This is a genomic window from Streptomyces sp. NPDC006925, assembly GCF_042869575.1.
In the GTDB taxonomy this organism is placed as follows: domain Bacteria; phylum Actinomycetota; class Actinomycetes; order Streptomycetales; family Streptomycetaceae; genus Streptomyces.
Genome location: NZ_JBIAGB010000003.1, coordinates 63,013 through 118,459, shown reverse-complemented (window position 1 = coordinate 118,459; position 55,447 = coordinate 63,013). Strand labels below are relative to the sequence as shown.

Sequence of the window (55,447 nt, the reverse complement as noted above, 5' to 3'; positions counted from 1 at the left end):
CCGCTCCCGGCCCGGCGATCCGCTGGGCGCGGAGGTGCTGGGCGTCTCGCCCGACACCCTCAGCCACGCCCTCGGACGGCTCGCCCGCTCCCATCTGTCCGGACCCGCCGAACTGATCCAGTTCCGGATGGTGCTGGACGCGGAGAGCTACCGCCTCGCGGCGCGGTTGCACACCGACGACGACCTGCGGCGGCTGACGGAACTGGTGGACCGGATGGCCGACTGCGCTCAGGCTGCCGACAGCGGCGGCACGCCGCCCGACACGCACGCCTTCAGCCAGGCCGACGCCGCATTCCACCGGGTCGTCGCCGAGGCCGGCGGCAACGCGCTGCTCGCCCTGTGCGCCCGCGCCGTCCACGACGCCGTCGTGGACGCCATCGAGCGCACGCTGCAGCACGCCCGGGACGCAGGGGGCGCGGCCGACCGGATGCACCGCTCGACCCACCACCACCGCCTCGTCATCGAGGCCCTCGGCAGCCGGGACGGTGCTCGCGCCGCGCGCCTGGGCCGCCAGGCGCTCTTCGACAGCTACAGCCCGCACATGTCGCCGCAGGACCGCACGCGGCTGCGCGCGGCGCTGGACTGAGCGGTCCGACCGTATCGAGCCCGGCGACCGCTGCGGTGACACGGGAGCAGTGCGGGAGGGGTTTCTTCTCGGCGGTCAGGGAAGTTGGAAGGTGTCGGCCAGGATCGCCGTCTGGATGTCGAGCATGGTTGCGGGATCGTGTCCCATGCCGGTGAACTGGCCGGTGATCTCCAGGCTGACCGTGCCGTGCATCTGGGGCCAGGTCATCACGGCTCCGGTCAGCGCGGTGTCCGCGGCGGCGCCGGTGCCGGGCTGACCCGTCCACTGTTCGACCCAGGCCGCCACCTCGGGCTTCTCGCGCAGCCAGGTCCGCAGCTGCACTACGAGCGGGTCCACACGGACCAGTGGCCGGCCCTGGGCGAAGACCGACAGGAAGGGCCCCAGGACGGAGCGTGCTTTCAGTACGGCTTCGGCCGGCGCGGTGAAGCCTGCCACCGGGGTGCCCTGAATGAGCAGGTACAGATGCGGCTGCGCCACGGCCCACTCCCGGTAGGCGCCGGTCAGCGCGTGCAGCGCGGCCCGCCCGCCGTCCCCGGTGTCCACGGTCTGGACGGCTGCGGCCGCGCCCTCGTAGGCGTCGAGCACCAGCTCCGCCAGCAGGTCGTCGCGGCTGGCGAAGTAGCGGTAGAGCGCCGGGCCGGACAACCCGATCTCCTTCGCGATCCGTAGGAGCGCCACGCCCTCGATGCCTCCGGCAGCCAGCTGTCGTACGGCCGCTTCCTTGATCTCCGAGCGGGTCTGCTCCCGGTACCGCGCACGCGGGCTGTTCGCACGGACTGTCATGCCCTGCCTCCTGTCATGCACCGCCTCCTGCCGCCGGCCGCGCGGGACCGAAGCGTATGCGTCACTGTATCGCTGATGAGACAGGGCAAAGCCCTCTCCCGGTCGCCGGGGGAGAGGGCCGCCGAATGTGCAGGGGATCCGTTGGTCAGCTCTTCGTTCGGGTGGCGAGGAAGTCCCGGTACCACGCCAGGGTCTCCCGCAAGGTGGTCTCGATCGGAGTGGGTTCGACATCGAACTTCTGCTGGAAGGCGGTGGAGTCCATGATCTGTGGCTCGGTGTGCTGGTAGAACAGCTCGGCGTAGGAGTTCATGAACGTTTCGTCGAACGGCCCGAAGGGGCGCGCCTCGTGCATCGTGACGGTCCGCAGCGGGTGGCCCACCAGGTCGCCCAGCGCGGTGAGGATCTCGCGCGTCGTGCGGGCGGGTGCGGTGGGGAGGTGCCATACCCGGCCCTCTCCTGAGGGGTTCTCGCCGAGTACGGCCAGGCCGCGGGCCACGTCGAGGATGTTGGTGTAGCTGTGCTTGAGGTCGATGTCGCCGAGCGCCAGGACCTCGCCGTCCGTGAGCGCGGCCGGGAAGACGGCCCCGCCCAGCGTGGAATTCAGCACTCGGGGCCCGACGAAGTCCGCCGAGCGGCCCAGCACGACCCTCGCTCGGCCTTCCTCGTGCGCGGCCAGGTAGTTCTCGTCCAGCGCGGCCCGCATCCTGCCCTTGGCCGTGGCCGCGCGCCAGGGGGTGTCCTCCGTCATGACCTCGCCGTGCGTCTCGCCGTAGGGGTACAGCGTGTCCAGGACCACCAGCCGCGCACCGGTGCGCGCCACCGCGCCCAGGACCGCCCCTTGAATGCCGGGCATGACGTCGACCTGGAGGTGGTAGGCGACATTGACGCAGTGGTAGACCACGTCCGCGCCGTCGATCGCGGCGAGCGCTCCGTCCACCGTGCCGACATCCCCCTTGAGGCGCTCGACGCCTCCCAGCGGCTCACCGGAGCCGGCGCGGTCCACCAGCCGGACAGCGTGTCCGCGGCGCGCGAGTTCCAGTGCGAGGGAGGTCCCTGCGGGACCGGCCCCCAGAACGGTGTGGAGCGAGCCTGTTGCTGCGGTCATGACGCGGTCCCTTCGGCAGAGAGGGCCATGCAGCCCTTCGCGGTGATTGGCCAACACTGAAGTTATAGCATGTAACTTTATTGATTGGCTATCGCGATCATGGTCCCCCCCGGCGGCTGATGCGGTGCGCGGTTTCGCGCAGCGGGTGGAGTACACGCTGGCCGGTCTGCCTCCGAGCTGCGACGATGTCCCTTTTCCGTGCGGAGGACGGTTGTTCGCTTTCGTGTGTGCCGGCTGTGGAGCCAGGCTGACCATCCCGCTGTCCCAGGTGATGCTGCCGGTCCATGCGCATCAGCAGTACGGGAACGGGGTGCAGCTCCCGGTGCTCATGGAGTCGGGCACGTTCGCCGTGGACCCGGAGCCCTGGGGGCCACCGTGGCGGAGATGGGAGGAGATCCATCCGGACGAAGCCGCCGCCCGCGGTGTCTACGCGCCGGTGTACGCCCTCTCCGACGGCTCGCCAGGCGCCATCGTCATCGCACCAGGCGACGCCATCGGCACGCTGCTGACCCCGGAGAACCGCGGAGGTGGCTACTGCTGCGGCCTCGACGGTGCCGACGGCCCCAACGTGACCTGCATGGAGTGCGCCCTGCCCGTGGCGAGCCGGATCGACGACTGCTCGCTCTGGCAGGCGATGTGGCTCGAACCGAACGCCGTACGCCGCCTTTCCGTCGACGCCGACGCCGACGCCGACGCCGCGCCGCTCTCCTGGCCGGAGCTGATGGCGGAAGGGAAGGACACGCCCCCGTTCGAGCCGATCGCCGCATGGGGATCACGGACGGCGGTGGGCCACTGGTCGAACTACTCGTGGTCGTGGAGCCCGCAGTGGGAGGCGGCGGCCGGCCAGGCGCTCGCCCACCTGCTGGCGGCATCGGAGGGCCACCCCGTGATCGTCCCGGACGGCTTGGTCGGGCAGGTCTTCCAACGCGCACTCGACGCCCTGCTGCCCACAGGTCCGCAGGCGCGGCGCGCCGACCTGGCCGGACCGGGACTGCCGGCTCCCGGCCCAGACGTCTCCATCCTTCTCGTTCCGTCCCATCCTCAGACGGGGAGGACCTGGACCTCAGCCGAGCCGGCACCGCACCTGGTGCCGCTGCCATTCGGAGTGTGGCTGCGGCTGGCCTTCCCCGGGCCGGACCTGTCCGTTCCCGCTCCGGGCGCCCTACCCGCGGCGCGCTCCGCGACGACTACGACCCGCCCGCACCGCACCCCCATCACCTGTTCCGAGCCGACCCGGCAGTGCTCCGGCACACCCTGGTCCGGCTGCCGACCGTCCGAAGCCCGTGGCTGCGAGAGATCCTCGAGGACCTCACGGACCACGTGCGCAGCGGCCTCTTCTAGCCGACTGGCAGGAAGTGTGGTCACTTTCCGGGGCTGCCCGATCCTTCGGTCCCGCTCCCGGACGCCGATGTCTCCCGAAGTGGCGAACATCTGCTGCCCCTTCTCGCGGACAGAGCCAACTCCGACCGCGCCCCCGCTTCCTGCGGCGGCTTGCGGCCGACGACTCTGCCGCGAGAGCAGGGAGAGGGCCCAGGGCCTGGCCTGGCAGACCCGGAGCGGTGCTCTCCCGGGAGGGCAGAGTTGCGCGGCCTGCCCCTCGAACGGGAACGCGGGACCGGTGGCGGCCGACCCGCCGAGGGGGGCGGCCGCCGGGGCGGCGAGGCCGTCCGTCAGTAGTCGCGCAGAGCGAAGCCGTCCGTGACGGCGTAGTAGTCGTCACCCAGGTCCAGCACTTCGGAGGCGTCCTTCGGAGCCTCGGCCGCCTCCTGCGCAGTGCCGTGCTCCCCGCTCCCGGCCGACCGGTGCGCCAGCGCCTGGTTGGCGGTGACCCAGTCGCGCAACTCGCGCTCGTACGCCGTGAAGGCCGCGCGGTGGTCGCCGTCTGCGGCCTTCAGCTCCCCCGCCAGTACATACGCGCCGACCAACGCCATGCTGGTGCCCTGCCCGGAGGAGGGCGAGCCGCAGTAACCGGCGTCGCCCAGCAGCACCACCCGGCCGCTGGACCAGGCGTCCAGATGGACCTGGGCGCCGCCGTCGAAGTGGAAGTCGGGCGCCTCCCACATGTACTCCAGCAGACGGGGCATCTCCCAGCCCACGTGCGCGTAGCGCTGCGCGATCAGCCGCTTCTGGGCCTGCGGATCGCGCAGCTCCCGGTCCGCGCGGTCCACCCCGCTCAGCCCGACGTAGACGCGCAGTTCGGCGTTCTTGCGCACGCTCATCGCCAGACAGCCCCACGCGTCCGGGTCCCCGGTCAGGTAGGCGAGCTGCCAGCGGTCCAGGTCCAGCACGTTCGGGGCCGTCCAGACGCCCAGATGCCCGGCGAGGGGGCGCAGGTGGTGCTCCTCCGGGCCGAAGACCAGGGAGCGGGTGTGCGAGTGGACGCCGTCCGCGCCGACGACGATGTCGAAAGCGCGCTCGCGGCCACCGGCGAAGCGCACCCGGATCTCCTCCGGGCGCTCGTCGAGCGCGGCTATCGACTCGTCGAAGAGGTACTCGATGCCGGAGCCGCCGGCCCGCACCAGGATGCGGGCGAGGTCGTCGCGGAGGATCTCGACGTCGTCGCGGTCCAGCCGGCCGCCGCTGGCGGTGGCCTCGGTGGTGCTGTACGTCTCGTTGCCGTCCACGTCCAGCACGGACATGCCGCGCAGGTCGGTCGCGTGCTCCCGCAGCTCCTCCAGGACGCCCATCCGCGCGGCCACCTCGATCGCGGTACCGCGGACGTCGATCGCCTGCCCGCCGGGGCGCAGTCCGGGAGCGCGTTCGACCACCGTGACGTGGAAGCCGTAGCGGTTCAGCCAGTAGGCCAGCGCGGGCCCTGCCACGCTCGCACCGGAGATCAGGACGCGCTTGCCTGCCGGGGTGTCGGATGCCATGGGGTTCTCCTTCCGTACCGGGCCCGGGAGTTCCTCCTCCCGGCGCTCCGGGGCAACCCCCAGCCTCCGCGCCGCGGCCGACAGACCTCCTACGCCGGGCCGACAGCGGGCACGGAACGCCTGCACCACACTTGTACGACGCCTACATGACGCCTACACGACGCCTACACCGGGTCGGTGCGCAGGAGTTCCCGCAGGTCCGCGACGGTCCCGGCATCCGCGTCCGCCAGCCAGCCGGCCGGGGTGGGCCCGCCGGTGTAGCCCAGCACCGGCATGCCGGCCGCGCGCGCCGCGCGGACCCCCGCCGGGCTGTCCTCGATCACCAGGCACTCCGCGGCCGGGACGCCGCAGACGGCGGCCGCGTGCCGGAACAGGTCGGGAGCGGGCTTGCCCTCGCGCACGTCGTCCGCGCTGAAGACCCGGCCCGCGAAACGGCCCCACAGCCCGGTCGCGGTCAGCGAGTGGCGGATCCGGGGATGGCTGCCGCTGCTGGCCACGCAGTACGGCAGGCCCCGCGCGTCCAGCGCGTCCAGCAGCTCACCGACGCCCGGCATCGTGTGCGGTGCCGCCTCGAACGCGGCCGCCACTCGGGCCCGGTACTCCACGAGCCAGCCGTCGTCCACGGGCCGGTCGGCATGTGCGCGCACCTGCGCCAGCAGATACGGCTCGGGGGTGCCCAGGAACTTCTCCAGCACGTCGGCGGGCGTCAGCGGCCACCCCGCCTCGGTCGCCATCGCCGCCACGACCTCGGGTCCGATCCGCTCGGTGTCCACCAGCACCCCGTCGCAGTCGAAGACGACGAGCCGGGCGCCGGCCAGGGCACGGGCGGGGGAGGGGCGGGGCGCGCTGTCCATGCGCCCCACCCCATCACGCTGCCGGGCCGCGGCTCAGCCCGGGTCGGCGAGCTGCCCGGTCACCCAGGTGTGGAAGTCCCCGATGTGGTGCTCGCTGGGGACCAGCACCCCGCCCTTCCGGTAGGCCCGGGAGGCCATGGCGGGCTGGGTGCGTTCGCAGGCGTCGAAGTCCTGGAGATTGACCCGGTGGAAGAGCTCGACCGAGTGCGAGACGTCCGCGCCGCTCGCGACCACCTCCGGCGCGTACAGCCAGTCGCACTCGACGACCGTGCGGTCCTGCGCCAACGGGAACATCCGGTGCACGATCACATGATCGGGTACCAGGTTGACGAACACCTGCGGCCGGATCGTGAGCGCGTAGTAGCGGCGGTCGTGCGCGTCCGGTACGCCCGGCAGCCGCGGAAAGCCGGCGCCACCGTCCACGGTGAACCCCTCGGCCCCGTCCGCGAACGCGGGGCCGTGCCCGGTGTAGTACTGGGCTGCGAACCCGTCGGCGAACTCGGGCAGCACCTCGGTCAGTTCCGGATGGATGGTGGCGCAGTGATAGCACTCCATGAAGTTCTCGACGATCAGCTTCCAGTTGGCCGCGACGTCATAGGTGTGGCGGCGGCCCAGCGCCAGCGAGTCGATCCCGTAGTGCCCGATCACCTCGCCGCCGCCCAGCCGCTCGGCGACCCCCTCCATGACCGTCTCCTCGAACGACGGCGGCTCGGCGGCCAGGCACACCCACGCATACCCCAGCCATTCGCGCAGCTCCACCGTGTGCAACCCGTAGGAGGCACGGTCCACGTCCGGCATCCGGGTCAGATTGGGTGCCGCCGTCAGCGCACCGTCCAGATCGTAGGTCCAGGCGTGGTACGGGCACTGCAGGCTGCGTCGCACCTGGCCCGCCTGCTCCGTGCACAGCCGTGCCCCGCGGTGCCGGCAGACGTTGAGGAAGGCACGCAGCCCGCCCCGGCGGTTCCGGGTGATCAGCACGCTCTCCCGGCCCACCTGGACGGTGCGGTAGGCGCCGGGCTTGTCGAGGTCGGCCGAGCGGACCGCGCAGAACCACGCGGTCTCGAAGATGCGCTCCTGCTCGTGCCGGAAGTTCTCCGGATCGGTGTAGCGGTCCCCTGGCAGGGTGGCCAGCAGGCTGCTGACAGCGGTCGTCATGTCGTGGTCTCTCCCTCGGGAGTGGCGAGGCGGCGGTGCGGGGCCCGCAGGGCTTCCCTGCGCGGGTCGAACAGCGTGATCGGGTGCTCGGTGGTGCCGTTGAGCGCCAGGTCGGCGACGATCTCGCCGATGACGGGGACGAACTTGAAGCCGTGCCCGGAGAATCCGCAGGCGACCGTCACCGCCTCCGGGTGCAGCGGGTGCCGGGCCAGGACGAAGTGCTCGTCCGGAGTGGTGGTGTACATGCAGGTGACGGCCTTGCGCAGGGAGCCGGGCAGCTGGGGGAGGCGGGGCCGCAACTGTGCAGCCATCGCCGCGCTCTCCGTCTCGGTCACGGTGCGCTCGACGGTCTCCGGATCGCACGGCGAGCCCTTGCGGAAGAAGGCGGTCTTCGCCCCGCCGTCCGGGCCCTCGATCGCGGGGAACCCGTAGATCTGCACCCCTTCGGCGTCCTCCCACACATAGACGGGGTGCCGCTCCGGTGCGAAGGGCGCGCTGCCGCCGCGCGGCCGGAACCAGTACATGACCTGCCGCTCGACGGTGAAGTGCGCACCGAGACCGGCCAGCAGGCCGGGCGCCCACGCGCCGGGGCACACCACCAGGTGACCGGCGCTGTAGACGTCGTCCGTCGTGTGGACGCGTACGCCCCTGCCGCCCGGCAGCACCTCCCAGCGGGTGACCGGCTCCTCGAACCGCAGGTCGGCTCCGGCCTGCTGGGCGAGCTGGAGGTGCGCCGCGACGGTCGACTCGGGGCGGACGAACCCGGCGCGCGCCTCGTACAGCGCGACCTCGTCGTCCGCCGGTGTCAGGGTCGGGAAGCGGCGCCGCACCTCGGCGGCGTCCAGCATCTCGTGCGGGAGGTCCCACTGCCTGGCCGAGCGCAGGCTGCCGGAGACGGTGCGGCTCTCGGGACGGCCGACCATCACGCCGCCGCACAGCGTGGCGATGCTGCGGCCGGTGTCGTGCTCCAGCTTCGCGAAGAGCTCGTAGGAGCGCAGCAGCAGCGGGACGTAGGCGGGGTCCTCGAAGTAGGACTGCCGCACGATGCGGGAACCGCCGTGGCTGGAGCCGCGGTGGTGCGCGGGGCCGAAGCGCTCCAGGCCCAGGACGCGGTGGCCGCGGGCAGCCAGGTGGTAGGCGGCGGCACTGCCCATGCCGCCGAGACCGAGGACGATGACATCGCGGGGATGCGGCATTGCGGGTCTCCTTCGGGTGCCGGGTCCCGCCCGCTCCCCGCACCGGGCCGGGCTCCGGCCTCCCGGCGCCGCCACCGCAGCCCGCAAGAGGCATGCCTCGCCCGCGGCGCGGACGAACGGGGAGTGGAGCGGCGGCCGGTGACCGGAGGGACGGAGTCCCCGGTGCGGGGGCGGGCGGTACCGGGTACTAGCGGCGGATCCGGGCCATCTCGGGGTCGAACAGGGGCTCGGCGGCGACCGTCGCCGCGACCTTGTCGCCGAAGTACTCGACGGCGACGGAGGTGCCCGGCACGGCGGTGCGGGCCGGCACCCAGGCGTAGGCGACGCAGCGCCCCACGCTGTAGCCGTACGACGCGCTGGTCACATATCCGTCGACGACACCGTCGACATGGACCGGCTCGCTGCCCATGACGACCGCTGCCGGATCGTCCAGGGTGAGGCACACCAGCTTCCGCTCCGGTGCGCTCCGCGCGGCCAGCGCGTCCCGCCCGAGGAAGTCGCCCTTGGCGGGGCGTACGGCGAAGCCGACACCGGCCTCCTCGGGGGTGTGCTCGGCGGTCATGTCGGCGCCCCAGGCGCGGTACCCCTTCTCCAGCCGCAGGCTGTTGAAGGCGCTGCGGCCCGCGGCGACGACGCCGAGCCGCTGCCCGGCCTCCCAGAGGGTGTCCCACAGCCGCAGTCCGACATCGGCGTCCGCGTACAGCTCCCAGCCCAGCTCGCCCACGTAGCTCACCCGCAGCGCCGTCACCGGGACATGGCCCACGGAGGTCTCGCGCGCCTTGAAGTAGCCGAACGCCTCGTGGGAGAAGTCGGCGGGGGTCAGCGGCTGCACCAGCTCCCGGGCGAGCGGGCCCCACACCCCGATGCAGCAGGTGCCCGAGGTGATGTCCCGGATGTGGACGTCCTCGGGCGCGTGCCGGACGAGCCAGTCCAGGTCGGCCGGGGTGTTGGCGCCGAGCTGCCAGCGCTCGGGCCCCAGCCGCGCGGCGGTCAGATCGCTGCGGATGCCGCCGCTCCCGTCCAGCAGCAGCGTGTAGGTGACCGAGCCCGGGCGCTTCTTGAGGTTGTTGCTGGTCATCCGCTGCAGGAAGGGGAGCGAACCGGGCCCGGTCACCTCCAGCCGCCGCAGCGGCGTCATGTCGTAGAGCGCGACCCGCTCCCGGGTCAGCTTCGCCTCGGCCGCGGCGATCGGCGACCAGTGCCGCGCCGACCACGGGTCGCGCTCGGGCGGCCGCAGGCCGAGCTGTTCCACCAGCGGGGCGTTGGCCTCGTACCAGTGCGGGCGCTCCCAGCCGCCCGACTCCAGGAAGTGGGCGCCCAGTTCCCGCTGCCGCGGATAGAAGGGGCTGGTGCGCAGGGGGCGGGCCGTGGCGGGTGGTTGGAGCGGGTGGATCACGTCGTACACCTCGACGAAGCTGCGCTGCCCGCGCTCGCGCACATATGCGGGGGAGCGCTGGGCCCGTTCGAAGCGGTGCGGGTCGCACTCGTGGACGTCGACCGTGGTGCGGCCGTCGGTCATCAGCTCGGCGACGGCGCGAGCGGCGCCCGCGGAGTGCGTGACCCAGACGGCCTCGGCGAACCAGAAGCCGCGCACCGTGTCGGACTCGCCCAGCAGCGGCATCCCGTCCGGGGTGAAGGAGAAGACACCGTTGAAGCCCCTGTCCACCCGGGAGGCGGCCAGACCGGGCAGCAGCCGGCCGGTCTCCGTCCAGCTCGGCGCGAAGTCCTCCGCGGTGAAGGGCAGCGAGGACGGCATCTCCGGGGCCTGGTCGTAGGGGAGCACCGCGTACGGGTCGACGGGCAGCGGGCGGTGCGCGTAGGTGCCGATGCCGATCCGGCCGTCACCGCCCGCCGGGTCGAGGTGCTCGCGGTAGTACAGGTCGTGGTCCTGGTGGCGCAGGATCGGCCGCACGGCCTCGTCGCCGCCGGTGCCCGCGCCGGTCAGCTCCGGCAGTGGCGCCGTGGTCGCGTACTGGTGCGCGAGCGGCAGCAGCGGTACCTCCACTCCGGCCATGGCGCCGATCACCGGGCCCCAGAATCCGGCCGCCGAGACCACGTGGTCGGCCGGGAAGGTGCCGCGGTCGGTGACGACGCCGGTGACCCTGCCCGCTTCCTTCTCCACTCCGGTGACCGTGTGCCGTTCCAGGAAGCGGGCCCCGCGCCGGGAGGCGCGCTCGATCTGCGCCTGGCAGGCGTCCACGGCGCGGGCCAGCCCGTCACCGGGGGTGTGGAAGCCGCAGAGCACGGAGTCGGGGTCGAGCATCGGGAACAGCTCCGCGCACCGCGCGGGACCGACCAGTTCGCCCTCCACGCCCCAGGCGGCCGCGAGTCCGGCCTTGCGGTACAGGTCCAGCCTGCGGGCCTCGGTGGTGGCCACCTCCAGTCCGCCCACCGGCAGGAAGCAGGGACGCCCGGCCCGGCGCAGCCCGGTGAACTTCTCCACGGTGTAGCGTGCGTAGTGGGTGAGGGTCCGCGAGGGGCTGGTGCGGAACACCAGGCCGGGTGCGTGCGAGGTGGAGCCGCCGGGGGAGGCCAGCGGCCCCTGTTCGAGCACGGTGACGTCGGACCAGCCGCGTGCGGTCAACTCGTCGGCCAGCGAGCAGCCGACGATTCCGGCTCCGACGATGACGACGCGGCCGCTCCGGGAGCCGGCCTGCGGACCGGACGCCGGGGCGGACGGGGCGGAGGGAGACCCACGGGCGGGCTCCGGGACAGGACTGTTCACAGGACCACCACCGATCGCAGCACCTTGCCGCGCTGCATCCGTTCGAAGGCGACCTCGACCTCGTCCAGCGCGATCGTCTCGGTGACGAAGGCGCCCAGGTCGAGCTTGCCGCTGAGATAGAGGTCGATCAGTACGGGGAAGTCCCGGCTGGGCAGGCAGTCCCCGTACCAGGACGAGGCCAGGGCGCCGCCCCGGGAGAAGAGCTCCTGGAACGGGAGTTCGATCGTCACGTCCGGGGCGGGGACTCCGGCCAGGACGAGCACACCCGCCAGGTCCCGCATGGCGAACCCCTGCAGATAGGTCTCCGGGCGGCCGACGGCCTCGACGACGAGGTCGGCACCGTGGCCGCCGGTCAGTTCGCGGACGGCCGCGACGGGGTCGGTGCCGCGCGAGTTGACGCTGTGGGTGGCACCGAACCGGGTGGCGGTGTCCAGTTTTCCGTCGTCGATGTCGACGGCGATGACGCGGCGGGCCCCGGCCAGCGAGGCGGCCGCCACGGCCGCGTTGCCCACTCCGCCGCAGCCGATGACGGCCACGGTGTCGCCGTGGCTCACGCCTCCGGTGTGCACGGCGGCTCCCCAGCCGGCCATCACTCCGCAGCCGATGAGACCGGCTGCCTCGGGGCGTGCGGCCGGGTCGACCTTGATGGCCTGACCCGCGTCCACCAGCGTCTTGTCGGCGAACGCGCCGATGCCGAGTGCGGGGGTCAGCGGAGTGCCGTCCAGCAGCGTCATCGGCTGCCGGGCGTTGCGCGAGTCGAAGCAGTACCAGGGCCGCCCCTTGCGGCAGGAGCGACAGCTTCCGCACGGTGCGCGCCAGGCGAGTACGACGAAGTCGCCGGGGCGCAGGTCGGTGACGCCGGGGCCCGTCGCTTCGACGACGCCCGCGGCCTCGTGGCCCAGCAGGAAGGGGAAGCCGTCGTTGTCGACGGCGCCCTCCCGGTAGTGCAGATCGGTGTGGCAGACACCGCATGCCTGGATCGAGACGAGGACTTCGCCCGGGCCGGGATCCGGTACCAGGACCGGCTGCACCTCGACCGGGGCGTCCTTCTTCATCGCGATGACAGCGCGGACCTCGTGTGGCATTCCCAGACCTCGCAGTTGTTGCGTAGTGCACGACTGGTTGCGCTATGGGAGACATAGTGAGAACGCCGAACCTCGCCCGTCAAGAGATGTGGATCAGCTGTTGGTGACGAGGCGTCAGAAAAACGCGCTGCGGGTCCGGCCGGTGCCGGACCCGCAGTTATGGGAGGTCGGGGCGCTGCTGCAATTGACGCCCTGTCAGAAATTGCCCGTTCTCGCGCGCGGTGCGGCGCCACCCGCGCCGCCGCTCCCGCCGTCGGTCAGTAGGCGTAGCCCATCCGCCGGGAGAGGTCCTGCGCCGCCGCCATGGTGCGCTTGGCCACCTCCTGGAGCTGCTCCTCCTCCAGTCGGTAGGACGGTCCCGAGACGCTGATCGCGCCGATCACCTTGCCGTCATGGGCGCGTACCGGCGCCGCCACCGCGTGCAGACCGAGTTCCAGCTCGTCCCGCGCCATCGCGAAACCGGAGGTGACCACCGCCTTCAGCTCCGCGCGCAGCTCCGCAGCGGAGACCACGGTCGACTCCGTCAGCCGCGGCAGCTTGCGCGCGAGCACGCTCTCCTGCACCGACTTGGGCTGGTGTGCCAGCAGCGCCTTGCCGCTGGAGGTGGCGTGCAGGGGGGTGCGTCTGCCCAGCCAGTTCTGCGCGGTGACCGACGACGAGCCACGGGCCTGCATGATGTTGACCGCTGCGTCGTCGTCCAGCACCGCGATGTTCGCCGTCTCCCCGGCCTCCTCGGCCAGCTCGCGGCAGACCGGCGCACCCTCCTGAGAGATGTCCAGCCGGGAGGCCGCCGCCCCGGCCAGTCGCAGCACACCCGGGCCCAGGTAGTACTTGCCCCGCTCCTGTTCCTGGGAGACCAGGCCCCTGGCCTCCAGGACGCCGAGCAGTCGGAACGCCGTCGACTTGTGGACCCCCAGCTCCTCCGCGATCTCCGTGACTCCCGCGTCGCTGTGCCGGGCCAGAATCTCCAGCACGCTCACCGCGCGGTCGACCGACTGGACCGAGGCAGCCGCGCCTCTGGACTGCTTACCGGTCCCGTTGTCCTCCGCTTTTCCGCTCATCTGCTCAACGTCACCGCCTGCTGGCCTGGTTGTGGTTCCCGGGTGCCGGTACACGGACGCGCACCGTTCTTCCCGGAGGGCGTCGGCGAGTGCTTGACGTGAAGCCTCCCCGCTTGGATTCTGTTGCGCATCACGCTCCATCGTGCGCGATACGGAACTCGGATAGTAGCGAAGCGTCTGCCCCGCACCTCCCCGGACCTGCCGTACCCGGATCGGTCGAATCTGTCTACTCGAACGTGCTCGCGAGGTGAATCACAGTGATACCCGTCTGTCGGCTTGAGGACCTGCCCGCAGGTGAGTCCGTCCGTCTCGACCTCGAACCTCCCATCGCCGTCTTCAACGCCGACGGCGAGCTCTACGCCATCGACGACACCTGCACCCACCAGGACGCGTCCCTGGCCGAAGGCTGGCTCGAGGGCTGTCTGGTCGAATGCCCGCTGCACGCAGCTTCATTCGACCTGCGCACCGGCCGTCCCACCTGCCTCCCGGCCCGCAAGGCCGTGCGCACCCATCCGGTGAGCGTGCTGGACGGCACCGTGTGGGTACATGTCGAGTCCGCCCAGCCCGTACCCGCAACCGCACCGCACACCGCCGCAGCCGGACAAGGGAGTGCCGCATGAGGACCATCACCGTGATCGGCGCGTCCCTGGCAGGACTCCACGCCGCGTTGGCCCTGCGTACGCAGGGCTACGACGGCCGACTGGTGATCGTGGGCGAGGAGCACCACCGCCCCTACGACCGCCCGCCGCTCTCCAAGGAGTTCCTGACCGGGGCGCTGACCGCCGACCGCCTCTCGCTCGCCGAGGCTGAGGAGATCGCCGAACTGGACGCCGACTGGCTGCTGGGCACCCGCGCCGAAGGCCTGGACCCGCCCTCCCGCACCGTCGCCCTCGCGGACGGCCGCAGGCTGTCCACCGACGGGGTCGTCCTGGCCACCGGCGCGGCCCCCCGCACCCTGCCGGGCGAGCCACTGGCGGGAGTGCACACCCTGCGCACCCTGGACGACGCCGCCGCACTCCGCGAGGAGCTGAGCCGGGGACAGGTGCGGGTCGTCGTCATCGGAGCCGGCTTCGTCGGGGCCGAGGTCGCCTCCTCGTGCGCCACCCTCGGGCACAGCGTCACCGTGGTCGAGGCCGCCGCGCAGCCACTGCTGCCCCAACTCGGCGCACAGATGGCCGCGTTCTGCGCCGACCTGCACACCGACCACGGGGTCACCCTGCTCACCGGAACCGGCGTGCGCGCGCTGCACCCGGAGCCTGGGCGGTCGGCCGCGGCCGACGGCGGGCGCGGGCGGGTCGGCTGGGTGGAGCTGGCCGACGGGAGGTTCCTGCCGGCCGACGTGGTCGTCGTCGGTATCGGCGTACAGCCCGCCACCGGCTGGCTGGAGGGATCCGGGCTGATGCTGGACGACGGAGTGGTGTGCGACGCGGGCGGTGCCACTCCGGTGCCGGGCGTGGTGGCCGTGGGCGACGTGGCCCGTCGTGCCGGGCACCGGGCCGAGCACTGGACCAGCGCCATGGAGGCCCCCGCCGTCGCGGTGCGCAACCTGCTGGCCGGAGCCACGGTGGAGACCTACTCGGCCGTTCCGTACTTCTGGTCGGACCAGTACGGCGTCCGCCTCCAGCTCGCGGGCACCAGGGGCGCGGCCGACACCGTGCGGGTGGTGGAGGGCTCCCCGGAGGACCGCAGCTTCCTCGCCCGCTACGAACGCGACGGGGCCACCACCGCGGTTCTCGCGGCCAACCGCCCCCGCCCCTTCACCCGCGCCCGCCGCGAGCTCAGCCGCGAGGGAGGGCTGGCTGCCGTCTGAGTGGGGCCGCCCCTCCGGGCGGGCGGGGTGCGCACCGGCCCCGCCCGCTTCCTGCCGGGCGCGTCAGTTGCCCGCGGTGGCCGGCTGCTTCTCGCTGGGCCGCACGATGACGAAGCCCTCACCGTCCAGGCGCAGCTGCACCGCCTCGCCCGATCCGCCCCGGATCATCGAGCCGAAGCTCTGCGAGCGGTGCAGCGAGGTCTGCAGCTGGGCGCTCCAGCCCACCACCGCGTCGGTGTCCACGAACACCGGCGCCTGCTGCGAGACGGGGATGACGATCGGCGTGCCCTCGCAGATGACGCCGAGCCTGCCCTGGCCCGAGAAGACGCTGTTGAACAGCCCGCCGCCGGCCATCCCCGCGCCCTTGACCACGCCGATCTCGTAGTGCAGACCGGCGTCGAAGACCAGCACGTTGCGGCCGTTGACGGTGAGCGAGTCGCCGGGCGCTATGTCGATGATGAAGCAGTTCTCGGCCTCATGCGCGAACCATGCCTCGCCCTGTCCGCTGACCGACATCACCGCCAGCCCCTCGCCGGTGACCTGGCGCTTGAGGAAGTTGCCGACCCCCTGGCCCTTCTTCTCGAACTTCAGGTTCCCCCGGAAGGCCACCATCGCGCCCTGCCGCGCGTAGCACTCCCCGTTCACGGTGTACTTCACGCATTTGTCGTTCTGCAGCTCCATCCCCGCCGTCGGGCTGGGCTGCGCCATGTTCTTCGTCGCGAAGAGATCACTCTGCATGGCGCCATGTTCCCCCGGAATCCACCGCTCCATCCAGACATGCCCGGCCGGCGGTTCCGCTGACCTGCGCGGAAGCCGGCCGGCCTTGCGGGCGGCACTGGTGCCCCCGCGCAGCCGGCCGGCTGATCCATGGGAGAACTTGATTTGAGGGTTTTCCCGTCCAGTATCCCCTGGCACGGCTGGTGCTCGGCCACAACTCCCAAAAAGGAGTTGAATGAAACGATGGAAGGTGCCAGGGGGCGTGGCTCCCGGGGGCGCGTGCCCCCGTGGCAGGAGAGCGGAGGAGGTCCGAGATGAAGTTCGTGCTCGAGGTGGACATCAGCGGCATGCGGGGCGAGGGAGAGGCGGCGGCCGAACTGGGCCGCGCGCTGCGGTACTGGGGCGGCAACCTGCGCCACTACGCGCTGGAGCCGGGCGACGGATCGGAGATCTACGACTCGCAGTACCGCCAGGTCGGAACCTGGCGCATCGCGGCGGCCTCGTGAACGGACAGCCGTAGCATCGCGGTCGAGGAGGCAACCGGGCCCGGGGCGACGGAGAGGGAGACCGATGGCGATCGAGGACGTGGACCCCCAGCGGATCGGACGGGAACTGGGCACCGCCGCCGTCACCGTCGACCCCGGTCTGCCCGCGCCGGTGCACGCGGGCGTGGGCGAACTCGTCCGGCGTCCGCTGGGCCCCGGCGCCGGACCGCGGATCCATGTGGGCCCCACCCTGCCCGACATCGGCCCCGGCGAGCGGCTGCTGTGGATGCACAGCAGCAACGCCGGGGTCGACGCGCTGCTGGCGGCGCCCGCCGACTGGCCGCCCGGGACGCTGCTGACCCGCACGGTCGGGCGGATGGGGGAGCGGATCGGCCAGTACGTGCTGGCCTGGGTGCTGGCGGAGCTGCAGAACATCCCCGCCTTTCTGGACCAGCAGTCCTCCCGCACCTGGAACCGGCTGCCCACGGAACTGGCCGACGGCACCCTCGCAGTCATCCTCGGGACCGGCGGGATCGGTACGGGGATCGCCGCCGCGCTGCGCCCCTGCGGGGTGCGCACCGTCGGAGCGGCCCGTACCGCGCGCCCGCTGCCCGGGTTCGACGAGGTCGTCGCGCTCGGCGCCCCGGACGGCTCGGGTGCCCCGGACGGCTCCGGCGCGCCCTCGGCGGAGCTGGCCGCGGCCCTGGGCGCGGCTCGCTGGGTGGTCGACACGCTGCCGCTCACCCCCGCCACGGCCGGACTCCTGGGCTCCGGATTCTTCGGAGCGATGGACGGTGCGACCTTCCTCAACGTGGGCCGGGGCGCGACCGTGCGCACCGAGGCGCTCGGCCGGGCACTGGAGGAGGGGCGGGTGGCACGCGCGGTCCTGGACGTCCTGCCGGAGGAGCCGGCCGGGCCCCGATCACCGGCCTGGGAGCTGCCCCGCACCACTCTCACCTCCCACTCCGCCGGACCCACCACCGCCACCGACGTCCTCACCGACTTCCGCGCGGCGTGGCACGCGCTGAGTGCGGGGAGGCTTCCCGACCTGGCCGTCCGCCTCGCGCGTGGCTACTGACCCCGGGCCGGGACTCCGAAACCGTCACCCGCGGCGGGCGCCGCCGCCGAATGCCGGGCGCGTACCGCCGGGGGCATGTGCTGCGCCGAACGGCCGTACCGATGCGTACGGGGCCGGGCGGAGGGGAACCCGCGCACAGTCCGCCCTTACGGCTCCGAGAGAGGTGGCGTCATGCACTGCTACGACTGCTTCAAGGAGGGCACCGAGACCTCTGCCCTGGCGGTCTGCGTCGACTGCGGGGCAGGTGTGTGCGCCCGGCATCTGCACAGCGACCCCGAGCCGGTGCGCCGCTCGATGAGCGTCGGCCAGGTCTGGTCCGCGCGCGACTCGCGCCGGATGATCTGCCTCGTCTGCCACGACGTGCTGCAGAACCAGAAGGGCTGAGGCCCCGGCTCCGGGCGTCAGGAGCCCACCAGGCGGAAGAGGCCGCCGTCCGGGTCGCGGACGGTGGCGACCCGGCCGTGCGGGGCGCGCTGGACGGGTGAGACCACGGTGCCGCCCGTCCGCTCCGCGGCACCCAGCGCCGCGTCGATGTCGGACGCGCGGAAGTACACGTCCCAGCGGGTGCGCACCTGGGGGTCGGAAGCGGCCTCGACGCCGCCCCCGCGGAGCCCGGCTACGGTCTCGCCGTCCACCAGGATGTGCACCTCGTCGCTCTGCTCCTCGTAACTCACCCCGTGGCTGGGGTTCTGCGTCCAGTCGAGCACGGCACCGTAGAAGAGCGCCGCGGCGAAGGCGTCACCGGTGCGCAGCTCCAGCCAGGCCGGCGCGTGCCCCGCGCCGACCGCCCAGCCGCGCGGCAGTTCCCCCTGCCAGACGCCGAACGCCGCACCGTAGGGGTCGGCGGCCATGGCCGCCCGGCCCTCGCCGACCCGGAGCGGCCCGACGGCGACGGTGGCGCCCCGCTCGCGGACCCGCTCGCAGACGAGGTCGGCGTCGTCCACGGAGAAGAACACCGTCCAGCGGACCGGGAGCTGCCAGGAGACGGCTGCCTCGTTGAAGCCCGCCACCGGGTCGCCTTCCCTGGTGGCCGTGCGGAATCCGGGGCCCAGGGAGCTGTCGGTGAAGGACCAGCCCAGCACGGAGCCGTAGAAATCCTCGGTGGCCTGCCGGTCACGGACGGTCAGACTGACCCAGCAGGGCACTCCGGGTACGGAATCCATCACGTCACCTCAAGCCTCCTGCCGGTTCCTTTCACGCGTCGGCGGGCGTCCTCCGTCCCCGGACGCCGGGGTGCCCACCGGGCGCGGTGGCAAACGGGCAGCGGCGGGAGCAAGCGCCCCATGTCGGCTTTTACGCGTTTTGTCCGGCCCGTGCCGGGTACTGGCCCTGTGCGCCGCTTTCGCGGCCCGCAGGCCGCGGGCGGCAGCCTTGTCCCGCACCGCCGTGCACCTCCGAGGAGCTGCCATGATCGCCCACCCCGACACCCTGCGAGAGCTGCTCAGCCGCTACGAGGCCCTCCGTGACCGGACCGAGGACCGGCAGGAGCTGGACGACGTCTCGTACACGCTCTGCGTCTCCACGGGGACCCGCGACATCCGCGACGCGGTGCGGGCGGCCCGGGCCCATATCGCGGGGGTCCGTGCGGCCTGAGCGAGGCGCGGCGGCGCGACCGGGGCCGCGCCGCGGGTGCGGAATCCGCGCCGGGGCGCGGCGCGCCGGTGCGTCACCGGCTCAGTTCGTGTCCCGTCGTGGCGTCGACGTGTGCGGGCACCTCCTCGTGTCGGTCCCCGACGGTGGAGGTGCCGGTGGGTTCGAACAGCAGCAGGGCGGCGCCCCCGGGTGAGGCCGGCTTGTGCTCCACTCCGCGCGGCACGGTGAAGACCGCCCCCGCGCCGAGCCGGACCGTCCGCTCGCCGGTCGGCTCGCGCAGCGCGATGTCCAGCTCTCCGTCCAGGACGAGGAAGAACTCGTCCGTGTCCTCGTGCGCATGCCACAGGTGCTCGCCGCGGACCTTGGCGATCCGTGCGTCGTAGTCGTTGACGCGGGTGACGATGCGGGGGCTCCACAGTGCGTCGAAGGAGGCCAGAGCCCGGTTCAGGTCGATGGGTTCGCTGCTCATGGACTCATCCTGGGGGCGTGACGGCGACCGCCGCGACTGCTAGGAATCGCATATGACGCAAGATTCCTCGCGCGACCGGTCGGCGCGGCTCCACCGGGTGGTCGTGCTCGTCGACGAGAACTCCAATCCCTTCGAACTCGGCTGCGCGACAGAGGTCTTCGGGCTGCGCAGGCCCGAACTCGGACGGGAACTGTACGACTTCACGCTCTGCTCGCCCGAGCCGCGCACCGTGCTGCGCGACGGATTCTTCACCCTCACCGGCGTCGCGGACCTGGCCGCGGCCCAGCAGGCGGACACCCTGATCGTGCCCAACCGGCCCGACATCGAGGTGCCTCGGCGCCCTGAGGTGCTGGCGGCCGTCCGCCACGCCCATGCGCGCGGCACCCGCCTCCTGGGGCTGTGCAGCGGAGCGTTCACCCTCGCCGAGGCGGGTGTGCTCAGCGGGCGGCGCGCAACCGCGCACTGGCAGTGGGCGGACCGATTCCGGGCCCGCTTCCCGGACGTGCACCTGGAGCCGGACGTGCTCTTCGTCGACGACGGTGACATCCTCACCGCCGCGGGCAGCGCGGCCGCGCTGGACCTGGGACTGCATGTGGTGCGCCGCGACCACGGCGCCGAGGTCGCCAACGCGGTGAGCCGCCGCCTGGTCTTCGCCGCGCACCGGGACGGCGGGCAGCGGCAGTTCGTCGAGCGGCCGCTGCCGCGCGCCCCGGAGGAGTCGCTGGCATCCCTGCTGGCGTGGGCGCGGGAGCGGCTGGGCGAGCCGCTCACCGTGGCCGATCTGGCGGCCCGGGAGGCGGTCAGCGCCGCCACCCTGCACCGCCGCTTCCGCGCCCAGCTCGGTACCACCCCGCTCGCCTGGCTGGTCGGTGAGCGGGTCGCGCTGGCCTGCCGGCTGATCGAGCGCGGCGAGGAGCGGCTGGAGGTCGTCGCCCGCGAGAGCGGGCTCGGCACCGCGGCGAACCTGCGATCCCGGCTCCGCCGGGAGACCGGACTGAGCCCGTCGGCGTACCGCAGGCGCTTCGGCCGGGTCGAACTCCCGGCCGTCACCAGGGCGTGATCCGGCCCGGCCCGCGGACCGGACGGCGGACCGGACGAGGGAGAAGGGCCGGCCGGGGTGCGGCCGGCCCCTCTTGCCCTGCAGCCGGCAGCCCGGCGTGCCACGGACCCAGGAGGCACGGGATGTCGCGACTGGGCACCGTGTCGCCCAGGCGCGAGCCCAGCAGCGACTCCTCCTCGCCCGCGAGGGCCGCCGCCGGCCCGGCGCCTTGCGGGCGCCCTGCGAGAGTGGGCCCATGGGTGAGAACAAGCAGCGGATGCTGGCGGGGGATTGGTACGTCCCGGACGACGAGGAACTGCTGGCCGACACGGTGCGGCGGGCCGAGCTGTGCGAGGCCTACAACGCGTCCGGCACCGCCCCGCCCCAGGAGCGGCGCCGGATACTGGAGCGGCTCGTCGGGGACCTGGGCGAGGGCGTCCGCATCCGCCCGCCCTTCCACTGCGACTTCGGCAGCCGGCTGTCGATCGGCGCCGGCACGTTCGTGAACTTCGGTGCCGTCTTCCTGGACGCGGCGCCCATCACCGTCGGCCGCGACGTGCAGATCGGCCCCTATGTGCAGCTGCTGACCCCGACGCACGAAATGGACGCCGAACGGCGCCGCGCCGGCTGGGAGAAGGGGCTGCCCATCACGATCGGTGACAACGTGTGGCTCGGTGGCGGTGTGATCGTCTGCCCCGGTGTCACGATCGGCGCGGACACGGTCGTGGGGGCCGGTGCGGTCGTCACCGCGGACCTGCCGGGAGGCGTGCTGGCCGTGGGCAACCCGGCGCGGGTCGTACGCGAGCTCTAGCCGGGCCCCGGAAGCCGTACGTTCTCGGGACGGACGGCCTCCCGGACGCCCCCGTCGCGCGGTGTCGCCGCTCGGGCGCGGGCGGTGTCCGCCCGGAGGTGCGACCGGCACGCGGGGCGCGCATGCTGGAAGAGGCCCGGTGGAGTCACCGCTCGAGTGAGGAGAAGCCCCATGCAGCACGACGAGTTCATCGGTCAGGTACAGGCGCGGGCCCACCTCGAGAGCCGGGGTGCGGCCGAGGCGTGCACCCGCGCCACCCTGGAGACACTGGCCGAACGCATTCCGGCCCCGCTGGCCGACCATCTGGCCGCGCAGCTTCCGACGGAGCTGGGAGAGCATCTGCGGCGCATCGAGTACGCGCCGGACATCCCGCAGACCGGGGTGCGGATGACCCGGCAGGAGTTCTTCGACCGCGTCGCGCGGCGGGCCGGGGCGCAGCCGCCGAAGGCCGTGCACGAGGCCCGGACGGTGGTCGAGTTGCTGGAGGAGGCGACCCAGGGCGCGCTGACCGAGCGCATCCGGCAGTCGATGGACGACGAGCTCGCCTCGGTCCTCTTCGCCGGGAGCACCGGTTCGGCCCACGCCCGCTGACGACCGGCCCCGCCTCCCCCGCCCGGTGGTCCCCGTCGGCGTCCCGGCCCGGCCCGGACGCCGACGTCGGCACCGTCGTCACCTCGACGCCTTCACCTCCCGGCCCGGCGCCTGCGCTTCCTCGGCGGCCGGTTCCCGGGTGGCCGAGCGGGGTACCGCCACCCGCGGGGAGTGCCCGGTGGCGCGGGTCGCCTCCGCCGCCCGGCGCGCGGCCACGTGCCGGCACACGCCCGCGACCAGCCGCGGAGCGGTGAAGCCGGCGCCGTGCACGAAGCGCATCGCGGGACCGAACGAGGGCGCCGTCAGCAGCCCCGCGAAGAACAGGCCCGGGTGCGAGGACTCGAAGTCGTGGCCCAGCCAGGGGCCGTCGCTGTCCCCGACCCGGCGCAGGGTCTCCCGCAGGGTGGAGTCCAGCAGCCCGAGCCGGAACAGCTCCGGGGCGAATCCGGTGGCGGACACCACGTGGTCGGTCTCCAGCGTCCGTGCCGTGCCGTCCGCCGCTCTCAGCCACAGCCGCACCCGGGAGCCGGGGCCGTTCCCCACCCGCCGGATCCCGCCCGCCGTGCGGTCGGCCGCCGTGATGGTGTGCCCCAACAGGGTCGGTACGACGGGCTCGAACCGTTCCCGCAGCCACCAGGCTCCCGCCGGGCCCAGGGCGTTCCGGGCGATGTGCAGCCGCAGCGCGGTGGGCAGCCGCCGCACCGCGCCCGGGTGCCGGGACCACACCCAGGTCGGCCAGCCGGTGCCCAGCGCGCTGTGCGGGTCGAGCAGCGAGCCGAGGCGGCCGCGGTCGAGCGGCTTGGGAGGGGTGTTCCAGTTCAGGCGCGGTGCCCGGGCCACCACCCGCGGTTCGGCGCCCTCCTCGGCGAGCAGCGCCGCGGTCTCCAGCGCCGCCTGCCCGGCGCCGACCACCGTCACGTCCTGGCCCCGGAACCGGCTCAGGTCGCGGTGGTGGGTGCTGTGGGAGGCCAGGTCGGCGGGCAGGCCGCGCAACGCGGCGGGCCGGTGCGCGAACGGCAGCACTCCGACGGCGAGTGCCACCGCCCGGGTGGTGAGCTGCTCCCCCTCCGCGGTACGGATCCGGAAGCCGGACTGGTGCGGAGCGACCCGGGTGACGGTCAGGTCCTCGGCCGGGGGCGCGGCCCGGCCGCCGAACCAGGTGCCGTACTCGGTGAAGGTGTCCAGCGGCAGCGGGCGGCCGTGGCCCACCTCGATGCCCCGGTCCGCGCAGTAGGCGGTGAGCGTGTGGGCGCTCTCCGGGTCGGAGAGCGCGGAGGCGCCGGGCTCGGACTTGAGGAACATGCCGCGCGGCATGTGGTCCCGCCAGGAGGCCATCGGTCTGCCGAGCACCCGCAGGCGCAGTCCCGCCGCCGCGGCGTGCGAGGCGATGGACAGTCCGTAGGGGCCGGCGCCCACCACTACGAGGTCGTACATGGGTTCCTTCTCTCTGTGTGCGATGTCGGCTCTGTGTGCTGCTGGCCCTCCGGTCCGGGCGCGGGGTGCGCCGGGACCGTGGTGGCGGGGTGCGCCGCGCCCGCGGCGCGCCCCGGGGTGGTTCTCGCGTTGCCGGTGCGCAACCGCTCGCGCAAGGCGGCCGGGTGCGCTCCCCGGACCAGGCAGCGGCCCAGCCAGCCCGCGGCCATCGCGGCGAACGGCAGAGGGTCGTCGGCGGCGAACCAGGCGCGCTCGACCGGGCCGCGCGCGGCCGCCGCCGGCGCGTGTCCGAGTCCCCGCGGGCCCAGCAGCGCGGACAGCAGCGCGTAGTTCTCCACGACGAAGACCCGGCCCGGCCCCCCGCGCGGTTCGGGCACGTGGCGCCCGGTCAGATGCAGGTGCTGGGCCCTGACCACGTCCACTCCGGTGCGGTCGGTGAAGAGCCGGAACTGCGCCCCGGGGCGCGGGTTGAAGTCCACCAGGTGGTGGACGCCGGTGACCGGGTCGAGCCGGAAGTCGAGGTCGAGGATGCCGCGGTAGTCCAGGGCCGCCGCGAGGCGGGCCGCGGCCTTCTCCACGGCGGGGCACGGCAGCCAGGTCCCCACCGCGGTCAGCCCGGTGCGGGGCGGCCAGGAGCGCTCCTTGCGCCCGGCGCCGCCGACCAGGAACCGTCCGCCCTCCGCGGCGTACCCGTGGAAGAACCAGTCGGCTCCCGGCGCGTCGGGCAGTCTGCGCTGCAGCAGCAGGGCGCTGCCCGCCTCCGCGGTCCGCTCGTACAGCCGCGCCGCCTCCGCCGGGCTGCGGACCAGCGCGGTGCTGCGCAAGCCGGGCGGCAGCAGCCAGGGGCGGCTCCATTTGGCCACCGTCGGCAGCCCGAGGTCCGTGGCGGCCCGGGCTGCCTCGCGTGCGCTGCCGGGCAGCACCGTCGGGGGGTGCGCGACCTGGGCGCGGGCGCAGACGGCGGACAGCTCGGCCTTGTCCGCCAGCCGGGCCGGCAGCAGCGGCGCCACCGCGGGCAGCAGATACCGCCCGGCGAGCCGGGACGCGAGCCGGGCGGCACCGATCGCCCCCCGGTCGTCCAGCGGAACGAGCACGGCGGGTCTGCCGATCGCCTCGGACGCCTCCAGCAGCGCGCCTTCCAGCTCGGCGTCGGTCGGCGCGCCGCCCGGCCCCGCGGCCGCCGCGGGCCCCGCTGTGTGCACCCGGTGCAGGAAGCGGGTGCGGCCCACCGCGCCGATCCGCGAGCCGACCAGCGCGTGCACCTCCACCCCGGCACGCCCCAGCGACCGGGCGGCTCCCAGGGTGCCGTGGTGGTACGGGTTCGGATCGAGTCGCAGCAGCAGCGCGGGGACGTCCGTGGCGAACGACGGCATGGGGCATGTCCTTCAGGCGTGGGGTGGGCGGGCGGGGCGAGAATCCTGCTGACGGATCATCAGGATTCCGGACCGGCGGATGACCGGACCGCGGGCCGAGGCCGCGCAGCGGCCCGGAGGCGACCAGGAGGAGCCATGCGGAGCCACAGACGTCAGCGGATCAGGGCGGTGCTGTGCGGAGGGGTCCTCACCGGGGGGCTGCTGGCCTCCTGCACCGTGCTGCCGCACGGCGGACCGGGAACCGAGCCGGGCGAGCGACCGCTGCACAGCCCGCAGCCCTCCGCCTCCCCGGCCCCGAGCCGACCCGCTTCCCCCTCGGCCTCGCCCTCGGCGACTGCCTCCCCCTCCGCGCCGGTCGCCGCCGCCGACCCGGCGGTGGGCGCGTTCCTGGGCTCCGGACCCGAGGGGGTGCGCCGCATCCGCGGGATGGAGCGCTGGCTGGGCGGCACCCGGCTGCGCGCCGGGCACACCTACCTGCCCGGCCGACTGTGGTCCGACATCGAGGGCCCGCCCCGGTTCCTGGAGCCGTGGGCCCGCTGGCGGCACGCCGACCCGAAGCGGCTGCTGGTGCTCAACGTCCCGATGGCCGCCCGCAACGAGGCCGGGCTTTCCGACGCGCGAGTGCGCGCCCTGCTGCGCGAAGGTGCGGCCGGACACTTCGACGGCCACTACCGGAAGCTGGCCGAGCGACTGGTGCGGCAGCGCCTCGCGGACACCGTCCTGGTACTGGGCTGGGAGATGAACGGCACCACCTACACGCACCGCTGCGGTCCCGACCCCAAGGCCTGGAAGGCGTACTGGCGCCGGATCGTGACCGCCATGCGCGCCGTGGACGGCCAGCGGTTCCGCTTCGACTTCGCGCCCAGCCGGGGCCGGGACGCGGTGCCCTGGCCCCGCTGCTACCCGGGCGACGACGTGGTGGACGTGCTCGGCATGGACGCCTACGACCAGCCGCGCGGCATGCGCTTCGAGGAGCAGGTGCGCGAACCGTACGGACTCCAGGCGCACGTCGACTTCGCGGCGCGGCACCGCAAGCCCGTCTCCTACCCCGAGTGGGGGCTGTTCCGCAACGGCGACAACACCGAGTACACCCGCCGCATGCTGGAGTGGATGGACCGGTACAAGCCGCTCTACCAGACCATCAGCGACTACTGCCCGCACGGCGTGTGGCGCTGTTCGCGCAACCCCGCCTCCGCCGCCGTGTACCGGGCGGCGCTGGGCGCCGGTACGGGGCCGCCCCGGCAGTCCGGGCAGGCCCAGGTCCCGGGTCCCTCGCGGCCCTCGTCCACCCCCCGTCCCTGGTGGGACCGGTGCTGGGGACTGGGCGACTACTGCGTGCGGCTCGAGTGGCTGCGCGCCCTGGGCGGATAGCCGCCGCCCGGGCCGGGCCCGCCGCAGTGCCGCGCTCACGCCGTCACTGCCGGGTCCGCAGGCCGCGGAAGGCACGGCCCGGCAGGGCGCGGACCACGGAGCACAGCGGCCGCCGGCGCAACAGCTCGGCCACCAGCTCCCGGGCCGCCGCCTGCGCGGCAAGCAGCCCCAGCGCGGGTGCCAGCTCCCGTCGGGCCAGCAGATAGCGGCGGTTGACGGCGGTCACCGGGCGCCAGCGCAGCTTGTAGGGCTCGGTGCCGCGCAGCATGCTCAGCGTGCCCCGGCCGCTGGCGGCCGCGTAGTGGGCGTCGTGCTGCAGCAGCATCGTCGCGATGTCCGCCCGCTGCTCGCGCAGCGCCGGATCGGCACCGTACAGATAGCCGCACACCAGGTCCCGCGAGGTGAAGGCGACATCGCAGGCGGCCACCCGGCCGCCGATCCGGTACTCGGTCACCGCCGCGTCCCCGCAGGCCACCAACGCGGTCGTGGCACGCACCAGATGCGCGCCGAACCGGGAGCGCAGATGCTCGGGCGTGACGCCCCTGCCCCGCCACTGCCGCTCGTGCAGCCGCAGCATCGTGCGCACCGCGTCGGCCACCCGCTCCCCGGTCACGTCGTGCGCCTCGATACCGAGTTCGGCGATACGACGGAGCTTGCGCCGGGTGCGCTTGGCGCTGGCGGGTGCCAGCCGCCGCAGCATCTCCTCCATCGGGATGCCGGGCAGCTCCAGGCAGGAGGAGTCGGCCAGGCACCGGCTGACCCCCGGCCAGGCCGCATACAGCCGCTCCGCGGCCCCGCCCGGCCGCACTTCGCGCAGATCCAGCACGGCGCTGCGGGAAGCGGAGTGCAGCGCCCGGGCCAGCGCCCCGGCGGCCCGCGGGCAGCTGTCGTCCAGCAGTACGTCCTGGTAGTCGGAGATGCTGCCGCCGAGCGTGACCAGCGCCGGCAGCGGGCGGTGCACGAGCATCAGCGGGGCGGCGGCGACCAGACGGCCGTTCTCCCGCACCAGGACCACCCGCAGTCGGCCGCGGCGCCCGTAGGACCGCCACCACGACCACAGCCAGGCATGGCTCTGGAACGGCGTCGCCGACCGGTTCCGGGCGCGCAGCGCCTCCCACTCCTCGGCCAGCGCGGCGAACTGCTCCTCCGCGCGGCACAGCGTCGCCGTCAGCCGTACCGGTGGCTGCCCGGAGGCGTCGCCCCGCGCGCTGCGCCACGGGGAGAGGACGGGCCCGGCCAGCCTGCGGCGGGTGGGCGGTGGCAGCGGTGAGGTCATCGGGCCGCCTCCAGATCCGCGGCCGGCCGCCCCGCGGTGCCCGGCCGGGCGGTGGACGCCGTGTCGTCCCCGCCGGGCGCGGGCGCCGGCACGGCCGCGCCGTCCGCCGCCCGGCGCCGCTGCGGCCGGGCCAGCAGCACCAGCGCGCCGAGCAGCCCGCCCGCACTCGTGCCCACCGCCACCGCGACCGGCATCGAGGGAGAGACCGGTCCGGCCGAGGGCGCCGCGTGTGCGACGACCGTCAGACGCACCCCTGTCCGCTTGGCCGACTTCTTCGCCGTGCCGGTCAGCGAGCGGGCCACCGCGTCCGCGAAGTCGGCGGCACGGCCGGGCCGCGGCGCGCTGCCGGTGATCCGCACCATCGGCGCGTCGGGCGAGGCGGCCGCCCGCACCCGGGAGCGGAGCGCCCCGCGCGGCAGCCCCGCGTCGGCCTCCGCGGCACCGAGCACGAAGGCGTCCGTGGCCACCTTCCCGTACGCCTGCGCGTAGCCCAGCGCCGAAGCCGCCTCGGCGTGCGGGCCGGGGGAGACCAGCACATAACTGGTGGCCTCGTACCGAGGCTCCGCGAGCGTCGCGTACCCGCCCCCGCCGAGCGCCCCCAGCGCCACGCACACCGGCAGCGGCCACCATCCCGACCGCGAGCGGCGCCTGCGGCGGTTCCGGCGCGCGGCGGACCGGGCCCCACCGCGGCCGCGCCCCGCCTCCGGGACGGCCGTCTCGTCGGTTTCCTCGGTGCTCTCGGCGGACGACTCCGCCGTTGTCGAAGTGGCCTTGGACATGGAACTCACCTCGTTGTCAGGGGGCGGTCGGGGGAGCGGGAGGGCAGTAGCGGGGAGGCCGTCCCCGGGGCGCGGACGCGTGCGATCCCGCCGTCCGGGGGCGTGCCCAGCGCGGCGCGGTAGACCAGCGCCAGGCGCTCGGCGCAGCGCGCGATGTCGTAGCGGTGCACCACCGGCGGCACCGGCAGCCGGGCCGGGCCCGCGGCCCGCGCGAAGTCCGCCGCGTGCCGCGCCAGCGCCCGGCGCAGCGCCTCGGCCGGGCTGCCGGGGGAGGCGGCGAACCGGTGTGCTCCCGGCGCCTGCCCGGGCGGCAGGTCCTCGATCGCGGGGCAGGCGGCGTAGAGCACGGGCAGTCCGGCGGCGAGCGCTTCCACGGCCGCCAGCCCGAAGGACTCCTCGGGGGACGGTGCGGCGAACACATCGGCGGCGGCCAGCACCCCCGGCACGTCCGGTCCCGTGCCGCGGGGTGTCTGCCCGGCACCGGGCCCGCCCGCGCACTCGCCCAGCAGGCGCACCCGGTCGGCGGCCCCCAGCGCCGCGGCGCGGGCGCGCAGCGCCGGGAGTTCGGGTCCGTCCCCGGCCAGCAGCAGCTGCGCACCGGGCAGCGCGGCCACCGCGTCCACCAGGGTGTCGAAGCGCTTACCCGCCACCAGGCGGCCCACCCCGGCCACCACGAAGGCATCCGGTGCCAGCCCCAGGCCGCTCCGCACGGCGGCGCGGGCGGCGGGATCGAAGCGGAAGCGGGCGGCGTCGATGCCGTTGGGCACCGTGCACAGCCGGGAGGCGGGAACGCCCCAGCGGCGCAGCCGCTGCTCGACCGTCGCGGAGACGGCGACGGTGGTGGTGCCGAGCCGTTCGGTGGCCAGATAGAGGGCGCGCACACCGGCGGTGAGGGGACGGCCCTCCAACACGCTGTCACCCAGCGAGTGCTCGGTCGCCACCACCGTGCGCACTCCGCCCAGCCGGGCGGCGATCCTGCCGTACACGCAGGCCCGGTACAGATGGGTGTGCACCAGGTCGTAGCTCCCGGAGCGCACCAGCCGCACCAGCCGGGGCAGCGCGCTCAGATCACGGTTCCCCGCCATCCCCAGGTGGGCGACGGGGGTGCCGTCGGCGCGGATGCCCTCGGCGACGGAGCCCGGCGAGGTGAGGGTGACCACCTCGCCCCGCACGGAATGGTCGGGCAGACGGCGCAGCAGCAGCCGCAGCTGCTCCTCGGCGCCGCCGACGTCCAGGCCGGTGATGACGTGCAGCACCCTCATCGGCGCACCCCGTCCCGGGGGGCGGCTTCCGCGGGGGCGGACGCCGCGGGCAGCGGCCTGCGCCGCAGCGGGTGCAGCACCTTCTTCAGATACAGCCGTACGGCGGTGTCCCGGGCGCCGACGTGGGCGCGCGGCAGGGCGTGCACACCGGTCAGCGGTCCCGGGTCGATGCCGCACGCGTAGCCGTAGCCGGCGGCGCGCACCGCTTGGACGGCCCGGTGGTCGAGCGTTCCGTAGGGGTAGCAGAACCCGGCGGGGGCCGATCCGGTGAGCTCGCCCAGCAGCGCCCGGCTGTGTGCCGTCTCGCGCACCAGTGTCGCGTCGTCGGCGCCGGTCAGGTCGGTGTGGACCAGCCCGTGCGAGCCGATCTCCATCCCGGCCGCGGCCGCCTCCCGGATGCCGTCGGCGTCCAGCAGCGCCTTGCGCGGCCCGAGTTCGTCCCAGGCGTTGTCGCCGCCCAGCCGTCCCGGCAGCACGAACGCGGTGGCCGTGCACCCGTACCGGCGCAGCAGGGGTACGGCGGCGGTCAGGAAGTCGGCGTAGCCGTCGTCGAAGGTGAGTCCCACCAGCCCGGTGTCCCGCCCCGCCGCCCGGGCCCGCAGCAGCCGGCCGGCACTCACGCCGGTCAGCCCCCGGTCGCGCAGCCAGCGCAACTGCCGCTCCAGCCGGGACGGCGAGACGGTGATGCCGTACGGATCGTCGGGGCAGTCGGAGACCGAGTGGTACATCAGCAGCCAGGGGGCCCGGTTGCGGGTGTCAGCGGGCATGCGGGAACCTCCGTTTGACGGCGGTGAACAGATGCGACAGCTCCGGCGCCCCCACCAGCAGCCCGACGCAGAGGAAGGCGAGCAGCACGGCGCATCCGCCGGCGAGTGCCCCGGCCAGGGGCGCGGCGAAGAGCCCGGCCACCGCCCAGCCCGCACCGGCCGCAACGGCGGCGGCCACCAGCAGCCGCAGCAGCCCGGCCGCCACGCCGGACACGTCGATGGCCACCACCCGGGCGCCCAGCCCGTGCAGCAGCAGGGCAGCGGTGGTGGTGATGCCCAGCGCGTTGGCCGCCGCGATGCCCAGGACCCCCCAACCGCCCGCCAGCGGAGCACCGGTGCCCACCGTCACGGCCAGCCCGGCCGCCATCGCCGCAGCCGGATACCAGGGCGGACGGCCGCCGGAGAAGAACGGCCGCACCAGGGCGCCGACCATGCTGTGCCCCAGCAGTCCGCAGCAGTAGACGCGCATCACCGCGGCCGTCGCGGCGGTGTCCCGTGCGTCGAAGGCGCCGCGTTCGAAGAGCAGGCCGATGATCTGCGGTGCGCAGGCGATCACGTACGCGGCGCCCAGCAGCACCACCGTCCCGGCCGTCGCCAGGTCGCGCTCCACCCGCCGCCGGGCCGCCGCCGCGTCGCCGTCGGCCATGGCGCGGGCCACGACCGGGAAGGTGACCGTGCACACCATCAGCGAGAGCACCATCGGGAGCTGGGCCACCTTCTGCGCGTAGTTGAGGTGCGAGATGGCGCCTGCGGGCAGCGAGGAGGCCATGAAGCGTTCGAAGAAGACCTGCGCCTGGCGGCTCACCGCGAACGTGACGACCGGCGCGAGCACGCCGAGGCCGACGAGCGTCCCGGCGTGCGCGCTGCGCCGCGCGCCGCGCGCCGCGCTCCGGGCGCTGCCCTGCGCCGGGTGCTGCTGCCGCAGCGGCAGGCGGCGCAGCAGCGGGGGAAGTTGGATGAGCACCATCAGCGCGCCGCCCACCGCGACGCCCAGCGCGGCGGCCCGCACTCCCCAGGCGCGGTGCGCGGCGAACATCACCGCGATGGTGGCGGCGTTGTAGGCGAGGTAGATCGCCGCGGGTGCCGTGAAGTGCCGGTGGGCGCGCAGTGCGGCGCTGAAGTACCCGGCGAGGCCGAAGGTGACCACGGTCAGCGCGGTCAGCCGCAGGCAGTCCACCGCGGTGCCGGTGTCGGGCAGGCCCGGTGCGAGCACCCGTACCACGTACGGCGCGGCCAGCATCAGCAGCCCGGCGGTGCAGGCGAGCAGCAGCGAGAGCCGGGTGAGGGTGGCCGCCACCAGCGTCCGCACCGGGTCGGCCTGGGCCGCGGCGCCGTCCGCGCGGGCCGCCCGGCGGGAGAGGGCGAGGCTGAAGGCGGGCACCAGGACGAGCGCCATGGCGTCCTCGATGAGCAGGGTGGCGGCCAGTTCGGGCACCGTCCAGGCGACGAGGAAGGCATCGGTGCCGGAGTCCGCGCCGAAGAGCTGGGCGATGGCCTGGTCCCGCAGCAGCCCGAAGAGCGAGCCCGCGGCCGTGAGCCCCGCGGTGATCGCGGCCGCCCGGGCCAGGAACGGCCCGAGCCGGGGCGACTCCTCGCCCGCGGGCGCCGTCGCGGGCAGCGGGTCCGGCCGCGGAACCTCCTGCTGGGGCATCTCCTGCTGCGACACCTCCCGGCGGGGTGCTTCCGGCCCCCGGGGAACCGGTCGCGGCGGGTGCGGGGCGTGCTCGCGCGGCGCGTCCCGCCGCGGCGGGTCCGGTCGCCGACCGGGCGGGAGGGGTGCTCCGCCGGCCGGCGCGGATGCCGGCGCGTGCGGGGTGGCGGACGGCTCGGTCATACGGCGCGGCCCCCGCCGGCCGGCCGCCCCTGCGCGTGCTCCGCAGCGGGCGACAGGGCCCACCAGGTACCCAGTCCCAGCACCAGAGCGGTCAGTACCGTCGACGGGCCGCCGATGTCGCCGTAGAGGAAGTCCACGCTCTGCCACACCAGCAGCGCGGTGGCCGCGGCGCCGCAGTCGCGTACCCCGCAGGCGGCCCCGCGGCTCCGTGCGGCACCCAGCCGGCGCAGCGCGCACACCAGCAGCGCCCCCCAGGCGCCGAGCAGCGCCACCGTGCCCACCAGGCCCTGTTCGCTCAGGACCAGCAGATACATGTTGTGCGGCGAGAGCAGCGGCTCCCGCTGGAAGGGGACTCCGGCGCCCGCCGCGTCGCTGCCCGAGGACAGCTCCAGCGCGGCATGCGTGTCACGGTGCTCGGGGAAGCCCTTGGGGCCGACACCGGTTGCGGGGGCCTGCTGCCAGATGTCCGTCGCCGCGCTCCAGAGGGTGTAGCGGTCCGTCACCGACCGGTCCGGCGAGGCCGAGACCTCGGTCATGCTGCCGACCCGCTGGGCCAACTCCTGCGTGGCCACCCCGAATCCGCCGACCAGCACCACACCGACCGCGGTCACGGCGGCGAGGGCGCACACGGTCGTGCGGATGCCGCGCAGCGCGAGGAGCAGCAGGCAGGCCGGCACCGTCGCGAGCCACGCCCCTCTGCTGTAGGAGAGGGCCAGCGGCAGCACCAGCGCGGCGGCCGAGCCCAGCGCGCAGGGGCGCAGCCAGCGCGGCGCACCGGCCGGCGGCACGAGCCCGCACGCCAGCGCGATCACCAGCCCGTATGCCACGGCCGTGGCCATGCCCATCACGTCCAGCGCGCCGAAGGTGCCCACCGCGCGGACCTCTTCGCCCTGGTAGGAGGCGCCGGTGCCGGTGGCGGCCTGGACGACGCCGATGCCGCCCTCCACCAGCGCCAGCAGCACCACCGCGCCGCACAGCAGCCGGGCGTCCCGCGCGTCGCGCAGCGCCAGCAGCACCGCACCCGGCACCAGGACGAAGAGCTGCAGGTACCGCACGAAGCCGGGCAGGCTCGCCGCGGGATCGGCCGAGGCGACCGTGGTCACGGCGAACGCCGCGGTCGGCGCGCCCAGCACCAGCGCCGCCGTCGGGGTCAGGACCCGGCGCGGGAGCCGCTCCCCGGTCCGCTGCCGGGCCCGGCCCCGCAGCAGTCCGATGGCGCACCACACCACGAGCACACCCGAGCTCAGGTCGGCTGGGGTCACTCCGCTGTGGCCGCCGGGGCCCGTGGTGTCCGGCGGTGCGCACAGCAGTCCCACCGTCACCAGCACCGGTACCACCGGCCGGTCCAGGCCGTAGCGCCGTACGGCGCGGCTCAGCGTGCTCCGGCCGTCCCGGGTGGCGGGCGGTGCGCTGTCCGCCACCGCGCTCACCGGCCCTCCAGACGGAAGAGGGAGGTCGCGGTGCGGCAGATGATCCGCACGTCCTGCCACAGTGACCAGGTCTCGATGTAGTGGTTGTCGAAGCGCGCCCGGTCCGCGATGGAGGTGTCGCCGCGCAGCCCGTGCACCTGGGCCAGCCCGGTGATGCCGACCGGGGTGCGGTGCCGCTGCGCGTAGCCGGGGTGCAGGCGGCTGAAGTGGCCCACGAAGTAGGGCCGCTCGGGCCGCGGCCCCACCAGGCTCATGTCGCCCCGCAGCACGTTCCACAGCTGCGGCAGCTCGTCCAGCGACGTGCGGCGCAGCAGCCGTCCGACGGGGCTGGTGCGCGCGTCCCCGGCGACCGACCACCGGGTCGCCGCCTCGTGGTCGTCCGCGGGCCGCACGCTGCGGAACTTCAGCAGGGTGAAGGGGCGTCCGTCCTGTCCGATGCGCTCCTGCCGGAAGAGCACGCCGGGCCCGTCCAGCACCCGGACCGCCAGCGCGCAGCCGGCCATCACCGGCGCCGCCAGCAGCAGCGCGGGGGCGACCAGCGTGATGTCCAGCAGCCGCTTGCGGAGGCCGGTGCGCGGTCGGGGGCAGTCGAGCGTCAGGCGCCGGCAGGAGAATCCCCACAGGTGCGCCTCGTCGGGCCGCCGGTGGCCGGAGGGGGCGTGCCCGCCGTGTGCGCCCAGTGCGCAACCGGGCCGGACCAGCCAGCCGTCGACCCCGCGGGCGCCCAGCATTCCGGCGAGTGCCGCGGAGTGCGGGTCCTCCCAGGGGGAGCGCAGGAAGACCGCGTCCCGCACGGCGTGCCGCGCCACCTCGCGCGCCACCTCCTCCGGCGTGGAGACGACGGGCAGCGGCGGGTGTGCGGCGCCGTCCGCCGGTTCGGTGCGACCGGTGCCGGGCAGCCTGCCGCCCGCGCCGTCGGGCCCGCCGCCGGAGCCGCCGGGGGCCGCGGCGTCGTCCGGTCCCGGCTCCACCAGTGCCGTCGGCCGCAGTCCGTACCGGGGCCGCTCGGCGAGTGCCGCGGTCACCGCGCGGGCGGTCTCGCCCCGCCCGATGATCAGGGCGCTCCGCGGGCGGAGCCGGCCGCGGCGGCGGCGCACCCCGTGCACGAGGGCGCGGAGTGCGCATACCAGCGCTGTGTTGGCGGCGACGCCCGCGAGCAGACCGGCCGGCCCCAGCGCCCCGGTGCGGTCGCACGCCGCGAGTACCGTGGCGCCGACGCACCAGGCCAGGGCCGCGCGCTTGCCGACGGCGGGGAGTTCGTCGAGTGCCTGCGGGTCGAGTCCGGGCCGGTAGAGGCCCCTTCGGGCGCACAGCACCGGCAGGCTCGCGCAGACCGGGGCCAGCAGCACCGGTGCCGCCTGCGGGCCCGCGCAGGCGAGGACGGCGGCGGCGGTCCCCGCCAGGTCGGCGGCGACCAGTGCCGACGCGCCGCCGTGGCGCCGCCGCCGGGTGGGGCCGGTGGGCTGCAGGGCGACCGGTTCGCGGGCCGACGGCAGCGACAGCGGCGCCGACCGCCCCTCCTGCGGGGCCGGTTCGCCTCCGGCGCCGGACACCGGCCGGGGGAGTACGGGGGTGGTGCGCACGGTGCCTTCGGCGGTCGCCGTCGCCGGGTCCGTCGAACTCCGCGCTTGCCGGGAGTCGTCCGTGCTGTCGGTGCTCATCTGCTGCAGGCTCCTTCCGCGGCGGGAACCGCCGCCGTCGCCGTCCGGTTCCGCAGCACGTCCCGGTACAGCTCCAGTACGGCCGTGGTGGTGGTCGTGATGTCGAACCGGGTGCGTACGTGCGCGTGCGCGGCGTCGGCCAGCTCCGCACGCAGCCGGGGGGCGAGGGCCAGGCGGGCCACCGCCTGCGCGAGCGCGTCGGGATCGGCGGGCGGCACCAGACAGTGGGCCTGCTGTCCGGGGGGCAGCAGTTCGCGGGACCCGGCTACGTCGCTGACCAGCACGGGCCGGTGGCAGGCCATCGCCTCCAGCGGGGTCAGGGCCATGCCCTCCCACAGCGAGGGCAGCACGACCAGGTCGGCTGCGGTGTACCAGTCGGCCACCGCGCCACTGGCACCGGCGAACACCACCCCGTCGGGTGCTGCTCGGCGCAGTTCCTCCCGGTCGGGCCCGTCGCCGACGAGTACCAGCCGGGCCTCCGGGACCCGGGCCGCCACCTGCGGCCAGGCGTGCAACAGGGTGCGCTGGCCCTTCTGTTCGCACAGCCGCCCGACGCACACCACCAGCACCGCCGAGGGCGGCAGCTCCGCCACTGTCGCGAGCGCCGGTGCCCGCGGGGCCGGGCGCGGCGGGGTCCCGTGTTCGGCCCGCGAGGCGGCGGAAGCCGTGAAGCGCGCGGTGTCGACGCCGTTGTGCACCACGGCCCACCGGGCCTCGATGCCGACGGCCGCGCCGGTCTGCCGCTCCGCCTCGCTCACGCACAGCACGCGGTCGGCCCATCGGGCGGCGTACCGCTCCCAGGCGCGGGCCAGGCGCGCGGTGCGTCCCGTCGCGGCCTCGAAGGACCAGGCGTGCGGCTGGTAGACGGTGGGCAACCGGCCGCGCACCGCGAGCCGCGCCGCGAGGCCCGCTTTGGCGCTGTGGGCGTGCACGAGGTCGGGACGTACGGTGTGCAACAGCCGTTGTACGCCGTAGACCTCCACCGCGATCCGGGCTCCCGGCTCCCGTACGGCCGGCCAGTGCAGGGTCCGAGCTCCCGCCGCTGCCGCGGCGTCCGCCAGTTCGCCGCCCGCGGGGCAGGCCACGACGACGTGCAGTCCCGCTTCGACCTGCGCCCGTGCGAGGTCGGCGACGACGCGTGCGACACCGCCCTCGACGGGCTGGGCGAGATGCAGGACGGTCAGCTCCCCGTGCGGCTCGCCGCCGCGGTGTGCAGTGCGCTGTGTCGGCAATTCCGGCATGGACGACTCCGCCTCCCGAGATGAAGCAGAGTGACCTTGACAAAATCCGACTGTCGAACCTGAGCGGCGCGCCGGATATCTTCCGGTTTTCACCGACTGGTCCCACGCGTGGCGGGTGCGACGTCCGCACATCCCCCTGAGCGCTCCGGCCATGGGAGACCGGCTGCCACCCCGGTTGACTGGTCGCACGGCCCGCTCGAACGGCGCGGGCACCGCGGAGAGCCGCCCAAAGCGGCCGGGAGGGGATGGACGTGCGCGTACTGCAAGGAGTTTCACTGCTGGGGGCCGTGCTGCTCACCGGCCTGAGCGCGGGCCTCTACTACGGGTTCGCGGTGGCGGTCTCGCCCGGCCTGCGGCGGGCCGGGGACCGGACCTTCGTGGAGGGCATGCAGCGCATCAACACCGCCATCCTCAACGGCTGGTTCCTGCTGCTGTTCGTCGGTTCGCTGCTGCTGATCGCCGCGGCCGGGGCGCTGCACCTGTGGGGCGGGGGCAGCAGGGCCGCGGTCCCCTGGATCGCGGCGGCGGCTGTGCTGTACATGGCGGTCCTGGTCGTCACCATGGCGTTCAACGTGCCGCTCAACGACGCGCTCGACGCCGGCGGCCTCCCGGACGGCGCGGAGCGGCTGGCCGCGCTGCGCGAGCGCTTCGAGAGCGGCTGGCACCGGTGGAACGTCGTCCGCACGGTCTGCAACACCGCCGCCTTCGGGTGTCTGGCCTGGGCGTTGGTGCGCTACGGGAACGGGGGCTCACCGAGGTGATGATCCTACGTACCCCTCACCCGATATGCGCAATTACCGAACCGCAGTCGCCCGTCCGATGTCCCTACCGTCCTACTTTCCTCCGCGGCCGAACCGCAGTGCCCGGACCAGCACGTCCAGCGCCTCGTCGGCCCAGCCGATGGCGTGCAGACCCGAGGTGAGGTTGGCGGGCGGCCGGTTGATGAGCGTGTCGTGGCGCACCAGCCGGGTGAAGTCGACCCGCACCGGGTCCGTGCGCGGCCGCCCGCCGTACGGGGTGCGGAACTCCACGCCCGCCTGCCGCATCACGTCGATCAGTTCCTGGGCCAGGATCCCGTAGGCGACCGTCGTCGGATGCACGCCGTCCAGCGAGAACAGCCCCCCGTCGCTGCGCCGGTCGCCGTCGCTCAGCAGGAACCGTGAGTTGGGCACCGGATCGAGTGCGCGCAGCTCGCGCGGCAGCGGATACGGCGTCCACCAGCCCGGCCGGGCCGCTTCGTCCTCGAAGTAGCGGCGGCAGGCCAGCCGGTCCAGCAGCCCCGCAGCGTCCAGCAGGAACCAGTCCCGTCCGGCCCGCCGCGCCGCGCGCACGGTCTCCGCCATGGCGTCGTTGTACTGGTCGATCGCCGCGTCCACGGCGGCGGCCTGCTCCCCGGTCAGATGCGGGTCGCACTCGGCGTCGAAGGCGCCGTCGTCGATCCAGGGGCGTGTGTAGTACGGGAAGTAGCGCGACCCGGGCTCCAGCTTGCCGTGCACACCGCGGGCGACCGGGGCGATCGTGACGTGCGGGACCGTGCACCAGATCACGTGCCGGGCCCGGATCCGGCCCACCGCATGTGCCAGGTGCCGCAGCTCGGCCGCGAAGTGCTCCGGCCGCCAGACCGTGAACCGCTTCTTCTCGTCCAGGTCGTCGTAGCCCTCCTCGCTCCAGGCCACCTTGAGCTCGACGACGGAGGAGAGCGCGTTGTTGGCACCGAGGAAGACGATCAGCGTCTCGATGCCGTGCTCCGGATCCAGCTCCCGCTCCTCGGCCTCCCCGGCGTCCCGCACGGCGGAGCCGGTCTGCTCGCCCAGCGCCGCCGCCGCACTCACCTGGGTGTGCGCCCCGGCGGCCGGGGGCCGGGTGGGGAGGGTGCGCAGCGCCGCGCGCTCGCCCGGATTGCCGACCACCTGGCGCACCAGATCGTCACTCGGGGTGTCGATCATGCTGCGGCACACATCGGCCGACTTGTCGAGCGCGTCGCGCAGGTCCCAGCCGAAGACGGCCAGGTTGTGGTTGATGGCGGTGCCCGCCGCGGGAGCGCACCCGCCGCCGCGTTCCCAGTAGTCCTCCACCTCGTCCATGAAGCGGCGGGCACGGAAGAGCACCGCAGGCGTGTCCCACCAGTCGACAGCCGGACCGCAGTGGTCCTCCAGGTCGCGCAGCAGCATCTCGAGGTTGAGCGGGAGTCCTCCCCGCCCCTCGAAGGAGGGGTGGCGGAACTGCTCCGCCCAGCCGAGCTCGTGCGCGATGATCGCCGGGTACGAGAGATCGGTCCGGAAGACGGCGCAGCTCTGAAAGCCCTGGGTGAGCGAGTCCCCGACGGTCACCAGCCGGTTGCGGGGCTCGCCGCGCCAGGAGGTGGCGACGGGGATGCCCAGGGTCGGGTCGGTGTAGGGCGCCCCGGGCTCCGCGCGCCCGGGCGCGAGCCCGGGGGCGGTGGTGGCGGGGTCCGGTGCGGATACGGGGTCCGGTGCGGTCATGTCACGCCCCTTGCCTGCCTGTGGGTGCCGTCCGATACGGCAGCCGATCCACTGAGCCGGGTCGACGACTCGCCGAGGAGTACGTGGCCTGCACAGCCGTGGTACCCGCGGAACCCGCCCGGCAACCGCGCCGGGGACGACGCAGCGCAGTGGAACGGTTCCGGAGCGTGTGGACTCCCCGGCCGGGCAAGGGCTCCCTCGGCGCTTCCGACGGCCTCGCTCGCGGATCACGCCGCACCCGCCGGGTACTCCGCGCAGCCCTCGCCGGGACCGGCGGTGCCCCCTGCGGAGAGGCCGCCGGCCGATGTGCGGTCCACGTCGCAGCGGCTGCAGTCACAACGGCGCGTGGTGTCCGGTCCCAGCTGCGGGGCCCTCCGTGCGCGCCGTCGGGGCGCCTGGCCCAGCTCACCGCACGGCAGTTCCTGATCGACGTCGGTCACGGTCATCCCTCGCCCTTCCGTGCGGCCACCGGCGGGGCGGCACTCGAAAGGGCGGTGCCGTGGCCACCTCCAGGGCGAGAGCGTCCTCACGGTCGGTGGGCGGCGCGGCGCTCGAGCGCGGAGCGTCCACCCGGCGCGCCCGGCACTCGGGGCGCGACGGCGCAGCCCGTGTGGGCCGGTCACTTCCGCGCTGTTCCCGGGCTTTCCGGCGTGCCGGACCGGTTCGTCGGCCGGCAGGAGCCAACTGCCGTACGAGAAAACGAGGTTGATGTCGTGGGCTGCCGTGCGCCGGGCCCGGCCGGGCACCGCGGTGCGGCGGACCACATGCGTCACAACAGCGCGGCCGAACACCAGCAGACACTCCGTCAACTCGCTTCCCTGGAACGGGACTCTGCGGGATCATCGCTCGCGGCAGTCAGGACCGGACCACCTCCGCCACCCGGAAGTGGCCCCTGCACGGGGATTGGGTGAACGCATGACCGAGATCCAGGAAAAGCCGGACAGCAGCGATCCCACCGCGGCCCGGCTCGCGGTCGCCGTCCACGTCGAGGCCGAGATCCTGCGACTCGGCCTGCGTGCCATGCTGCCCGGCCTGGCACCCGTGGAGCACGCCGAGGAGTTCACACACCCCGCCGCGCTGGAGCGGGCCCTGGCCGGCAACAGGTTCCACGTGCTCGTCCTCTCCAGCTCCACCAACGCCTCCGCCTCCCTCGGGCGCCTGCGCCACAACCATCCGGGACTGCGCACCCTGCTCCTCCTCGACCCGGTGGACGCCGCATCCGACTCGGCGCTCGCCCGGCTGCCCGCCGACGGCTACCTGCTGCGCGAGGAGCTGACCGCGGCGGCCCTGGAGCGGGCGCTCGCGCAGCTGGCGGCCGACGAGATGCCGATGCCGCTCCGGCTGGGACGCCGACTGCTCAGCCAGGCAGGCGAGTCGGCCCACCTGCTGCCCGCGCGCAGGGTGCGGCTGACCGCCCGCGAGTACGACGTGCTCACCCACCTGGTGGCCGGGCTCAGCAACAAGCAGATCGCCCGCCGCCTGCGGATCTCCGAACACGGCGTCAAGCGGCTGGTGAGCAGCGTGCTGCTGAAGCTGGGGGCCGCCAACCGCACGGCCGCCGTCGTCACGGCGATCAAACTCGGCCTGATCGACTGAGCGTCGAACTCCCCGTGCGTGCGGTGAGCCGCGTTGCTCCGGCCCGACCGGAGCAGGGTGCCTTCCGGCCCTGCCCGGGCGGCCGTTCCGCGGTGCCCTGACCACCGGGGCTACCCGATCGGCTACCCCCGTTCGCCCGGCCCGGTCCGGGTGCCCGTCCGGGGCTGTCGGCGGGCGCGCGGCGGACCGCAGGATGAGCGAAGCGGCTCGACGGACCCCCGGCCGCGGCCGCCCATCCCCGCTCGCCGAGAGGACCGCCAGATGAGCTGGAGGCATCAGGACCCCGCCGTCCTCGCGGATGCCGCCGTCAGCAGCGTCGCCCTCACCGCCGACCCGTCCGCGCAGTCGGCGGCCCCCGGCTTCTGGGTCTGGTCCAGGGACGCGCACCGCGCGGTCGCCGACGCCGTCCGCGCCCTCCCGGACGAACGCGTCCGCGCCCTCGCCGAAGCGGTCGTCGCCGAACCCGCGGACAGCGCCGCGTGCCGCGGACTGACGGCGCTGCTGACCGACCGGCTCGCCGGCGACCCCCAGCAGCCGGACACCGCACACCTGGCGGCCGCCGTCTGGGACGCCGAGACCCGCTCCCGGCTGCGGATGCAGACCGGCACCGAGCGGCCCGCGGGACTCGCCGCTCCCGGCGCCGCGGAGATCCTGCGCACCGCGCGGCCCGCCGCCGGTCCCACCGGCGAGGTGGACGCGGCGCTGGTCATCCCCTTCCGGGAGCGCGGCGAGGAAGGGGAGCGCACCCGCAACCTGGCGGCGGTACTGCACGCGCTCAACGACCAGAGCCATCCGCGCGACCGCTACCGCGTGGTCGTGGTCGAGGCGGACTCCCGGCCGCGCTGGGAGCACCTGTACGGCGCCCACTGCGACACCTACCTGTTCGCGCAGAACGCCGGTCCCTTCAACTACTCCTGGACGATCAACGCGGGCGTGGTGCACGGCGCCCGGCCCGCGGAGCTGATCTGCGTGCTCGAGGCCGACATCTTGGTCGACCGCGGCTTCGTGGCGCGGGCCGTCGAACGGTTCCGCACCCTGGGCACCCAGGCGCACTGGCCGTTCGAGGACATGCTCTATCTGGACGCCGCCTCCAGCCACCAGGCCGTCGGCGAACGCTGTCTGGAGGGTGCCGCAGCCGTGCGCCGGGACGCGCTGCGCGGCGTCTTCCTGCGCCGCACCCCGGGCGCCTGCGTCTGGCTCCGGGAGAGCCTCTTCTCCCGGATCGGCGGCTACGACGAGCGGTTCACCGCCGGATGGGGCGGCGCCGACAACGACTTCACCTGGCGGGCCGACCTGCACGGCGGCCTCGACCGGTACCGCGACGAGCACCTGGTGCACCTGCACCACGGGCGCGCCACCGACTGGTTCGACGCGGAGAACACGGGACCCGGCGCCTACGAGACCTTCCCCTGGTGCACCTGGCCGCCGGACTCCGAGATCGGCGACCTGGCGAAGTTCTCCACCCACCGGTCGCGCTGAGCGCAGCCACCCTCGACAGTCAGGGGAAACACCCATGGAACCAGTGGTCGGCATCGGCCCGGTCTCACGCTGCACCGTCGACGCGGCCCTCACCGTCGCCCGGCGCACCCGCACCCCGCTCATGCTCATCCCCAGCCGCCGCCAAGTGGACGCGGCCGAGTTCGGCGGCGGCTATCTGGGCTGGACCACAGCGGAGTTCGCCGCCCATGTCCAGGAGCGCGACCCGGACGGGCTGCTGCTCCTGTGCCGGGACCACGGCGGCCCCTGGATGCACACCGCCGAGGCCGGCATCGTCGAACCCGCCGAGGCACTGGACTCGTGCACGCGCTCCTTCACCGCCGACCTGGACGCCGGGTTCGGACTGCTGCACATCGACACCTCCGAGGGCCGCCCCGGCACCGGACCCGTCCCGGCGGCGACCGCCGCCGCGCGGCTCGTCGAGCTGTACGCGCGCTGCCACGCCGAGGCCGCGGCACGCGGTGCCGACGTCGCCTACGAGATCGGATTCGAGCCGCAGGACGTGTCCACCAACGATCCGGACGAGTTCAAAGCTGCCCTCCGGCTCGTGCTGGAGGGCATCGAGGCGGCCGGCGCGCCGCGGCCCCGCTATGTCGTCGCGCAGACCGGCACCAAGGTCGCCGAACTGCGCAACGTGGGCCGCTTCCACGATCCGGCGGCCCGCGAGGAGACGCTGCGCCAGGTCTCCACCCTGGCCGCCACCTGCCACCAGGAAGGCGTCCGCCTCAAGGCGCACAACTGCGACTACCTCACCGTGGAGGAGACGGCACTGCTGCTGCGCGCCGGGGTGGACGCGTTCAACGTCGCACCGGAGTACGGCGTCGCCGAGACCCGCGCGCTGCTGCGTGTGCTGGACGAGATGGCGCTGCCCCGGGCCAGGGAGGACTTCCTGCGGCTCGCCCACGACAGCGGCAAGTGGCGCAAGTGGATGCTGGATCCCACCACCGCCACCGACATCGAGCGGGCTGTCGTCGCCGGCCACTACGTCTTCGGCAGCGACGAGGGCCGGCGGATCCGTGCCGAGGCCGCCCACGCCCTCGCCTCGCGCGGCAGGGCACCGCTGGAGACGGTGCTCCGGGAGGCGGTGGCCGAACGGATCGAGTCCGCGCTGCGCGCGGTGGAGCGGGCGGGCGGGCTGCCGGCCGCGCGGACCGGCGGGGCCGGGCTGTGAGCGCCGCCGTGACCGACGTTTACGCGCCCGGCACACTCCAGGAGGCCGTCGACCGGGTCCTGCGGGTCCCGGACCGGCACCGCACCTTCACCAAGGACGCCGCCTTCGCGCAGGAGACCTGGGCCATCGGTCCCGCACTGCTCGAAGCGCTGCTCGACCACGGCCTGCCGCACCGCGGCCCGGCGGAGCGGCGCCGCTTCGAGCGCACCGACCTGCACAACATCAGCACCTGGCTGAACCTGCCCTCGCCCTACTTCCGTGCTCTGGCCCGCAAGGCGCGGGCGCTGGACGAGGCGGCCCGCTCCGGGGAGTCGCACCGCCACGAACTGGAGCTGCGGGCCGACTGCGCCGAGCCGGGCCACGCCGGGGAGTGCGCTTTCGCCCCCGTGCCCGGGGTGGCCGGCCGCAGCGAGCCGGGCAGTCTGCGCGAGACCGCGGCCGGTGCCTTCGCCGTGCGGACCCGGCTGCCCTCCGACACCCGGGTGTTCGACGAGGACCGCTCCGACCTGCTCTCCCTGGTCGCCGACTGGGAGCTGTACGTGCTGCCGGACGGGGTCATCGAGGACGAGGGTTTCGCCCGGGAGACCCGGCTGGCCAACTGCCTGATCCCCACCCGGCTGCTGCTGCGGGAGGCCGAGCGGCGCGGCCTCCGGGCCCGGCACGGTGCCGGGCTGCTGGTCGCGCCCCCCTTCGGCACGCTGCACCACTGGGTGGAGTTCGCGCTGGACGGCACCTGGGTCCCGGCCGACCCCGTGCTGCTGACGGCGTTCTCGCGTTGGGGGATGACCGATCCCGCGCACTGGCCCTACAACCGCTCGGTGGCCGGCATCGTCTGGCACCTGCTGACGTGGCCTCCCGAGGTGTTCTTCCCCGTCGTGCGGGACCGCGGTCTGCAGGCGCCGCTGCACGTCTCCGCACGCTGACCCGTCCGTCCCGCCTGTATCCGCGCCGGCCGACCGACCGCCGCGCCCCTCTCCCGGAAGGACCGCACATGGCCAGCCCCGCCACCGGAGCCCCCTTCACCTCCATCAGCGAGCCCGAGGACGACAGCGGGGCGCACGAGGCACGTCCGTCCCGCGAGGTCGCACCCGGCGTACGGGTCATCGGGTTCGCCGACACCAAGAAGGTCGTCAAGTTGTGGGGCCAGGAACGCTGGCTGCACGAGGAGGAGCCGGAGGGTCCCTACGGGTTCAAGTTCATCCGCATCAAGGCGGGCCACCGCACCTCCCTCCAGTACCACGAGCACAAACGGGAGAGCTACTTCATCCTGGAGGGCGAGGCGGTGATGCACTACCGCGTCACGCGGGAGGGCGAGAACCTGCGGCTGCCCATGCCCGCCGGGACGCTGGCGCACGTCGATCCCGGTGCGGTGCACCGGGTCGAAGGCGTCACCGACATCGTGCTGGTGGAGGTCTCCACCTACGACGACGGTTCGGACAACGTCCGCCTGGAGGACGACTACGGGCGCGGTGACGGCCGCATCGCCGACGAGCACGACGAGCACGGCGATCGCTGATGGGCGGCTCCACCGGCTCCACCGGCTCCACCGGCTCCACCGACCCCACTGCCGCCACCGTCCCCAAGTACCGCTACCCCGCGCAGTTCGAGGGCGGGGAGGAGGAGCTGCTGGCCCGGATCGGGGACCTGCTGCTGCGCGGTGGCTACGTACTGGGCGAGGAGGTGGCCGAGTTCGAACAGCGGCTGGCCGGCTACCTGGGCAGTGCGCACACCGTGGGGGTCAACTCCGGGACCGATGCGCTGATCCTCACCCTCGACGCGCTCGGCGTCGGCCCCGGGGACGAGGTGGTCACCGTCGCCAACTCCTTCCACGCGACCGCGCAGGCCATCGCCCGGCGCGGTGCCACCCCCGTGTACGTGGACTGCCGCGACGACGACTTCCTGATGGACCTCGACCGGCTCCCCGCGGCGTTCACGGAGCGCACCCGCGCCGTCATCCTCGTCCACATGTTCGGCAGAGCGGCGGACGTGCCCCGTGCCAGGCGGCTCGCCGGCGACGCCGGGGTCCTCCTGGTCGAGGACTGCGCCCAGGCCATCGGGGCCCGCAGCCACGGAGTACGGGTCGGCACCGCCTCGGCGGCCGGCTGCTGGAGCTTCGCGCCGTCCAAGAACCTGGCCGCGGCCGGGGACGCCGGGGCGGTCAGCGTCCAGGACGACGAGCTGGCCGAACGCCTGCGGCTGCTGCGGCACTTCGGGCAGTCGCGGCAGAACCGGCACGAGATCCTCGGCTACAACTCCCGCCTCGACACCCTGCAGGCCCTCGTCCTGCTGCACAAGCTCGACCGGCTCGACACCTGGAACGCCCGCCGCGCCGAGGCCGCCGCCACCTACCGGCGCCGACTGGCCGGGCTCCCGCTGCGTTTCCAGGAACCCGGCGAGGACGGCGAGCACGTCTACCACCTCTTCCAGGTCCGCACCCGGACCGAAAGCGAACGCGACGGCCTGCTTGCGCACTTGACGGCCGCGGGCGTGGACGCCGTCGTCCGCTATCCCACACCCCTTCCGCACCAGCCGGCCCTCGCCGGGCCCGCAGCGCGGCGCCACCCCTGCCCGGTCGCGGAGGAACTCGCCCGGCAGACCCTCTGCCTGCCCGTCCGGCCCGACCTGGACGCCCGGGAGATCGGCCAGGTGTGCGACGCGGTCACCGGCTACTTCACGTCCCGGGCGAGCAGCGGATCCGCCGGGTGACCCGGACAACCGGATGAGGGAGGTGCCGAACTGATGGAGACCCGCGTCGGCACAGCCGCCGACGACCGCGAGTTCGAGGGCTATCTGGCCCATACGCGGCACGCCTTCGGCAAGGTCCCCTACGACCACGCCACGCTGCGTGCGCATGGTGTCAGTGCCGTGGCCGTCCGCGGGACCCAGGTGCTGGGCGGCGGTCTTTTCCTCCCCTTCGACCAGCACTTCGGCGGCCGTCCGGTGCCCTCCGGGGGAGTGGCGTGGCTGGCCGTCGCCCCCTGGGAGCGCGGCGCCGGGCTCGCCCGCCGCCTGACGGAGGAGGGGACCGACCGCCTGCGCGCCGAGCACGGTGCCGTGCTGGCCTGTGCCTGGACCCCGGCACCCGGTCTCTACCGCCGCTGGGGTTGGGAGGCGGCCGCCGTCGCCTCCAGTTATGTGCTCCACCCCGCCGAACTGCCCGCACCGCGCTCCCGCTTCGAGACCGTCCGGCCCGACGAGGCCGCCTGCGCCCGGCTGCGGAACGTGCTGGGGCCCGGCTGGAACGGGACAGTGCGCCGGCCCGGCTGGTGGCACGGCTGGAAGCAGCGGACCACCCCCGGTGCGCTGACCCTCGGCGTGCTCCGGCGCGGGGGCGAGGGGGCCGACGGGGCCGACGGGGAGTTGGCCGGATACGCGACCGTCACCGTCGAACCGCACAGGCCCTGGGGCGTCGCCGCGGTCGTCCACGACCTGTGGCACGCCGAACTCGACGCGCTGCCCGCACTGCTGGCTGCCATCGGCGCCCGCTCGCCGCAGGTCCGCGAGATCCGCTTCCGCCGCTCCGTACTGCCCCGCCCCAGCCCGCTGCCGTGGGTGCTCGACCGGTACGCGGTACGCGAGGACGGCTGGTACCCGTGGATGCTGCAGCTGCTCGACGTGCCCGCCGCCCTGCAGGCCCGCGGCTGGGAGCCCCGGACACGCGGCGCCGTCCGCTTGGAGGTCGTCCGGCCCGAGGGCCGGGCGGAGCCCTACGCCCTCACCTTCGAGGAGGGGCGGATGCAGGCGCGGCGCGGCAGCATCCCCTCGGCCCGTACCGTGCGGCTGCCCTCGTCCACGCTGGCGGCCTGGTACGCGGGCGGCCTGCCGCTGCGGCACGCGGCCCGGCTGGGCACGGCCGCGGGCGACGTGCGCGATCTGGACCTGCTGGACGCGCTGGTCGCCGGTCCCGCGCCCTGGCTGCCCGAGAGCTTCTGAGATGACAGCACCCCCGCCCCAGGACCGAGGAGGCGTGATGCCAAAGCCCACCACGCTGCTCGTCATCGCCAAGGAGCCGCTGCCGGGCCGGGTCAAGACCCGCCTCGCACCCGCCTTCACCCCGCACGGCGCGGCGGCCCTCGCCGCCGCCGCGCTCACCGACACCCTGCGGGCCGTACTCGCCGCCCCGGCACGCCGCCGCGTCCTGGTCCTGGACGGCAGCCCGGGCCCCTGGCTGCCGGGCTCCGAGGAGGGCGGCGACACGATAGAGGTCGTACCGCAGGGCGGCGGCGGGCTGGACGAACGGCTGGCCGCCGCCTTCGCCCGGTGCGACGGCCCGGCGCTGCTCGTCGGCATGGACACCCCGCAACTCACTCCCCGGCTGCTGGCACCCGCCACCCGCGCGGACGCCTGGCTGCGGTGCGACGCCTGGTTCGGCCCCGCCGCCGACGGCGGCTTCTGGGCGCTCGGTCTGGCCGACCCCGACCCCGCGCTGCTGCGCGGCGTGCCCATGTCCACCGCCGCCACCGGCACGGCGCAGCGCGCCCGGCTGCTCGCCGCCGGACTGCGCGTCCAGGACCTGCCACAGCTGCGGGACGTGGACGAGCCGGGCGACGCGGCCGCAGTGGCCGCGCAGGCCCCGGCCACTCTGTTCGCGGCCGAACACGCCCGGCTGCTGCGGCAACCGCCTGCGAGACCCGCCGACCGTGACCGCGGCCCGGGGGCGGCGCGCAGGTGAGCGGAGGCACGCCGGCCGACGCCGGCTCCTGGACCGAGGACCCCTACACCGAGGCGCTTCTGCTGGGCCGCGGCCCGCTGTATCTGCGCGGCCCGGACGGCTGGTCGCTCACCCTGGAGGTGGAACGCTGGTGCGCGGTCGCCGACGCGGCCGACCTGACCGTCCTGGACCGCTGCCGGGGCACGGTGCTCGACATCGGCTGCGGGCCGGGCCGCATGGTGGCCGCCCTGCGCGAGTACGGGCACGCGCCGCTCGGCATCGATCTGAACGCCGCGGCGGTCGAGCGCACCCGGCGGCGCGGCGGACGGGCCCTGCGCCGCTCGGTCTTCGACCCGCTGCCCGCGTCCGGCGGCTGGGACACCGCGCTGCTGATCGACGGCAACGTCGGTATCGGCGGTGACCCGGTGCTGCTGCTGCGTCGCATCGGCCAGTTGGTGCGCCCCGGCGGGCTGCTCCTGGTGGAGGTGGCCGGGGAGGACGTGGACGAGCGGTGCCAGGTGCGGATGGAGAACGCCCGCGGCGGTGCCGGAACCCCCTTCCGCTGGGCCCGCCTGGGCACCGCGGCCCTGCACCGGACGGCCCGCGCCGCCGGGTGGACGCCGGAGGACACCTGGTCCAAGGACACCCGCGAGTTCACCGCGCTGCGCCGCGACCGCGTGGAGCACCCGGCATCCGGACAGCGGGTGGACCCGGTATCCGGGTAGCAAGCGAGGGACCCGTCACCCCACCGGACCGCGCGCCCAAGCCCGCCGCGCACGCACTGGCCCGGGTCGCGGCCGAGTACCGGGCGGACCCGCATCGCCCGCTGCCGCGTACGACGGCGCTGGTGCTCGAACCGGACGCCGAGGGGCCGGGTCCGCGCCGTACGGCCTGCGCGCCGGGCGGCCGCTTCTTCGAGGCATGGGCAGCGCTGGCGGCCGAGGGGGTGCGGCCCGCCGTCGTCCTGGCCCGCGACGCGGAGGACCCCGCCCGCCTGGCGGCGCGCGGCATCACCACGACCGTGCACCCTGATGAGGTGCCCACGCTGCGCCGTGCCATGATCCAGGGGTGACCGGAAGCGGCGGACCAGCGGTGCCGCCCGCACCGAGCCCCGCGCGAAAGGACGCCCGTTGAAGGGGAACTGGCCCGGTGGCACGATGCGTGCCGCCCGCATCACCGGCATCGGACAGACCGATCTGGCCACCGTTCCGGTACCCGCACCCGAGCCGGGCACCGTACTGGTGCGGACGCGGCACGCGGGGATCTGCGGCACGGATCTGGAGATCCTGCACGGCACCTCGGCGTTCCTCCAGGACGGCCGCCTCACCTTCCCGCACGTCTTCGGCCACGAGTGGCACGGCGAGGTGGTCGCCTATGCCGGGGAACCGCCCGCGGACGCTCCCGCGGTCGGCTCGTCGGTGGTGGGGCGCACGATGGTGCCCTGCGGCCGCTGCGCCCGCTGCCACGCCGGACGCGCCCAGATGTGCACCGCGCTGCGGGAGACGGGGCTCTACGGGCTGCAGGGCGGCGCCGCGGAGTACGTACGGGTGCCCGTGCACGCGCTCACACCGCTGCCGTCCGGGCTGCCGGACGCGGCGGGCGCGCTGATCGAGCCGGCGGTCTCGGTGGTGGAGGCGTTCGAGCGGGCGCGGCTGCGCTTCGACGACCGGGTGGCCGTGCTCGGCACCGGCACCATGGGGCTGCTGGCGGTCCAGTTCGCGCACCGCCAGGCCGCCCGGGTGGACGCGGTCGGCATCGACCGGGCGGGCCTGGACCTGGCTCTGCGCTGCGGAGCCGACGCGGCGCACCACGCCGACGAGGCACCGCAGGGGGAATACTCCCTGGTCGTGGAGGCGTCGGGGGCCGCGGACGCCTTCACCGGCGCGCTGCGGATGGCGGAGCGGGGCGGCCGGGTCGCCCTGGTGGGGGTGGCCAGGGAACCGGTCTCCTTCGTCCCCGGCGAACTGTCCCTCAAGGGCGTGGACGTGCTCGGCATCCAGCACGGCATCGCGCACTACGACCGCGCGGTGGAACTCTTCGAACGGGGCGTCCTGGCGGCGGAGCCGCTGGTCGCCGAGGTACTGCCGGCGGCGTCCGGGGAGTCGGTGAGCGCGGCCTTCGCCCTTCTGGAGCGGGGCAGAAGCGGACCGCCGAAGGTCCTGTTGGCCTTCGACGGCCCGCAGCCGCGGGGCGGGTCAGCGCGCTGAGCGGGAGGCTCCCGCGAACAGCCGGGCCAGTGCCCGGAAGGGGAGCGTGACGACAGTGGCGATGGCACCGCCGATCGCCCGCAGTACATCGGCCAGGGCGCGGAACATCGTTGCCTCCAGGGGAGCGGTGCTGTCTCGGTCGCGGCACGGGTGGCCGCCGCGCCGAAAAGCAAACCCCTCTCACCACAGCGACATCGGACGGTCTCCTCCCTGCGCCGGGAGGGCGCCCCGCTCGAAGTCGAGCAGGTGCCGCTTGCGCTCGATACCGCCGCCGTACCCGGTCAGGCTCCCGGTGGAGCCGACGACCCGGTGGCAGGGGACGACGATGCTGAGCGGGTTGCGTCCGTTGGCCAGCCCGACGGCGCGGGCGGCACCCGGCCTGCCGATCCGCTCGGCGAGCTGCCCGTAGGAGAGCGTCCGGCCGTAGGGGATGTCGCACAGCGCGTCCCAGACGGTGCGCTGGAAACCGGTCCCCTCGGCGGCGTGCGACAGGGTGAACTCCGTGCGTTCCCCCGTGAAGTACTCCTCCAGCTGCTCCACCGCCCGGCCGAAGGCGCTCGGGTCGCTCGTGCCGAACGTCTCCTGGGCGGGACGGTGCCGCTGCTTGTCCATGTAGACGGCGGACAGGGTGCCGTCGGTGGCGACCAGGGTCAGCGGGCCGACGGGGCTGTCGATGACGGTGTGCGTGCGGTGCATGGCGCGTCCCTTCTGCGTTCCCCTCCAGTCTCGCCGTTCGCACACCGGCGGACCGGCGGAAATGCGACATCACTCTGGCCGCCGCGGGGTCAGTCCGCCCAGCGGGCCCGCGCCGCCGCCACCCGCTCGCGGTACTCCGCGTAGCCCTGCTCGTACCGGGCCCGGTCGGCCTCCTCCGGCTCCACCAGCCGGTATCCGGCGTGCCACTGCTCCTCGTCGACCGGGTCGCCGAGCGCGGCGCGGGCCACCAGGGCGGCGCCTTTGGCCCCTACCTCCGGCTCGGCCGGCACCCGTACCGGGCGGCCGAGGATCCCGGCGAAGATCCGCATCCAGCCGGGGGAGCGGGTGCCGCCACCGCACGCGGCCGGGGTCCGCGACAGTCCCGCGGTCTCCAGGCAGTGCCGTGCCGCGTAGCCGACCGCCTCGCACATGGCCCGCACCAGATCGGCCCGGCCGTGCGCCAGGGACATGCCCTCGAAGGATGCCCGCGCGACGGGCGCGACGAACGGTGCCCGCTCGCCCGCCTCGGACAGGAACGGCAGCGCCACCACCCCGCGGGCCCCGGCGGGGCTGCTGTCCAGCAGGGTCTCCAGGTCCCCGGTGGACGCGCCGACCATGCCCAGGGCCCAGTCGATCCCTGCCGTGCCGACCATCGCGGGCAGCGCCCGCAGCCAGCGGTCCGGCTGCGGGGTGCACAGCCACATCCCGGCAGGTTCGCCGTCCGGGTCCCGCTCCACGCGGTCGGTGAGCACCTGGCAGGCCAGTGTCGTGCCCACCGTCAGCAGGCCGTCGCCCACCTCCCGCACTCCGCTGCCGAGGGCGCAGGCGGGCAGGTCGTAGGGGCCGGAGGTGACCGGCAGCCCGGCGGGCAGGCCCAGCAGCCCGGCTCCCTCGCCGTCGAGGGCCAGTACGGTGTGCGGTGCGGCGGGCGGGGGCAGCAGCGCGGCCGCCTCCTCGACGCCGCAGGCGGCCAGCGCCGGGGGCACGTAGGCACGGGTGGCCGGGTCGAGGAAGGGCAGCGTGGCGTCGGAGGCGTCCACCCCGACGGTGCCGGTCAGCCGCTGGGCCACCGCGTCGACGCAGTAGCCGGCGACCGCCGCGCGCTCCAGCGCCTCGGGCTCGTGTGCGCGCAGCCAGGCCAGCAGGGGGGCGTGGCAGCCGGGGAACAGGCCGGACCCGGTGTGCCGGAAGACCTCGGCCACGGTGCCGTCCCGCTGCCAGCCCTCGACCAGCGGCGCCGCCCGGCCGTCCATCCAGGAGATCATCCGCCGTACGGCCCGCCCCCGTGTGTCGCGCAGCCACAGCCCGTCGCCCTGCCCGGTCAGGGCGAGGGCCGCGGGCGGTCCCGGCAGCGCGCCGGCCACCTCCGCGACGACCTCGGCGACGCCGCTCAGCACCTCTTCCAGATCCTGCTCGACGCGGCCGCCGGGGCTCCGCAGCAGGGTGGAGGGGCGGGCGGCGGCATGCAGGCGGGTGCCGTCGCGGCCGAAGGCGACGGCTTTGGTGACGGAGGTGCCGATGTCGACACCGATGATCGCCCCAGCGGTTTCGGTCATGGCCGTTCGCCCTTCCGGTTGCGGTAGCTCGCACTATCCTCACATCAAAGTTGTTATATTTATAGCGCTACGCGTGAAGAAGCCCAACAGGCCGAGGGTGTGCGCCGCGCCGCACCCGTCCCTCGCCACGAAGTCCCTGGAGGACGCATGACCGCCCGGCTCCTGCTCGTCCGGCACGGCCAGACCGTCTGGCACGCCGAGAACCGGTACGCCGGGATCTCCGACATCGCCCTGACCGAGGTCGGACGGCAGCAGGCCGAGGACTTGGCCGGGTGGGCCCTCGCCCGGTCCCGGCAGGAGCCGATCGGTGCCGTGGTCAGCTCCCCGCTGGAGCGGGCCCGGCGGACGGCGCGGCCCGCCGCGCGGGCCCTGGGGCTGCGGCCCGCCGTGCACGAAGGGCTGCGCGAGAGCGACTTCGGCTGGGGCGAGGGCCGCACCCTCGCGGAACTGGCGGCCGACGACCCCGAGCGGGTGCGCGCCTTCGAGCGGGATGCGGAGAGCGGGGCCTTCCCCGGTTCCGAGCCGCCCACGGTCGTCGCGTCCCGGGTGTGCGCGGCGCTGCGCGAGGTGGCGGCCGCGCACGACGGGCGCACGGTGGTCGTGGTCGCGCACAACACCGCCTTCCGGATCGCCCTGTGCGCACTGCTGGGCATCCCGGTCGGGCGCTACCGGCAGGTGCTGCCGAGGCTGGAGAACGCGGCCGTCACCGAGATCGACGTGGACGGCGGGCGGACGGCGCTGCGCGCGCTGAACGTCCCCACCGGCACGGGTGCGGCGACCGCACCGGCGGAGGCCGGGCAGGCCGCCGCCGATCGGGCGGGGGAGCGGCCGTGAGCGGACCCGGTCCGTCCGGCGGTTCCGCGCGCTCGCAGCAGCGCCGCAGGCAGCGCATCTCCGAGCACGTCCTCCGGCGCGGAACGGTGCCCGTCGGCGAGCTGGCCCAGGCCATGGGCGTCAGTGTGATGACGGTGCACCGCGACCTGGAGGCACTGGCCGCGCGCGGCGTGCTGCGGCGCTTCCGCGGCGGCGTCTCCGCGCTGCCCACCAGCGTCTTCGAGAGCAACCTCGACTACCGGCTCGGTGTCCAGGTGGCGGAGAAGGAGGCCGTTGCGCGGGCCGCGGCCGAACTGGTCGAGCCCGGCATGTCGGTGATGCTGGACGACTCCACCTCGGTGCTGGCGCTGGCCGCGCTGATGCGCGAGCGGACCCCGCTGACCGTGCTGACCAACGCCCGCCGCGTGCTGCAGGTGTTCGCGGAGTGCGAGGAGGTGCGGCTCGTCGCGCTGGGCGGCGAGTACTCGCGCACGCACGACTCGTTCCTGGGCGTCCCCTGTGTGGAGGCCATCGAGGCGATGTCGGTGGACCTGGTGCTGGTCAGCACGTCGGCGATGAACGCGCACATGACCTTCCACCAGGAGCAGGACGTGGTGCTGGTCAAGCGCGCCATGCTCGCCTCCGGGGCGCGCACGGCGCTGCTGATGGACCGCTCCAAGGTCGCCCGCACGGCGCTGCACCGGCTGTGTCCGGTCGCCGACTTCGACCACGTCGTCGTGGACGACGGGGTGCCCGGCGGCCTGCTGGCCGAGCTGCGGGAGCACACCGAGGTACGGGTCGCCGAGGTGAGCGGATGAGCCGCGGCCGCGAAATCACACGCTGAGCGTGAAATTAACACCATGACTGAAAGGGATGCCATGCACAGCCCAGCCGCGTCCGGAGTCACCGCCCCCGGCCCCTCGGCGGACCCGGTCGTCGCCGGGATCGACGTCGCCACCGCAGCCGTCCGGGTCGTCTGCGTGAACGCCCGCGGCGCAGTGCTCGCCGAGGGCGGCGCCGCGCTGCCGCGGCCGGTCCGGGACGGGAGCGGACGCAGCGAGCAGGACGCCACCCGCTGGTGGCCCGCCGCGGCACAGGCACTGCGCCGGGCCACCGCAGCACTGCCCGCTCACGGTGCCGAGGTGCGCGCCGTCGCAGCCTCCGCCACCTCCGGAACCCTCGTGCTGGCGGACGCGGCGGGCCGGCCGCTGGGCCCGGCACTGATGTACGACGACCGCCGGGCCGCGGACCTCAACAGCGCGGCGCAGCGCAGCGGCGCAGCGCGCTGGCGGGCCCTCGGGCTCACGGTGGGACCCACCGCGGCGCTGGGCCGCACCGCCTGGTACGCCCGGCACGCGGCCGACTTCCCGGGCGCCGCGCGGGTGATCCACACTCCCGAGCTGCTCGGCCGCCGCCTCACCGGGCAGCCGGTCGCCGCCGACTGGAGCCACGCACTCAAGACCGGCTACGACCCGCGCACGGCCGAATGGCCGGCGGAGGTCCTGGACGCGCTGGGCATCCCGGCGGACTGGCTGCCCCCGGTCCGGCCGCCGGGCACCCGTGCCGGCACCGTCTGCGCCGAGGCGGCCGCGGAGACCGGGCTCCCCGCGGGCTGCGAGGTACGCCTCGGGATGACCGACGGCTGCGCGGGGCAGCTCGCCACCGGCGCGGTGGCCCCGGGCCAGTTCGTCGGCGTCCTGGGCACCACCTACGTCCTCAAGGGGGTCACCCGCGAGCTGGTCACCGATCCGGCCGGCGCCTTCTACAGCCATCGGCACCCGGACGGCTGGTGGCTGCCCGGCGGTGCCGCCAACACCGGGGGCGAGGCGCTGGCCCACCGCGCCGCCGCACACCTGCCGGGGCTCGACGAGGCGGCGGCCGCACGCGGACCCGCCTCCTGCGTCAGCTATCCGCTGCGCCGCGAGGGCGAGCGCTTCCCGTTCGTGGCGGGCGCCGCGCGCGGCTTCCTGCTGGGCACCCCCGCCGACGACGCCGACCGGCACCGCGCGGACCTGGAGGGGGTGGCCTTCCTCGAACGGCTCGCCCTGGAGCGGATCAGGGCCCTGGGGGTGCCCGTCACGGCTCCGCTGTACGCGGCGGGCGGGGGCAGCCGCAGCCCGCTGTGGAACCGGATCCGCGCCACCGTGCTGGACCTGCCGCTCCAGGTGGCCGACCGCGCGGAGACCGCCTTCGGGGCCGCCCTGCTGGCCGCCGCCGGCACCCTGCACCCCTCGCTGGAGAAGGCGGCCGCGGCGATGACGGGGGAGGGGCGCCTGATCGAGCCGGTCCCGGAGGAGAAGGCCGCCCTGGACGACTCCTACGCGCGCTTCACC

General features: G+C 74.6%; 53 protein-coding genes (2 of these 53 running past the window's edge). 27 read left to right on the top strand and 26 right to left on the bottom strand.

What is annotated here, in order from left to right:
* Positions 1-586: the 3' portion of a FadR/GntR family transcriptional regulator gene (locus tag ACFYNS_RS05685; RefSeq protein WP_360294798.1), read on the top strand. The gene continues 215 nt to the left of window position 1, outside the view; only the last 586 of its 801 coding nucleotides appear in the window; its start codon lies off the left edge, out of view; its stop codon occupies positions 584-586.
* A 75-nt stretch (positions 587-661) separates the two neighbouring features.
* Here the strand turns inward: ACFYNS_RS05685 and ACFYNS_RS05680 are convergent, their stop codons facing one another.
* Together ACFYNS_RS05680 and ACFYNS_RS05675 are read right to left on the bottom strand one after the other, a co-directional pair.
* Positions 662-1,369 carry a TetR/AcrR family transcriptional regulator gene (locus ACFYNS_RS05680; protein WP_360294801.1) on the bottom strand — a complete coding sequence of 236 codons (708 nt, stop codon included), beginning with the start codon at positions 1,367-1,369 and terminating at the stop codon, positions 662-664.
* A gap of 145 nt (positions 1,370-1,514) precedes the next feature.
* Complete coding sequence (locus ACFYNS_RS05675; RefSeq protein WP_360294804.1) at positions 1,515-2,474, bottom strand: NAD-dependent epimerase/dehydratase family protein; 960 nt, start codon at positions 2,472-2,474, stop codon at positions 1,515-1,517.
* A 211-nt stretch (positions 2,475-2,685) separates the two neighbouring features.
* On the opposite strand from ACFYNS_RS05675, the gene ACFYNS_RS05670 reads away from it, so the two are divergent.
* Entirely contained in the window at positions 2,686-4,176 is a 1,491-nt protein-coding gene (locus ACFYNS_RS05670; protein ID WP_388601004.1) for a hypothetical protein, read from the top strand.
* On the opposite strand, the gene ACFYNS_RS05665 is transcribed toward ACFYNS_RS05670, so the two are convergent.
* From ACFYNS_RS05665 to ACFYNS_RS05635, 7 genes are all read right to left on the bottom strand, one after another.
* Entirely contained in the window at positions 4,145-5,347 is a 1,203-nt protein-coding gene (locus tag ACFYNS_RS05665) for an FAD-dependent monooxygenase (protein ID WP_360294810.1), read from the bottom strand. The genes ACFYNS_RS05670 and ACFYNS_RS05665 overlap by 32 nt on opposite strands.
* 164 nt (positions 5,348-5,511) lie before the next feature.
* A complete protein-coding gene (locus ACFYNS_RS05660; protein ID WP_360294813.1) occupies positions 5,512-6,201 on the bottom strand; it encodes an HAD-IA family hydrolase in 690 nt (229 codons plus the stop codon).
* Positions 6,202-6,234: 33 nt separating this feature from the next.
* Entirely contained in the window at positions 6,235-7,356 is a 1,122-nt protein-coding gene (locus ACFYNS_RS05655) for an aromatic ring-hydroxylating dioxygenase subunit alpha (RefSeq protein ID WP_360294816.1), read from the bottom strand.
* Complete coding sequence (gene solA, locus ACFYNS_RS05650) at positions 7,353-8,552, bottom strand: N-methyl-L-tryptophan oxidase (RefSeq protein WP_360294819.1); 1,200 nt, start codon at positions 8,550-8,552, stop codon at positions 7,353-7,355. The genes ACFYNS_RS05655 and solA overlap by 4 nt, the downstream gene beginning before the upstream one ends.
* Positions 8,553-8,739: 187 nt before the next feature.
* Positions 8,740-11,277, bottom strand: coding sequence for an FAD-dependent oxidoreductase (locus ACFYNS_RS05645; protein WP_388600999.1), 2,538 nt, complete (start codon positions 11,275-11,277; stop codon positions 8,740-8,742).
* Positions 11,274-12,362, bottom strand: a complete 1,089-nt coding sequence (locus ACFYNS_RS05640; RefSeq protein ID WP_360294822.1) for an S-(hydroxymethyl)mycothiol dehydrogenase — start codon at positions 12,360-12,362, stop codon at positions 11,274-11,276. The genes ACFYNS_RS05645 and ACFYNS_RS05640 overlap by 4 nt, the downstream gene beginning before the upstream one ends.
* 257 nt (positions 12,363-12,619) lie before the next feature.
* Positions 12,620-13,423, bottom strand: coding sequence for an IclR family transcriptional regulator (locus ACFYNS_RS05635; protein WP_360294825.1), 804 nt, complete (start codon positions 13,421-13,423; stop codon positions 12,620-12,622).
* 257 nt (positions 13,424-13,680) lie between these two features.
* Between ACFYNS_RS05635 and ACFYNS_RS05630 the strand changes: the two genes are divergently transcribed.
* Together ACFYNS_RS05630 and ACFYNS_RS05625 are read left to right on the top strand one after the other, a co-directional pair.
* Entirely contained in the window at positions 13,681-14,043 is a 363-nt protein-coding gene (locus ACFYNS_RS05630) for a bifunctional 3-phenylpropionate/cinnamic acid dioxygenase ferredoxin subunit (RefSeq protein ID WP_019356368.1), read from the top strand.
* Positions 14,040-15,233 (top strand): FAD-dependent oxidoreductase, encoded by a 1,194-nt coding sequence (locus tag ACFYNS_RS05625; protein ID WP_360294829.1) that lies wholly within the window; start codon positions 14,040-14,042, stop codon positions 15,231-15,233. The genes ACFYNS_RS05630 and ACFYNS_RS05625 overlap by 4 nt, the downstream gene beginning before the upstream one ends.
* Before the next feature lie 63 nt (positions 15,234-15,296).
* On the opposite strand, the gene ACFYNS_RS05620 is transcribed toward ACFYNS_RS05625, so the two are convergent.
* Positions 15,297-15,971 (bottom strand): AIM24 family protein, encoded by a 675-nt coding sequence (locus ACFYNS_RS05620; protein ID WP_019356370.1) that lies wholly within the window; start codon positions 15,969-15,971, stop codon positions 15,297-15,299.
* Positions 15,972-16,264: 293 nt separating this feature from the next.
* On the opposite strand from ACFYNS_RS05620, the gene ACFYNS_RS05615 reads away from it, so the two are divergent.
* From ACFYNS_RS05615 to ACFYNS_RS05605, 3 genes are all read left to right on the top strand, one after another.
* Positions 16,265-16,456: a hypothetical protein gene (locus tag ACFYNS_RS05615; protein ID WP_360294832.1), complete on the top strand. Its 192-nt coding sequence runs from the start codon at positions 16,265-16,267 to the stop codon at positions 16,454-16,456.
* Positions 16,457-16,520: 64 nt separating this feature from the next.
* Entirely contained in the window at positions 16,521-17,513 is a 993-nt protein-coding gene (locus ACFYNS_RS05610; protein WP_360294835.1) for an NAD(P)-dependent oxidoreductase, read from the top strand.
* 171 nt (positions 17,514-17,684) lie between these two features.
* Positions 17,685-17,897 (top strand): DUF2180 family protein, encoded by a 213-nt coding sequence (locus ACFYNS_RS05605; protein ID WP_360294838.1) that lies wholly within the window; start codon positions 17,685-17,687, stop codon positions 17,895-17,897.
* A gap of 17 nt (positions 17,898-17,914) precedes the next feature.
* Here ACFYNS_RS05605 and ACFYNS_RS05600 read toward each other — a convergent pair whose 3' ends face one another.
* Positions 17,915-18,676: a VOC family protein gene (locus tag ACFYNS_RS05600; protein WP_388600996.1), complete on the bottom strand. Its 762-nt coding sequence runs from the start codon at positions 18,674-18,676 to the stop codon at positions 17,915-17,917.
* A gap of 244 nt (positions 18,677-18,920) precedes the next feature.
* Here ACFYNS_RS05600 and ACFYNS_RS05595 point away from each other — a divergent pair, with 244 nt between their 5' ends.
* Positions 18,921-19,106 carry a DUF5133 domain-containing protein gene (locus ACFYNS_RS05595; protein WP_360294842.1) on the top strand — a complete coding sequence of 62 codons (186 nt, stop codon included), beginning with the start codon at positions 18,921-18,923 and terminating at the stop codon, positions 19,104-19,106.
* 73 nt (positions 19,107-19,179) lie between these two features.
* Here ACFYNS_RS05595 and ACFYNS_RS05590 read toward each other — a convergent pair whose 3' ends face one another.
* Positions 19,180-19,575, bottom strand: coding sequence for a cupin domain-containing protein (locus ACFYNS_RS05590; RefSeq protein WP_388600993.1), 396 nt, complete (start codon positions 19,573-19,575; stop codon positions 19,180-19,182).
* Positions 19,576-19,627: 52 nt separating this feature from the next.
* Between ACFYNS_RS05590 and ACFYNS_RS05585 the strand changes: the two genes are divergently transcribed.
* From ACFYNS_RS05585 to ACFYNS_RS05575, 3 genes are all read left to right on the top strand, one after another.
* The gene (locus ACFYNS_RS05585; protein ID WP_360302440.1) at positions 19,628-20,635 is read left to right on the top strand and encodes a helix-turn-helix domain-containing protein; all 1,008 of its coding nucleotides are present in this window, start codon (positions 19,628-19,630) and stop codon (positions 20,633-20,635) included.
* Positions 20,636-20,870: 235 nt separating this feature from the next.
* Positions 20,871-21,425 carry a sugar O-acetyltransferase gene (locus ACFYNS_RS05580; protein ID WP_360302443.1) on the top strand — a complete coding sequence of 185 codons (555 nt, stop codon included), beginning with the start codon at positions 20,871-20,873 and terminating at the stop codon, positions 21,423-21,425.
* A gap of 171 nt (positions 21,426-21,596) precedes the next feature.
* On the top strand, positions 21,597-22,016 hold the full coding sequence (locus ACFYNS_RS05575; RefSeq protein WP_075000738.1) for a DUF2267 domain-containing protein: 420 nt from the start codon (positions 21,597-21,599) through the stop codon (positions 22,014-22,016).
* Positions 22,017-22,094: 78 nt separating this feature from the next.
* On the opposite strand, the gene ACFYNS_RS05570 is transcribed toward ACFYNS_RS05575, so the two are convergent.
* Both ACFYNS_RS05570 and ACFYNS_RS05565 read right to left on the bottom strand, forming a co-directional pair.
* Positions 22,095-23,450, bottom strand: a complete 1,356-nt coding sequence (locus tag ACFYNS_RS05570) for an NAD(P)-binding domain-containing protein (RefSeq protein WP_360302446.1) — start codon at positions 23,448-23,450, stop codon at positions 22,095-22,097.
* Positions 23,435-24,823, bottom strand: coding sequence for an ATP-grasp domain-containing protein (locus ACFYNS_RS05565; RefSeq protein WP_360302449.1), 1,389 nt, complete (start codon positions 24,821-24,823; stop codon positions 23,435-23,437). Before ACFYNS_RS05565 ends, ACFYNS_RS05570 begins: the two co-directional genes overlap by 16 nt.
* Positions 24,824-24,958: 135 nt before the next feature.
* Here ACFYNS_RS05565 and ACFYNS_RS05560 point away from each other — a divergent pair, with 135 nt between their 5' ends.
* A complete protein-coding gene (locus ACFYNS_RS05560; RefSeq protein ID WP_360302452.1) occupies positions 24,959-26,194 on the top strand; it encodes a glycosyl hydrolase in 1,236 nt (411 codons plus the stop codon).
* A 43-nt stretch (positions 26,195-26,237) separates the two neighbouring features.
* On the opposite strand, the gene ACFYNS_RS05555 is transcribed toward ACFYNS_RS05560, so the two are convergent.
* From ACFYNS_RS05555 to ACFYNS_RS05520, 8 genes are all read right to left on the bottom strand, one after another.
* Complete coding sequence (locus ACFYNS_RS05555) at positions 26,238-27,470, bottom strand: GNAT family N-acetyltransferase (RefSeq protein ID WP_388600990.1); 1,233 nt, start codon at positions 27,468-27,470, stop codon at positions 26,238-26,240.
* Positions 27,467-28,249: a hypothetical protein gene (locus tag ACFYNS_RS05550; protein WP_388600988.1), complete on the bottom strand. Its 783-nt coding sequence runs from the start codon at positions 28,247-28,249 to the stop codon at positions 27,467-27,469. The genes ACFYNS_RS05555 and ACFYNS_RS05550 overlap by 4 nt, the downstream gene beginning before the upstream one ends.
* Before the next feature lie 5 nt (positions 28,250-28,254).
* Positions 28,255-29,511, bottom strand: a complete 1,257-nt coding sequence (locus ACFYNS_RS05545; protein WP_388600986.1) for a glycosyltransferase — start codon at positions 29,509-29,511, stop codon at positions 28,255-28,257.
* Positions 29,508-30,278, bottom strand: a complete 771-nt coding sequence (locus ACFYNS_RS05540) for a polysaccharide deacetylase family protein (RefSeq protein ID WP_360303726.1) — start codon at positions 30,276-30,278, stop codon at positions 29,508-29,510. The genes ACFYNS_RS05545 and ACFYNS_RS05540 overlap by 4 nt, the downstream gene beginning before the upstream one ends.
* Entirely contained in the window at positions 30,268-31,929 is a 1,662-nt protein-coding gene (murJ, locus tag ACFYNS_RS05535) for a murein biosynthesis integral membrane protein MurJ (RefSeq protein WP_388600983.1), read from the bottom strand. Before murJ ends, ACFYNS_RS05540 begins: the two co-directional genes overlap by 11 nt.
* 179 nt (positions 31,930-32,108) lie before the next feature.
* Positions 32,109-33,542, bottom strand: a complete 1,434-nt coding sequence (locus tag ACFYNS_RS05530; protein ID WP_360303791.1) for an O-antigen ligase family protein — start codon at positions 33,540-33,542, stop codon at positions 32,109-32,111.
* Positions 33,539-35,203, bottom strand: coding sequence for a sugar transferase (locus tag ACFYNS_RS05525; protein WP_388600980.1), 1,665 nt, complete (start codon positions 35,201-35,203; stop codon positions 33,539-33,541). The genes ACFYNS_RS05530 and ACFYNS_RS05525 overlap by 4 nt, the downstream gene beginning before the upstream one ends.
* The gene (locus tag ACFYNS_RS05520) at positions 35,200-36,444 is read right to left on the bottom strand and encodes a glycosyltransferase family 4 protein (protein WP_388600977.1); all 1,245 of its coding nucleotides are present in this window, start codon (positions 36,442-36,444) and stop codon (positions 35,200-35,202) included. The genes ACFYNS_RS05525 and ACFYNS_RS05520 overlap by 4 nt, the downstream gene beginning before the upstream one ends.
* Before the next feature lie 245 nt (positions 36,445-36,689).
* Between ACFYNS_RS05520 and ACFYNS_RS05515 the strand changes: the two genes are divergently transcribed.
* Positions 36,690-37,205, top strand: coding sequence for a DUF1772 domain-containing protein (locus ACFYNS_RS05515; RefSeq protein WP_388600974.1), 516 nt, complete (start codon positions 36,690-36,692; stop codon positions 37,203-37,205).
* A gap of 72 nt (positions 37,206-37,277) precedes the next feature.
* Here ACFYNS_RS05515 and ACFYNS_RS05510 read toward each other — a convergent pair whose 3' ends face one another.
* A complete protein-coding gene (locus ACFYNS_RS05510; RefSeq protein ID WP_388600972.1) occupies positions 37,278-38,927 on the bottom strand; it encodes a hypothetical protein in 1,650 nt (549 codons plus the stop codon).
* Positions 38,928-39,842: 915 nt separating this feature from the next.
* Here ACFYNS_RS05510 and ACFYNS_RS05505 point away from each other — a divergent pair.
* From ACFYNS_RS05505 to ACFYNS_RS05455, 11 genes are all read left to right on the top strand, one after another.
* Entirely contained in the window at positions 39,843-40,523 is a 681-nt protein-coding gene (locus ACFYNS_RS05505; RefSeq protein WP_360295755.1) for a response regulator transcription factor, read from the top strand.
* Positions 40,524-40,784: 261 nt separating this feature from the next.
* Positions 40,785-42,002: a glycosyltransferase family 2 protein gene (locus tag ACFYNS_RS05500; protein WP_388600969.1), complete on the top strand. Its 1,218-nt coding sequence runs from the start codon at positions 40,785-40,787 to the stop codon at positions 42,000-42,002.
* 34 nt (positions 42,003-42,036) lie between these two features.
* Positions 42,037-43,191, top strand: coding sequence for a class II D-tagatose-bisphosphate aldolase non-catalytic subunit (locus tag ACFYNS_RS05495; RefSeq protein WP_360295761.1), 1,155 nt, complete (start codon positions 42,037-42,039; stop codon positions 43,189-43,191).
* Between the two features lie 8 nt (positions 43,192-43,199).
* Positions 43,200-44,114: a hypothetical protein gene (locus ACFYNS_RS05490; protein WP_388600966.1), complete on the top strand. Its 915-nt coding sequence runs from the start codon at positions 43,200-43,202 to the stop codon at positions 44,112-44,114.
* Positions 44,115-44,182: 68 nt separating this feature from the next.
* Positions 44,183-44,707, top strand: coding sequence for a cupin domain-containing protein (locus tag ACFYNS_RS05485; RefSeq protein ID WP_388600964.1), 525 nt, complete (start codon positions 44,183-44,185; stop codon positions 44,705-44,707).
* Positions 44,707-45,897, top strand: coding sequence for a DegT/DnrJ/EryC1/StrS family aminotransferase (locus ACFYNS_RS05480; protein WP_388600961.1), 1,191 nt, complete (start codon positions 44,707-44,709; stop codon positions 45,895-45,897). Before ACFYNS_RS05485 ends, ACFYNS_RS05480 begins: the two co-directional genes overlap by 1 nt.
* Before the next feature lie 33 nt (positions 45,898-45,930).
* Positions 45,931-47,124 (top strand): enhanced intracellular survival protein Eis, encoded by a 1,194-nt coding sequence (gene eis / locus ACFYNS_RS05475; protein WP_388600959.1) that lies wholly within the window; start codon positions 45,931-45,933, stop codon positions 47,122-47,124.
* Positions 47,125-47,161: 37 nt separating this feature from the next.
* Complete coding sequence (locus ACFYNS_RS05470; RefSeq protein ID WP_360295775.1) at positions 47,162-47,863, top strand: DUF2064 domain-containing protein; 702 nt, start codon at positions 47,162-47,164, stop codon at positions 47,861-47,863.
* Positions 47,860-48,567 (top strand): methyltransferase domain-containing protein, encoded by a 708-nt coding sequence (locus tag ACFYNS_RS05465; protein WP_360295778.1) that lies wholly within the window; start codon positions 47,860-47,862, stop codon positions 48,565-48,567. Before ACFYNS_RS05470 ends, ACFYNS_RS05465 begins: the two co-directional genes overlap by 4 nt.
* Positions 48,568-48,689: 122 nt before the next feature.
* Positions 48,690-48,914, top strand: a complete 225-nt coding sequence (locus ACFYNS_RS05460) for a hypothetical protein (RefSeq protein ID WP_360295780.1) — start codon at positions 48,690-48,692, stop codon at positions 48,912-48,914.
* 58 nt (positions 48,915-48,972) lie between these two features.
* Entirely contained in the window at positions 48,973-50,049 is a 1,077-nt protein-coding gene (locus tag ACFYNS_RS05455; RefSeq protein WP_360295783.1) for an alcohol dehydrogenase catalytic domain-containing protein, read from the top strand.
* Here ACFYNS_RS05455 and ACFYNS_RS05450 read toward each other — a convergent pair.
* The 3 genes from ACFYNS_RS05450 to ACFYNS_RS05440 all read right to left on the bottom strand — a co-directional run bounded on the left by ACFYNS_RS05450 (position 50,038) and on the right by ACFYNS_RS05440 (position 52,301).
* A complete protein-coding gene (locus tag ACFYNS_RS05450; RefSeq protein ID WP_019357684.1) occupies positions 50,038-50,157 on the bottom strand; it encodes an LPFR motif small protein in 120 nt (39 codons plus the stop codon). The genes ACFYNS_RS05455 and ACFYNS_RS05450 overlap by 12 nt on opposite strands.
* Positions 50,158-50,229: 72 nt before the next feature.
* Positions 50,230-50,745 carry a methylated-DNA--[protein]-cysteine S-methyltransferase gene (locus ACFYNS_RS05445; RefSeq protein WP_360295786.1) on the bottom strand — a complete coding sequence of 172 codons (516 nt, stop codon included), beginning with the start codon at positions 50,743-50,745 and terminating at the stop codon, positions 50,230-50,232.
* 89 nt (positions 50,746-50,834) lie between these two features.
* Entirely contained in the window at positions 50,835-52,301 is a 1,467-nt protein-coding gene (locus tag ACFYNS_RS05440) for an FGGY-family carbohydrate kinase (protein WP_360295788.1), read from the bottom strand.
* A gap of 147 nt (positions 52,302-52,448) precedes the next feature.
* On the opposite strand from ACFYNS_RS05440, the gene ACFYNS_RS05435 reads away from it, so the two are divergent.
* The 3 genes in view from ACFYNS_RS05435 to ACFYNS_RS05425 are tightly spaced (at most 60 nt apart) and all read left to right on the top strand, a layout consistent with a single transcriptional unit that may run on beyond the window.
* On the top strand, positions 52,449-53,135 hold the full coding sequence (locus ACFYNS_RS05435) for a histidine phosphatase family protein (protein ID WP_360295791.1): 687 nt from the start codon (positions 52,449-52,451) through the stop codon (positions 53,133-53,135).
* Entirely contained in the window at positions 53,132-53,932 is an 801-nt protein-coding gene (locus ACFYNS_RS05430) for a DeoR/GlpR family DNA-binding transcription regulator (RefSeq protein WP_360295793.1), read from the top strand. Before ACFYNS_RS05435 ends, ACFYNS_RS05430 begins: the two co-directional genes overlap by 4 nt.
* A 60-nt stretch (positions 53,933-53,992) precedes the next feature.
* Positions 53,993-55,447: the 5' portion of an FGGY family carbohydrate kinase gene (locus ACFYNS_RS05425; RefSeq protein ID WP_360295814.1), read on the top strand. The gene runs 30 nt beyond the window's last position; only the first 1,455 of its 1,485 coding nucleotides appear in the window; its start codon is at positions 53,993-53,995; its stop codon lies off the right edge, out of view.

Coding starts and splice junctions, on each gene's coding strand:
- ACFYNS_RS05680 (WP_360294801.1), bottom strand. CDS start 1,369: ATGACAGTCCGTGCGAACAGCCCGCGTGCGCGGTACCGGGAGCAGACC.
- ACFYNS_RS05675 (WP_360294804.1), bottom strand. CDS start 2,474: ATGACCGCAGCAACAGGCTCGCTCCACACCGTTCTGGGGGCCGGTCCC.
- ACFYNS_RS05665 (WP_360294810.1), bottom strand. CDS start 5,347: ATGGCATCCGACACCCCGGCAGGCAAGCGCGTCCTGATCTCCGGTGCG.
- ACFYNS_RS05660 (WP_360294813.1), bottom strand. CDS start 6,201: ATGGACAGCGCGCCCCGCCCCTCCCCCGCCCGTGCCCTGGCCGGCGCC.
- ACFYNS_RS05655 (WP_360294816.1), bottom strand. CDS start 7,356: ATGACGACCGCTGTCAGCAGCCTGCTGGCCACCCTGCCAGGGGACCGC.
- solA (WP_360294819.1), bottom strand. CDS start 8,552: ATGCCGCATCCCCGCGATGTCATCGTCCTCGGTCTCGGCGGCATGGGC.
- ACFYNS_RS05640 (WP_360294822.1), bottom strand. CDS start 12,362: ATGCCACACGAGGTCCGCGCTGTCATCGCGATGAAGAAGGACGCCCCG.
- ACFYNS_RS05635 (WP_360294825.1), bottom strand. CDS start 13,423: ATGAGCGGAAAAGCGGAGGACAACGGGACCGGTAAGCAGTCCAGAGGC.
- ACFYNS_RS05625 (WP_360294829.1), top strand. CDS start 14,040: ATGAGGACCATCACCGTGATCGGCGCGTCCCTGGCAGGACTCCACGCC.
- ACFYNS_RS05620 (WP_019356370.1), bottom strand. CDS start 15,971: ATGCAGAGTGATCTCTTCGCGACGAAGAACATGGCGCAGCCCAGCCCG.
- ACFYNS_RS05615 (WP_360294832.1), top strand. CDS start 16,265: ATGAAGTTCGTGCTCGAGGTGGACATCAGCGGCATGCGGGGCGAGGGA.
- ACFYNS_RS05610 (WP_360294835.1), top strand. CDS start 16,521: ATGGCGATCGAGGACGTGGACCCCCAGCGGATCGGACGGGAACTGGGC.
- ACFYNS_RS05605 (WP_360294838.1), top strand. CDS start 17,685: ATGCACTGCTACGACTGCTTCAAGGAGGGCACCGAGACCTCTGCCCTG.
- ACFYNS_RS05600 (WP_388600996.1), bottom strand. CDS start 18,676: ATGGATTCCGTACCCGGAGTGCCCTGCTGGGTCAGTCTGACCGTCCGT.
- ACFYNS_RS05595 (WP_360294842.1), top strand. CDS start 18,921: ATGATCGCCCACCCCGACACCCTGCGAGAGCTGCTCAGCCGCTACGAG.
- ACFYNS_RS05590 (WP_388600993.1), bottom strand. CDS start 19,575: ATGAGCAGCGAACCCATCGACCTGAACCGGGCTCTGGCCTCCTTCGAC.
- ACFYNS_RS05585 (WP_360302440.1), top strand. CDS start 19,628: ATGACGCAAGATTCCTCGCGCGACCGGTCGGCGCGGCTCCACCGGGTG.
- ACFYNS_RS05580 (WP_360302443.1), top strand. CDS start 20,871: ATGGGTGAGAACAAGCAGCGGATGCTGGCGGGGGATTGGTACGTCCCG.
- ACFYNS_RS05575 (WP_075000738.1), top strand. CDS start 21,597: ATGCAGCACGACGAGTTCATCGGTCAGGTACAGGCGCGGGCCCACCTC.
- ACFYNS_RS05570 (WP_360302446.1), bottom strand. CDS start 23,450: ATGTACGACCTCGTAGTGGTGGGCGCCGGCCCCTACGGACTGTCCATC.
- ACFYNS_RS05565 (WP_360302449.1), bottom strand. CDS start 24,823: ATGCCGTCGTTCGCCACGGACGTCCCCGCGCTGCTGCTGCGACTCGAT.
- ACFYNS_RS05560 (WP_360302452.1), top strand. CDS start 24,959: ATGCGGAGCCACAGACGTCAGCGGATCAGGGCGGTGCTGTGCGGAGGG.
- ACFYNS_RS05555 (WP_388600990.1), bottom strand. CDS start 27,470: ATGACCTCACCGCTGCCACCGCCCACCCGCCGCAGGCTGGCCGGGCCC.
- ACFYNS_RS05550 (WP_388600988.1), bottom strand. CDS start 28,249: ATGTCCAAGGCCACTTCGACAACGGCGGAGTCGTCCGCCGAGAGCACC.
- ACFYNS_RS05545 (WP_388600986.1), bottom strand. CDS start 29,511: ATGAGGGTGCTGCACGTCATCACCGGCCTGGACGTCGGCGGCGCCGAG.
- ACFYNS_RS05540 (WP_360303726.1), bottom strand. CDS start 30,278: ATGCCCGCTGACACCCGCAACCGGGCCCCCTGGCTGCTGATGTACCAC.
- murJ (WP_388600983.1), bottom strand. CDS start 31,929: ATGCCCCAGCAGGAGGTTCCGCGGCCGGACCCGCTGCCCGCGACGGCG.
- ACFYNS_RS05525 (WP_388600980.1), bottom strand. CDS start 35,203: ATGAGCACCGACAGCACGGACGACTCCCGGCAAGCGCGGAGTTCGACG.
- ACFYNS_RS05520 (WP_388600977.1), bottom strand. CDS start 36,444: ATGCCGGAATTGCCGACACAGCGCACTGCACACCGCGGCGGCGAGCCG.
- ACFYNS_RS05515 (WP_388600974.1), top strand. CDS start 36,690: ATGGACGTGCGCGTACTGCAAGGAGTTTCACTGCTGGGGGCCGTGCTG.
- ACFYNS_RS05510 (WP_388600972.1), bottom strand. CDS start 38,927: ATGACCGCACCGGACCCCGTATCCGCACCGGACCCCGCCACCACCGCC.
- ACFYNS_RS05505 (WP_360295755.1), top strand. CDS start 39,843: ATGACCGAGATCCAGGAAAAGCCGGACAGCAGCGATCCCACCGCGGCC.
- ACFYNS_RS05500 (WP_388600969.1), top strand. CDS start 40,785: ATGAGCTGGAGGCATCAGGACCCCGCCGTCCTCGCGGATGCCGCCGTC.
- ACFYNS_RS05495 (WP_360295761.1), top strand. CDS start 42,037: ATGGAACCAGTGGTCGGCATCGGCCCGGTCTCACGCTGCACCGTCGAC.
- ACFYNS_RS05485 (WP_388600964.1), top strand. CDS start 44,183: ATGGCCAGCCCCGCCACCGGAGCCCCCTTCACCTCCATCAGCGAGCCC.
- ACFYNS_RS05480 (WP_388600961.1), top strand. CDS start 44,707: ATGGGCGGCTCCACCGGCTCCACCGGCTCCACCGGCTCCACCGACCCC.
- eis (WP_388600959.1), top strand. CDS start 45,931: ATGGAGACCCGCGTCGGCACAGCCGCCGACGACCGCGAGTTCGAGGGC.
- ACFYNS_RS05470 (WP_360295775.1), top strand. CDS start 47,162: ATGCCAAAGCCCACCACGCTGCTCGTCATCGCCAAGGAGCCGCTGCCG.
- ACFYNS_RS05450 (WP_019357684.1), bottom strand. CDS start 50,157: ATGTTCCGCGCCCTGGCCGATGTACTGCGGGCGATCGGCGGTGCCATC.
- ACFYNS_RS05445 (WP_360295786.1), bottom strand. CDS start 50,745: ATGCACCGCACGCACACCGTCATCGACAGCCCCGTCGGCCCGCTGACC.
- ACFYNS_RS05440 (WP_360295788.1), bottom strand. CDS start 52,301: ATGACCGAAACCGCTGGGGCGATCATCGGTGTCGACATCGGCACCTCC.
- ACFYNS_RS05435 (WP_360295791.1), top strand. CDS start 52,449: ATGACCGCCCGGCTCCTGCTCGTCCGGCACGGCCAGACCGTCTGGCAC.